Below are 56,636 nucleotides of genomic sequence, written 5' to 3' on the forward strand. Positions count from 1 at the left end.
TTAATGCAAAAAATTCTTTCCTTCTTGACTTTGGTAAAAAAGAAAATATTTCTAAAAAGTAATTAAATGTTTTGCTACTTACCATCTTGTAATAATGCCATAAGAACTAATATCTAAATATATAAAAAGACAGTTTATAAAGTGTTTAATAAAATTTAATTTTTATTTAAATAATTTCCGATTTTTAATAAATAATTTTCTTCTAAATAATCTTTGAAAATTTTAAAGTGTTCAATTCTTCTTCTTTTTTCATAATTATTTTTTATATTAAATTTGGTGAGATTATCTAAGTAATCTATCCATAATTTTGGTTTATTTTGATTAAATAAATTAATTTTATTTTTCTTGTTTAAATTTTTTATTTCATGATAAGAAGGAATTGAGGTTGCTAATGAAGATATGTTTAAGCTCAAAGCATCCAAAATTGGTATCCCAAATCCTTCGGAAGAGGATGTTGAAATTAAAAGAGAAGTATTTAGAAAAAGCCAAGCTTTTTCAGCTTCGCTTACATAATCTAGTATTAGGATATTTTTATGATTTTTACATAAATCATTTATTTGATAACAATAATCATTTTTATGCATCTTTCCTGCAATACATAACAAAAAATTTCTATCAGAAAGATTTGATTTTAAAAAATAATTTATAGCATTCTCAACCTTTTTTCTCTCAACAATTGACGAATTAAAAAGAACAAAACTCTTTTCTATAGATCTTATAGAAGTTATGTTAAAAGCTTCTTCAAGAAGTTCGATTTCCAATGAGGGCATAGGATAAATTATGTCATTTTTATTTCTATTAAGATTTTTTTTCTTTAAGTATTTGCCGACGCTTGTTTTGCTTTCTTGAGAAACATATAGACATGAGCAATTTTTTTGGGCGTCATTTAATCTATTGCTGAAAACCCAACCATTTTCAGGATGACTAGGAATTTTTATGGGAAGCGCATCATGAATTATTTGTATTAATTTGTTTTTTTTATTATTTTGTGTTTTTAAGGATAATGGACTGCTTGAAATTATTAGGTCTATATTCTCCTTATCTAAATTTAAAATAGGTTCTTGGCAAAGAAGTCGCATGCTTCTTAGTCTACATAAATGAAAAATATTTTTTACGGAAATAAAACCTTTTATATTTATTAGATATTTAACTCTACCGTTTAAATCCCATTTATCTTTAGAAATTTCATTGATTTTGTAAAATTTATATTTAAGAAAATAATTGTTTATAAATAATATAAATAAATTCCTACTTAATTCCAAGATCAATTTTAATTTATATTTTATGCTGGATTTAAAAAGTTCTCTGTGGTCCTTGCCGATAATAAAAAACTTATAGATTTCACTATAAAAAAGATTTTCAATTTTTAGGTTAAGATTATTTTTCACATTCCCATCTAAATCAAATCCAGTTATTAAATATATTTCAGCTCCATATTTACTTAATATTGCAATTGAAGATTTTATGAAAGATGCAATACCTCTATGCTCTTTATTTTCTAACTCAAGAGCTGTAATGGCTATTCTCTTACCTTTTAGAAAATCTTTTTCCATTACTTATCAACTTGGTTTGAAATTTTAAGATTAAATTTTTATCTGTTAACAAATGGTAAGAAGTAATATTGATATATTATAAATGAGTTAAGCACTAAATTTCAAATATTCTTGTTTTCAAATCTGATACATAAGAAAGGTCGTAAATTTTATACCAAATTTGTAAATAAATATGGAATAGCTTATGAGTGTGATTTTTATCCCGATCTTTTCGTTTCAGAATCAACACGAATTAACTTTGATGATTATTCAGAGATATCTACGGGAAGTTTAGTTTATGTTATTTCTTCGGCTTTGAAAAGTTGGTTTCGCGATGTATACCCAATTTTAGTTAAAGAGAAAAAAATTATAATTTTAGTTACTGGTGATTCTGTTGTGAATGCGCCTTTAGGAGCATTGGGCATTAATATAAATGAACTCAAAAATTTAAAAGAAGAAGGAGTAATATATCATTGGTTTTGCCAAAACTGTGACGTAGATTTTCAGGATTATGTAACGCCTATTCCCTTGGGGGTTGATTATCATACACTTCACAGAAAAAACTTTTGGGGAGAAAAAAAGACACACTTTGTTTTTCAAGATATTAATTTAAATCTAATATCTAGAAAAAGATTTGATGATTTTCATAAAAGAAAATTCAGACTAATTTGTGATATTCATCTTAATAAAGGGAACTTTAATGAAGAACGACAAATTGCATATAAAAAATCATTAAATGTTAAAAATTCTCTATTTATTAATAAACCTTTCTCTAGGCGAAAGTACTGGCTAATTATGAGAGATGCTCAATATATTATTTCCCCAAGAGGAAGGGGTTTTGATTGTCACAGAACTTGGGAAGCACTTGTACTTGGAGTTGTTCCAATAATAAAAACATCAGTAAATGATGTCTTGTTTGAAGAGATGCCTGTTTTAATTGTTGATTCATTTAATGATATAAATAATAATTTATTAAATAAAAATAGGATTTTTAAAAATCAAAATCTTAAAAAAATAACCCTTCAGTATTGGGTCAATTTAATTCAAAGAAAAAAAATTATACTTAATCAAAAAATTTATAAAAAATCAAAAAAAAATATTTCAACTAATAAGAGTTACTCACTTTCAATTTTTAACTATTTCTTCAAAGATTTGGTCTTAATGATTTTAGCAAATCCTGTCATTTTAATTATGATTTTAATGCGATTTATAAGATTATTATTTTACCCTTTATTAGTTTTTAAAGAGATCATATTATTAATCTTGACAACGTTGATTGATCTAATTTAGTACTTAAATTTTTTTACGCTTCCTGCAGGATTCGAACCTGCGGCCCACTGCTTAGAAGGCAGTTGCTCTATCCAGCTGAGCTAAGGAAGCATTTTTTTATTATATCTAAACCTGTAGATCTAAACAATCTTAGTAAATCGTTTTAAATATTATTAGTAAAAATTTTCTTTTATTTTCTTTTAACTAGAAAGCACATAAAATTGTAGAGAGTTTTAATTCTAATTTTGAGAAAAAGACTAACTGAAAAACAAAAAGAAGAAATAGTTAAAAGTTTTAAGTCTGGAATAGCTATTGATGTTTTGTCACAACAATATGATTGTACTAATTCCACAATCATAAGAAATCTGAAAAAAAATATTGGCGAATTAAAATATAAAGAATTCTTTAATAAAAATAAATCTTCTACAGAGAAATCCATAACTAATAAGAATCAAACTAATGATTTTAATAATAAAGATTTAAATAGTGATGATTTAAGCAAATATTCTAATAATCCCAAAGTTTTAAATGAAAATATAACTCCCTCAAATTTTGATCCAATTGATGCTTTTCTTGAAATTGCTCCTTTAGATTATGAAATTGATAGTTCTTCTAGAAAAGAATTATCTTCGGTTTCTTTATCAGAAGTTGATTTTCCTAAGGTTGTATATATGGTCGTAGATAAGAAAATTGAGTTAGAGATAAAATTATTAAAAGATTTCCCAGAATGGGACTTTCTACCTCTTAATGATTTGAATAGAAAAACTATTCAAATATTTTTTGAGTTAAATCTTGCTAAAAGATCATGTAATAAAGAGCAAAAGGTACTTAAAGTACCAAATACTGATGTTTTTAGAATTGCAGCACCTGTTCTACTTAAGAAGGGAATTTCAAGAATTGTTTGTGCTGAAAATTTAATAGCTCTTTGATCAATTCTTATTCATTATTCATATCGAGAACTAGAAAGTTTCCAAAAATAGAACCTAATATAAAACTTGAGCCTACTATAAAACTTATTGGAAGCTCAATAGTTTCGTTGATTAATAAATCAACTTTACTTTTGTTTGAACTATTTTGTATCCCAGTAAATAGTGCTAAAAATAAACAAGAGTTGAAAATCGCTGACAAAAATAATTTTTTAAATATGAAGCTCATTTAAATTAATCTTTTGATTTAAATTTTAAATCATATTATAAATTTCGCTTTTTTTTAATCCATTTTTCTTTGCGAGGTATTTAGAAGCTGCTGAAGAGCTTAATCCTGCATTAATTAAATCATTTAAATCTTTTTTTATAATTAATTTATCGTAATTTAAATCTCTTTTCTTATTTATTCCTTTAATTACTATTGTTATTTCTCCAATAACATCCTTATCTCTAAAGTATTCTATAACTTCATTAATATTATTACCAACATGTTCTTCAAATTTCTTTGTTAATTCTCTGGCTACCATGATTTCACGTTTTCCACCACAAAATTCAAGTAATTCCTTTAATAATTTCTTTAGTCTCTTGGGTGATTCATAAATTATGGTTGTTTTTTGATTTTTGCTAATTTCAAAAAGAATTTTATCTCTATCTATTTTCTTTTTAGGAAGAAAGCCTTCAAATATAAAACTAGAGGAGGGCAAACCACTTGAAACAAGTGCAGTTATTGCCGCACAAGCTCCTGGAACACATATTAAATCAATACCTTCCAATTTTACATTCCTAGCAATATCCTCCCCTGGATCGCAAATTCCTGGCATGCCAGCATCACTTACAATTGCAATAGATTTCCCTTCTTTCAGATCATTTATGATTTTTGGAATTTTTATTGAAGAATTATGTTTATTAAAACTAATAAGTTTATTTGAAATTTTGAACTTGTTTATTATTTTTCTGGTTTGTCTTGTATCCTCACACGCAACTAAAGAAACATTTCTAAGAATATTTAATGCTCTTTCGGAGATATCATTTAAATTACCAATCGGCGTGCCAACTATATATAAAATACCGTTTTCTGGTTCTTCTGTTCTATGGGATAATGAAGAATTATTATTCATTTAATGATTAAATTACCTCTTGGAGTAGATATTAATAATCTTATCGATGATATAAGAATTTTCAGCTGGCAAGCGGCAGATATTTTGCTTTATTACTCTAAATTGTTAGAAGACTCAGACAGTAAAAAAAATATAATCAAAAATAATAATGAATATGATCCTGTTACTTTGGCTGATTTGAAAGTTAATGAATTGATTATTAAAAGAATAAATAATAATTATAAAAATATTAACTGGGATATTTTGAGCGAAGAAAATGTAAAAGGTTCTTCAGATATTTTTAATAGTAAGTCAGATTGGATATGGGTTCTTGATCCTCTTGATGGTACGAAGGATTTTATCCAAGGGACAGGTAACTATGCAATGCATTTGGCATTAAACTTTAAACAAAAACCATATATTGGGTTTGTTTTAATCCCAGAAAAAAATCAATTATGGATTACAGACGGGGGTCAAACATGGTGCGAAAAAAGAGACGGTACAAAATATAAACCAAATCTTTTAAATAATAAGAATCTTCAAGAAATGACTTTAGTAACAAGTAAAAATCATGGAAATGAGATTTTGAGAAATTTAATTCAAAAAATTAATTTTCGCAAGGTCGAAATTATGGGAAGCATTGGCTGCAAAATTGCATCTATAGTTAGAGGAGAAAGTGATATTTATATTTGTCTAAGTTTACAGGGGAAAAGCTCACCAAAAGATTGGGATTTTGCTGCGCCAGAATCTATTCTGAAAGCAGCTGGAGGAGCAATTACAAATTTAGATAATCAAGAGCTAACGTATGGACAAGCTAGTTTCCAACATGGTGGTATTATAGTCGCCACGAGTAATAAGGTTAGTCACGAGAGTATTTGTCTCGAAATAAAGAAAATTATTGAGGATAACGGAATTTATCCTCTTTAGTTTTTAATTTAGCGGAGCAACTGGAGTAGGAGTTGGTTCTGGATAAGACATTCCATTATTTTGTCCAACACCTCTTAAGGTAAGATTAATTCTTCCTCTGCTATCAATTTCTCTAACTCTTACAGTTACTTCATCTCCTTGTCTAACTACGTCTTCGACTCTTTCAACCCTCGCCTCAGATAACTGAGAGATGTGAACCATCCCTTCTTTGCCTGGCAATATTTCTACGAAAGCACCTATAGGTATTATTCTTGTTACAACTCCAGAGAAGATCTCACCTTCGTGAACCTTGCGTGTTAATCCTTCTATTATCTTTTGAGCTTCTTCTGCAGCAGCTCCGTCATGAGAAGCAATAGTGACAATTCCACCATCTTCTATATCTATTTTTGTATTCGTTCTTTCAGTGATTCCTTTAATAGTTCTTCCTCCGGGTCCAATAACTGTTCCTATAAGCTCAGGATCAATTCTAAAGCTTAATAATCTTGGGGCATGCGGAGAAAGGGATTCTTGAGGCTTATCTATTGCAGCTTGCATCTTTTCTAGAATATGTAATCTTGCAGGACGAGCTTTTTTGATCGCATCAGAAATAATAGAGACCGGTAAACCTGTGATTTTCATATCCATTTGTAAAGCAGTTATACCCTTATCAGTACCTGCAACTTTAAAGTCCATATCTCCAAGAAAGTCTTCAATGCCTTGAATATCTGTAAGGATTCGTACTTCTTTCCCTTCCTTAATTAAGCCCATTGCAGTACCACTTACTGGAGCTTTTAAAGGAACCCCTGCATCCAATAACGAAAGCGTGCTTCCGCATACAGAACCCATTGATGTTGATCCGTTGGAACTTAAAACTTCGCTAACTACCCTTAGGACATAAGGGAATGTTTCTTTGCCTGGCAATACCGGGATTATTGCCCTCTCTGCTAATGCTCCATGGCCAATTTCCCTTCTCCCAGGAGTTCGCATTGGTCTTGTCTCTCCTACTGAATAAGGAGGGAAATTGTAGTGATGTAGATATGTCTTTTCGGTGCTTGGATTTAAGTCATCCATTTCTTGAGCATCACTAGGAGTACCTAATGTGGTTGTAGATAAAACTTGGGTTAAACCTCTTTGGAATAATGCAGAACCATGAACTCTTTTTGGAAGAATTCCTGCAGAAGCTGATATTTTTCTAACTTCGTCGAGATCTCTTCCATCAACTCTTTTCCCATCATTTATGATTTGCGACCTCATTAATCTTTTTGTTAATTTTTTAAAGTCGGAACTTAATAACCTATCATTCTCTGAAAGAAGAACTTTTAGTTGGTTGTCCTCTTTCAAAGAATCAATTTTATCTTGTATCTCAACTTTTATTTTTTCGAGTTCAAGATCTCTTTCTTCCTTTGAAAGATCAAATTTCTTTAAAACTAACTCAATAGGTTTTGTGCAGTTTTTCTCTAAATAAGTGGGCAAGGTTTTATCTTCTTCAGGAGCAGATGGCTTAATCTGTTTTATTCCTAAATCTTTAAGTAAATCTTCTTGCGATTTAATAAGTTCAGTAACTGCTTCATAACCAAAATCTATAGCTTCGATAGTATCTTGCTCCGATAACTGGTTAGCTCCCGCCTCAATCATAACAATGCCTTCAGGTGAACCTGCAACAACAATGTCTAAATCTCCTCTCTCTATTTCTCTATAACTTGGATTTAAGATGAAATCGTCTCCTATAAGACCAACTCTAACTGCAGCCATTGGCCCGTAAAATGGAATCTCTCCAAGTAAAGTTGCGATTGAAGCTCCTGTAACAGCCAAAACATCTGCTGGAACTCTTTCATCTAGAGAAAGGCATGATGCGACTATTTGAATCTCATCCCTCATCCATGTGGGGAAAAGTGGCCTCATTGGCCTATCAATTAATCTTGCAATTAAAGTCGCTCTTTCTGGTGGGCGACCTTCTCTCCTCATGAAACCACCAGGAATTCTTCCGGCAGCATATAGTTTCTCCTCATAGTCGCATATCAGAGGTAGAAAGTCTGATGGGTCTTTTTTTGCAGTTTTTGTCGCTGTAACTAATAGTGAGGTATCACCACACTCAATCATTACTGATCCACTTGCTTGAGGAGCATATAGTCCTGTAGTTAGTCGTATCTCTCGTCCGTCAAACGTGATCGACTTATTTTGTCCTTCCACTTTTTAAATTATAAATCTATACATAATTTATTCTTACATTTTATAGGGACATATTGAGTAAATTATTTAGATAAGCTATAAAAATTTTTAAAAATGTCCTAAAAATTAGTTTAATTTCTAAAATAATTATTTTTTTGAGAAATTAGTGTACTTAAGTTAAAAACTTATACTACCAACTTGATTTAACTACTCCAGGAAGTTCACCGTTATGAGCTCTTTGTCTTAACTGATTCCTGCAAAGACCAAAATCTCTATATACTCCTCTAGGTTTACCAGTTGCCCAACACCTATTTCTTACTCTATTTGGTGCAGAGTTCCTTGGCAGACCTTGAATCTTTCTATGAATTTCTAACCTTTCCATTGGATCTTTCGCAGCATTAAATTCATCTAATAATGCTTTCCTTTTTGCAGCATATTTCTTCACAAGTTTTTTGCGTTTAACTTCTCTCGCAATCATGGACTTTTTCGCCATTTAGTCAGAATATTTAAAACTAATTATTATATTAACAGCTGGGAGAACAGTTTTTAAAATTTATTTATTGGTTTAATAATCTTTGTACTATTAATAGTTGACTAGTATCTCTGATAATAAGCAGAACGCTTAGTCCAACTAAAAGAAAAAAACTGGACTGAGTAACAACCATTTGTACTTTAACTGGAACAGGTTTTCCCCTAAAACCTTCAATTAAAGTGAAAACGAGTTGTCCTCCATCTAACAATGGTAAAGGCAATGAATTAAGTACTGCTAAATTAATAGAAATTAAAGCCGCAAATAATAATATGCCTTTTCCACCTTGTTGAGATAATTGTGCACCTATTTCAACAATTTTTACTGGCCCACTTAATTGTTGGGCTGTTGATGAAAAATTTGTAATTAATCCTTTATAACCTTGTATTGTTTTTACCAAAAGTGATAAAAACTCATTATTAGTGTATTTAAAAAGTTCAATTATGTTTTTTGTCTTTTTAGTTTCTTTCTTTATATTAGGTTGTAATTGAGCTCCTATTGTACCCTTCCCATCTATATTTTTTGGTACCAAAGTTAAATCTTTTAGTATCCCATCTCGATTAATTGTTATCGAAATTGGTTTCTCTGATGAATTTTGAATCTCTTTTACTAAAGCAGAAACTGCTTGATCGCCAACTCCTAAAGCATTGCTTTTAATTTTTAAGATTTTATCCCCTGCTTGTAATCCAGCAATAGAAGCGGCCTTATCCGGCTGAGTAGCCAAAACTAAAATACCTGGCTCGGGATCAAACGGAATACCAATAGTTGTTACATTAACAATCAAGATAGTATAGGCAAGAATTAAGTTAGCAAATACTCCAGCGGATATAACAATTACTCTTTGTATAACTGGCCTATTTTTTAAAAGATTTGGATCTTTAGGATCAATATTATTTATTTCTTCATCAGGGAAAGAGACAAATCCTCCTAAGGGAAAGGCTCTAAGTGAATAGGTTATATCTTTATATCTTTTCTGAATTATTGATGGTCCAAAACCAATTGAAAATCCATCAACATAGATACCTTGTAAAATTGCTGCAAGAAAATGTCCCATCTCATGAAAAAAAATGAGAAATCCAAGTACTGTTATTGAGGTTAAAACATTCATTTTTTTATACTAAGCAGTTTTTAAAAAATTTGATCCAAAATATGGAATCAGAGCATCTGGAATCTTAACGCTACCATCTGTTTGTTGGCCATTCTCAAGAATCGCTGCCATTGTTCTTCCAATAGCAAGACCACTGCCATTTAAGGTATGTATATATGTATTTTTTTTATCAATTTTTGATCTTATTGATGATCTACGTGCTTGGAAGTCAAGGCAATTACTACAACTTGAAATTTCTCTATAGCATTTACTACTGGGAAGCCAAACTTCAAGATCAAAAGTTCTACTAGAAGAAAAACCTAAGTCTCCAGTACAAATATCTACTAATCTGTAGGGTAAGTTGAGCTTTTTTAAAATGCTTTCTGCATCAGAAGTAATCTTTTTATGAGCTTCTAAAGATTTACTTGGATCACAAAACCAATAGAGTTCGACTTTATTAAATTGATGAAGTCTTATTAAACCTTTAGTATCCCTTCCATAACTTCCAGCTTCTCTCCTAAAACATGGACTATATGCAACAAACTTAATAGGCAACTGCTTGGGATCAATAAGCTCGTTTCTATGATAAGCAGTTAGTGGAACTTCAGCTGTTGGAGAAAGCCATAGGTCGTCATTAGAACACTTAAAACTTTCATTTGAAAATTTGGGTAATTGACCAGAACCGGTAAGACTTTCTGAATTTACTAAAGCAGGAGGCATTAATTCTAAATAACCATTTTTAGTATGCATGTCGAGCATGAAATTTATTAATGCTCTCTCTAATCTGGCACCATTACCAATAAGTGTAATAAAACGACTTTTTGATATTTTAGTTGATTTGACCGAGTCAAAAAGATTAAGACTTTCTCCTATTTCCCAGTGAGATTTAAGATTCTCCTTGATAAGTGGGTCTCCCCAAGTTTTAATTTGTACATTATCATTTTCATCTTTTCCAATAGGAGCATCTTTACTAGGAAAATTCGGTAAATTATAAATCTCATCATTTATTTGTTTATCTAATATTCTTTGCTTTTCTTCTAGTTCAGAAATTCTGCTTCTGTATTCATTTCCTTTTTTCTTTAAATTATTTACTTCTGGAGAATCATTGTTTTTAGATTTGCTGATTTCTTGACCGATCAATTTACTTAATTTTTTACTCTCAGATTGGAGACTGGATATTTCTATATCAATTTCTTTTTTTTGAAGAGTTAATTCTTGTATTGGGAAAATATTAAAAATTTTTCCTCTCAGGGATAAAATTTCTTCAACTGAAGTTGGATCTTCTCTTATTAATTTTTGATCTAACACTATTTTTTTTTATACCTTAATTAAAATAGTTAATCTAAATTCAATATTAGGGATTTTTGACTAAAAATTAACTAAATTAATGATTCCTAACTTACAGAGTATTTAAAGATAATATTTTTTAGCTATGATGCGGATCGAGCGCGCCCAGTAGTTGACCATTCTTTTAGTAAATTAATTTGCTCCTTAGCTGTTCTGGATAAAGGAACTAATTCAGAAACTGCTTTTATTAAATCTTTCTCCATTAGTTCTCTATTTTCAGAGAATGAAATGTGCATCCCCTCTATCACTGCTTGTTCAAGTTCTGCACCTGAGAATCCATCTGTTCTATCGATGATAGTGGAAAGAGGAAACTTGTAACTTGGTCTTCTTTTTTTTAAATGCAAATCCAAAATACTTAATCTTTCTTCAGAATTCGGTAAATCAAGAAAAAATATCTCATCAAATCTACCTTTTCTTAATAATTCAGCAGGAAGCTTATCTATAGCATTAGCTGTAGCTATGACAAATACAGCGGATTCTTTTTCAGCCATCCAAGTTAGTAAACTTGCCAAAACCCTTTGACTTGTTCCTCCATCACTTCTAGCATCGCCACCAAAGCCCTTGTCAATTTCATCGATCCAAAGGATACAAGGAGACATGGCCTCAGCTCTTGAAATTGTTTCTCTAGTTCTTGCTTCGCTTGAACCAACGAGGCTAGAAAACAGTCTCCCAACATCTAACCTAAGCAGCGGCATCGACCAACTCTTAGAAATTGATTTTGCGGTAAGCGATTTCCCTGTCCCTTGTGCTCCGACGAGTAAGACTCCCTTGGGAATAGGTAATCCATAATCTCTAGCTTCTTTAGAAAAGGCCCTGTATCTTTGATTAAGCCAAACTTTTAAAACATTTAAACCACCAATATCATCTTGACCCGATTTAGCCTCGAAAAATTCTAAAATTTCACTTCTTGCGATCACTTGTTTTTTCTCTTCAAGAATATCTTTAATATCTTCTTTACTTATTTTTCCTCTTTGAGCAAGAGCCTTTGCAGTGACTTGCTTTACTTTTGTTTCAGTAAGTCCGCTTGAGGCTATAGAAAGTTCGTTTAAGTCTTGTTCCTCAAGATTTGAATTGGTATTAATAGCAATTTTTTTTATTAGATTTTTTAATTCTTTTTGATCAGGTAAAGGTAGATTTACAATTGTCATTAATTCATCCAGCTCTTCTGATGATGGAAATATATGAGAACTAATAATTAAATTATGACTAGTCTTCTTAAGCGTTGAAGATAGTTCTTTAATAGTTCTATTGATAGATGGATCTTCATAAAATTTATGAAAATCTTTTACTAACAAAATAGTAGAGACTTCAGAACTTTGTTCTTTAAGCCAATTGAGCACTCCTAACGGATTATTAGAAAATTTACCTTCTTCATTTATTAATCCTTTTATACCGCTAACACAATCCCAGGAAACGAATCTTTTTATATTTAATCTTTCACAAGAAAAATTAACTAATTTTTCTAATCTTTCCTCTTCTTTAGTCCTGATCCAAATTAATGAGGTTCTTGATTTTATAAGTAATTCTAAATTTCTACACCAAGAATTCATTATTTAAGATTAAGACTATTTTTTGCTGTTAGGTTCGAAAGGTAATCTTTTTTCTGAGATAGTTGAAGCTGAAGTTGTTATTACTTCATTTTTTGCTAATAATTGTTGATCCAAAATTTTCTGTAGATTCTCAGGGAGAGCTTCTTTATTGAGTAGAAAAGTCTGAAATGCCTGGAAAATATTTGCAACAACCATGTATAGCAAGACTCCAGCTGGTAGTGGGAAAAATAAAAACATTCCAGTTATCATTACTGGTGTAATTTTATTTGCAGTTGATTGCTGTGGATTCGCAGGCATCCCCTGACTTGATAAAACTTGAGAGAGAAGTAAGGTTAATCCAAAGGCACCAACTAGTGCAGCAATATCCCAATTAATTGCCCCATCTACATAAAAACCAACTTGACCAAGAGCTTTAATAAATAAGAAACCACTTTTAGCAGCTAGACCAGGGATTTTCGCCTCAATTGTTGCATCACCAGGTTTAATTGCTGTTACTGTACCGTCTTGGGAAACTTTAAGATTTTCTGATCCTTTAGAAACCTTCCAAGTGGGGAGGAATTTAGATCCGTTGTCGTATTTAGATAGAACTTCGGAATAGCTATTGCCATTTGTTGTTTGTAGATTTATTTTTATGGATTCTTCCGTTCCCAATTTTGTTCCACTAGGAATAGTAGCTACAACAGGAAAATGTGATTTTTCTGTAATAAATATAGAGTGTCGTGGCGATTTATATGGTTTTGGATCAATAGCTGCTACTTGATCCTGAGGGACGACCTTTAGATTTATGTTGTAGGGGACATCAGCGAATGGTGAACCTCTTAAGGTCGCAAACAATGCAAATAGCACAGGCATTTGTACAATTAAAGGAAGACAACCTGCGAGGGGACTGCCAAACTCATTCATTAATTTTCCAAGTTCTTCTTGCTGTTTCTTTGGATCACCTGAAAACTTAGATTTTATTTCTGCTTGCCTTTTTTGCATTACTGGTTGGGCAATCTTCATTCTCCTTGCGCTTCTAATGGAACCAGCGCTTAGAGGAAAAAGTGCAATCCTAATTACGACTGTCAGTGCAACAATCGCTAAACCATAACTTGGGACTAAACCGTAGAAAAAATCTAGAATCGGGATAAGTAGTTTTTCAGAAATGAACCCTATCACGATATTAAAGAGAGTGTAATTTTAATAGACATTTTATTTTACAGGAAAAAAAGATTTTTGTAATTAATTTATTTAGGATTTAGTAGCAAATCCTTCTACCTCGTTGAGATTTGGTATTTGTGATCTTTTATTTATATTTTCTTCAATAAATTTTTGCTTCTCTCTGAATAAAGGTAATGATTTCATTTCAACCTTTGATCCATCGTTAAGGATAAGGACCATGTCACCATATGAACCAAATCCCCTTGGAATAGATCTTATTTCTTCAATATTACTTAATGAGACTTGTGTTTTGTTTTTGCCAAACCAGCCGCCATCAATTGTAATTCTTTTGTTTGTAATTTTATATCTCAACCACAGTGCTCTAACTATTGCGGCAAAGGTAAATGGCAAACCAAGTATAGTTATTCCCGCTAGTAGATTTATTATTAAATCACTTTTAGCAGGTCCACCTTCATAAAAGGTTTCTTCATTTATGTTAATCATTTGATTAGACGAGATTTGAACATTAAGTTTTGAAAATCTTCCAAAAGTCTGCGTTTGTCATAGCAGAAATCCCCAATTTTTAGGTTAACAAGTAACCAATATGGTTTGTGGTTGCTAATTATATGAATGTTTTTTAATAACCACTCTTGAAGGATTCTTCTTAATTTATTTCTTTCTACAGCTTTTTTTGAGACTTTTTTACTTATAGCTATTGCTACTCTAAATTTGTTTGAGGTATTTGTAACTTTATGGGTTAGGAGAATTTCTGGATTTGATCTTGCAACTTTAAATGTCATTAAATTTCCATAATATATTGTGGAATTTTTATGAATATAATTAAAAGTCCTATGACCTTTTAAACGCATATCCTTAGGTAAGGCCATTTGAATTAGAAGTTATACAGCTATTCTTTCTCTGCCTTTTTGTCTTCTGCTTTTAATAACTCTTCTACCAGTGTGAGAACGCATTCTTACTCTAAATCCTGATACACGTTTTCTTTTTCTTGAAGTTCCGCCAAAAGTTCTTTTAGTCATTTGTTTAATTATCCTTATTTAATTTATCATTTAATCGATCACTATAGTCCAGCTTCCTAAGTAATTTGAGAATGATTTCCCTTTGGGTTGCCCATATGAATGAAATTGATATAAACCTGATCTTTTGGGATTAAAGACTTTTAAGACAATTGCATAACTGTCTTTATTTGAAGGAATTGGACTGTAAGGGTAAATATCTAGTGAACGTAAGCCTGATTCATCAGTATTAATTTCGATATCAGCTGGAATGTCTTCTAAACATTTTGTTCTATTCTCAAAACCGCCAATTCTTACCTTGCAAAAACTTATTTTTTCACTTTTTAAAGTGGATTTAAAGGTTTTAGGGATTGCTAGATTAATTTTTAGGAGTTCACTTCTTCTATCAGCTGGCCTTAAGAAAAAATAAATTGTATTTCTAAATTTCTTTTTATTTTCTTTTTGAAACCACTTTAATCTTCTATACACAGAGTCTTGATTCCACTGAAATTCCAACCCTGCTTTAGCATCTTGGATTTTATTAAAAAAAGGTGTCGAAACTAAAATTGTGGGAATAACTAGAAATCTTAAAATTTTAAAATTCATGGTAAATTTCTTTGTGATTTTTAACATTAAAGGAATGGAATTTAAAGGTTGAGTTCGTGCTATTCAAATTTAAAGCAGAAAAATAATTTCACTAAGGTTAACATCTATCTGTCCTTAATTTTGCCGCGCCTTTTAAATAAGGGTGCTTTATTGAATAATTTGGTGGCAATAAAACTTGAGCCATTATTCTTATACAAAAATCAACATCATCAGATACAAACATTTGTTGGCAGTCTAAAAAGGCAACTGAATCAAGTCCATTAAATTTCCTTGCTATTGAAGCGGGGAAACATGCATCTAAATCTTTTGTCGCTGTGAATGTAATGGATAGTATGTTCGTCTTAATTAGATTGTTTCGTGAAATTAATTCATCAATTAATTCCACTACGGCAACTTCTATTTCTCTAACAGAATTACCAGATGCTGTTGTAGCACCTCGAATAAATGTAATTTTATAATCGTCTTTCATTTTTTCAAACATATCGATTTAAGGCTTGTATAACCAAAGTATTTTATTAGATGAATCAAACTCAAAAAAGATATTATTGATAATTTTCTCAATTATTCTACTTCCAGGAATTAGTCCAAGTATTTTTTTCTTCTTCTTCCCAAATGTTAAGGGTTGAATTTTAGGATCAATATTAACCATTTCTGCAGCTAGCTCCCTTGCAACAAATTCATCTCCAACCTTATCAACAAGACCAAGTTTGAGTGCTTGTGTTCCAGTGAAAATTCTTCCATCAGCAAATTTTCTTACTTCTTCAACAGATAAATTCCTTCCTTCAGCAACAGCTTCAGTAAATTGATTGTAACTTTCATCTATAAGTCCTTGGAGTAGATTTCTACCTTCCTCACTTAGAGGTTTATCTGGAGAAAGTATATCTTTAAATACACCGCTTTTAACAGTCTCAAATTTGATGCCGATTTTATCTAATAATTCAGATAAATTATTTCCTCTTATAATCACACCAATAGATCCTGTAATTGTTCCTGGATTAGCAACTATTTTGTCAGATGCAACACCAATGTAAACACCTCCTGATGCTGAGACGTTCCCAAAACTAGAAATGACTTTACATCCTTTATCTTTAAGTCTTTTAATAGCAGAATATATTTCTTGGCTATCCCCAACAGTACCCCCTGGAGAATCAATTCTCACGATTAAAGCAGGAAATTCTCTATCTTCAATTTGTTTAAGAGCTTTAAGGACTGAAACTCTTGTTGAACCTGTAATAGGCTCATCGATTACTATACGAGCTAATCTTTTTTTTGACTTTCGTCTAAAAGGCCAAATCATTTTTTAAGGTAAATTCATAAAACTACTTTAAAAAGACTATCAGCAGACCTAATGAATTCAATCCTAAATTGGTTTTTAATGATACTCCCTTTTGCACTTTGGGGTACTTCAATGGCGGCTATGACTCCTTTAGTATCTAGTGCTGGGCCAGAGTTTGTGGCCTCTTTAAGATTACTTCCTGCAGGGATACTTGTTCTAATAACAACATATTTGTTTAAAAGAGATTTAAAAATCTATAAGTGTGATTTGAAGTGGTTTTTTGTTTTTACGATTGTAGATGCCACTTTTTTTCAGTTGTTTTTAACTTATGGGATTGAAAAAACTGGAGCAGGTTTAGGTTCTGTCTTAATTGATTCTCAACCTCTTTTGGTAGCTATTTTAGCGAGAGCAATTTTTGGAAATTTAATTAATCCAGTAGGATGGTTAGGACTACTTTTTGGCTTGGGAGGAATAGTATTTTTAGGAGTTCCACAAGAAGTTTTAGGGAATTGGTGGTTGATGTCTGATAAGTCTATAAATGATGTTACTTTTAACTTCGGAGAACTTTGGATGCTTGCAGCTTCTCTCGCTATGGCATTAGGAACAATTTTAATTAGATTCACTTGTACAAAAAGTGATCCAGTGGCAGTTACAGGTTGGCATATGGTTTTAGGGAGTTTGCCCTTAATTATTAAGCACTGCTTACAATCAAATTTCACAATAATTCCAGATTGGTCAATATTTGATTGGGGACTTATGTCATTTGCAAGTATTTTTGGTGGAGCAATAGCATATGGATTGTTTTTCTACTTTGCTAATAATAAAGAAATAACTGGATTTAGCACTCTTGCATTTTTAACACCTGTATTTGCTCTTCTCAGTGGAGGTGTTTGGTTAGATGAAAGACTCACTATTGTGCAGTGGATAGGAGTGGTGTTTGTTCTTATCTCGGTATTTTTTGTTAGCCAGAGAAAGAGTTTATGGGAAAATAAATTTTCTGATACTACTATTTAATTAGTAACTTTTTGTAAAAAGTCCAATAATGCGAATAGTTTTGATTAGTACTCCAATAGGGTTCTTAGGTAGTGGTAAAGGTGGTGGAGTTGAATTAACTTTAAATTCTTTAGTTTCAGGTTTAATTTCTTTAGGCCATTCTGTTGAGGTTGTAGCTCCAAAAAATTCTAAGTTACATGAAAGTAATGTAAAAGCAAAATTACACTTTGTGGAAGGTGAAGATCAAATTAGTTGGCAGCATCAAAATTATAATTCTCCCGTGATTATCCCTGACAATTCTCTTTTAGCAGGAATGCTTGAAAAGGGAGTAGATATCGCTAAACATGCAGATGTGTTGTTGAACATGTCCTATGATTGGTTGCCTATCTGGATGACTCTAAATTTAGAGATGCCCATTGCACATATTATTAGTATGGGTTCTGAAAGTTCAGTAATTAATAATTTAATCTCTAAGGTATATGCTAGATATCCAAATAATTTTGCTTTTCATTCCAAAATCCAAGCTAGTGATTATCCATTCATAAAAAAACCAACAATTATTGGTAATGGGTTTAATTTAGATAATTATATTTTTCAAGATTCAGATAAGGGACCGTTGGCATGGGTTGGAAGAGTGGCTCCTGAGAAAGGTTTGGAGGATGCAGTTTATGTGGCAAATCAACTTGGCGAAAAATTAAAAGTTTGGGGATTTATAGAAGATGAGATTTATGCCTCAAAGATAGAAAAAACATTCCCTCAAGGAGCTATAGATTGGATGGGATTTTTATCGACAGATGTATTACAAAAAGAACTTGGTAAATGTAGAGTTTTGCTAAATACTCCGAAATGGAATGAGGCATATGGGAACGTTATTGTTGAAGCTTTAGCATGTGGTGTGCCAGTTGTAGCTTATAAAAGGGGAGGGCCTAGTGAAATTATTCAGCATGGCCAAACAGGTTATCTTGCGGATCCTGATGATAAAAATAATATGCTTTCTTATGTAGAGATTATTGAAAATATAAAGCGTCATAAATGTAGAGAATGGGTAGAAAAAAATGCCTCCGCAGATATATTTGCTAACAAGGTTGTGAACTGGCTTAATAAGGTAATGCATGAATATAAATAATATAAATGATTCTTCTTAACTCAAAAAAAAGGCTCATAACCTTACTAATAATTTTAGTTTGCGGGATCATTATATTTTTCTTAGGTTTAGGCACTACAGGATTGGTAGACGAAACTCCCCCTTTATTTGCCGCTGCAGCACGGGCAATGAGTGAATCTGGTGATTGGTTAACTCCAAAAGTTAATGGAATATTCCGTTTTGATAAGCCTCCACTGATATATTGGCTAATGGGTTTTTTTTATTCATTACCGAAAAACGAAATCTGGGATAGCTTCGGGACTCTCTCAGCAAGACTCCCTTCAGCTTTGGCATCATTATTTTTGATGTTGATGATTGGAGATACGTTGTTTTGTTGGCCACAGAAGAGTAATAGGCAATTCCTGACTCCAATAGTTGCATCATTAGGATTTGCACTTTCTCCATTAATAATTATTTGGAGTAGAACTGCTGTGAGTGATGCACTTTTAACTGGAATTTTAGGGATTAGCCTGCTTTTGTTTTGGAGAAGAATGGCAAGTGAAAATAATGATCAATGCATTTCAGCTTGGGTATTTTTAGGTTTTGCAATTTTAGTGAAAGGACCTGTTGCATTCGTTTTGGCATTATTGACTATTACGTCTTTCTTGTTTTGTCAGAAGAATTGGAAAAAGTTGCTCAGTAAGATAAAACCTAAAAAAGGTTTTTTAATAACAACGCTAATAAGTGTTCCATGGTACATATTAGAACTTCTAAAAGAGGGAAAGCCTTTTTGGGATAGTTTTTTTGATTACCATAATTTTCAAAGATATACCTCAGTTGTAAATAATCATGCAGAACCGTTTTGGTTTTTTCTTTACATAATGATATTGGCTTCATTACCATTCACTCCTTTTTTATATCATGGGATATTTGAAACCCTTAAGGATTTCTTTAAAAGGTCAAAAGAAAGTTGCAATGTCAATGAAACCCTTTATACATATTCTCTATGTTGGTTAACGTCAGTTTTAATCTTCTTTAGCCTTTCTGCAACGAAACTACCTAGCTATTGGCTGCCAGCAATTCCAGCGGCGGCATTGTTAACAAGTAATAGCTTTATAAGCTTAAAAAATATAAATAAAAGTTATTTATATTTCTGGATTTTTAATATTTTAATTTTGTTTGGCTTCTCAATAGCTTTCTTTTTCTCGAATATTTGGTTGAGTACGATTAATGATCCCGAAATGCCTAATCTTGCATCTGAACTTGTAAGCTCTGGGATTATTTTCAAAGCTAAATTGTTCTTCTTTTCATTCACCCTTTTTGCAATAATCTTATTTTCTTTCAAATCTAGAAATATCCTTCTTTATCTTCAAATTTTACTTTTAATTGGACAATCTTATTTGATGTCGCCAATAAGAAAATTAGCAGATACTTCAAGGCAATTACCTTTAAGGAATATCTCAAAATTAATTCTAGATATTCGCGAGGGAAGGGAAACTTTAGCAATGATCGGGATCAGGAAACCTTCATTACATTATTATTCGAGACAAATAGTTTTTTATGAACCAAGTACTGAAGAGGGATTAATTAATCTGTCAGAAAGGCTAAATACTGATAGAAGAGAGAATTATGAGGATCAACCTGATTATGAATATAAATCTCTATTGGTAGTAATAGATGAATACTCCACCCGCCAACAGCAATGGTCAAAAATTAATCATCAAAAATTGGGCAAATTTGGGATTTATAATTTATGGCGAATTCAAAAAAGTGATTTAAATAAGTATGCGAGATTACTAGTTAAAAGTGGTTATAAATCTGACTGGGAAAACAGAAAAGTTGAAAAATTTTAACAGAGCTTTTTTTTAAGGAGGGCATTTTTTAAATCATCAATGCTGCACTTGCTTGGGATGTCAATTTTATTTAGATCTTCCATTAATTCGAGATCGATGACAGAATCTTCGGCTAAAAAACTAAAAACTTCATTAATGCTTATTCCCATATCTTGAGCCATCTCTGAGATGAGCCTTAAAGTATCCCTTCTCACAGAAATCCTTAGATCTAAAGGAATATATTCATTTTCAGGGTTTGCTGACTTCATACACTAAATCTTAAGACATTATTTAGTTATCAGGATATAAACTTTACAATATTCATTAATCATGCATTTAGAAATAAGTTTTCATTTAAGTTGTTCCAATAAATAAATTCATAAATATTTTTAATAGAGGAATTGTGATTATTGAAATTAAGGTTGTAGTAAAAAGAATTTTTGAAGCTATTATTTGTTTCACACCATAAGCCTCTGCCATTAATATTGTGGATATTGCCGTTGGGGTTGCGGCCTGAAGAATTACTGCAGATGATTGATAGAAGTTAAAATTTAAGAATTTGCATACTAAAAAAATAATAATTGGAAGAATAAATAACTTTAATAAAATTGAAAATTTAATTTCTTCATTTAGATCCAAAATCCTCTCATTTTGATTTGTGATTATTCCAAGTCTTGTTCCCACAATTATTATTGCTAAAGCTATGACTATTCTTGCTGGAATCCAAAGATAATTGCCTAAAATTTCATCTACTTGAAAAAGATATGCAAGTAGTACACCAATAATACCTCTTGATGCAGGGCTATTTATCAATGCATTTAATAGTCCTTTGATATTTGGGATGTTATTACTTTTAGATTTTTCTTGAAGAAAAAAAGGTCCAAATATCCAAGCGAAAAGTGTTGTTCCTAAATCAAATCCAATAGTGAAATTTATAGTTGTTGAAGGTAGAAGAGCTAGCGCAATTGGTATTCCAAGAAATGATGTATTACCTATTAGGCCTGCTAACTGCAATGTGTAATTTGGAAACTTCTTCTTAAATATTGGGATTATATTTATTAAAGTTATTAAAAATCCAATTGTAGAGAATGCTAAAAATGCACTTTTAATTAGGTTTATATCTATACCTTCCTTCAATAGTAGACCCATTACACTTAATGGGATGCCAAATCTTATTAGAGGTCTTGCTATATATTTTGAGATCTTTGGATTCTTTTTACCTAGAAGAAAACCAAAGATTAAAAAAGGGATAATATTTATAAAAAGAGAGTAGATGGTATTAATTAAATATTTATTAAAGCAATATTAACTCGCCGAAGTGCAGTAAAAAGTTTTTATTATTAATTGAGAGTTTAAATTATTTTCCAGATTGCTTTTTCAGGAATTAGAGGTGATTTATATAAATTTTCTGGTTCTTTAGTCAAAACTCTCCATGTAGGGACCCTACAAGTTACGTAAGCAGGACTTTCTATTAAAACGCCTGGGTTCTCATCAAAAGTACATGTAAAACCCTCTTTCCAATATCCACCGTTATTAAAGCTTCCTTTAAACCAAACCCAGCATTTTGAAGTTTTCAAGATCAGTAAAATTTTTGTTTTATTTTAATAAACATTTAAGTAATAAATCTAAATTTTATTACTTTTAAAAAATTTTTACTGATTTTAGTTTTTTGAAAAATAAATTTTAGAAATTAATATCAATAAATTTAAGATCAGGGTAATTAAATTTGCTATCAATATTGGTGTGGAAGAAATTTTATAACCGTAAATAATCCAAGACAATACACCGATAATAAACATTATTAATGTTGTCAAAGAAACATCATCTGCTTTTTTTGTTTTTAATGTTTTTATCAATTGAGGTAGAAATGCTGCTGTTGTTAAAATTGCTGCAAAATATCCAAATATATCTACATTCATAAAAATATTTTAAAAACTATTCTTTAATTAAATCAGTTAAAAATCCTAAGGGATCTCTCATATTTGATGAATATCCAAGCACATCGTTTGAAAAAAATTTATAAATAATTTGATTTTTATCATTCAATAGAAAAGAAGCCCCTCTTTGAGGAAGGTATTCTTCATTAAGAATATAATCACTCCAATTTTGAATTATTTCATTCATATTATTTAATCTAAATGTTGCTAATTCAAATGGTCTCAAATAACCATCCCCGAAAACCTTTTTAAAAGAATTACCTGAAAAATTTAAAAATTTTAAAACATTAATTTTGTCAAATTCTGAATAGATTGCCTTGGCTTTTCGGTCGCCGGTATAACCTCTAATAACTTCTTTAATTGTTTTAAAAGAATTTATCCCTGATAACATCAAAAGCATATTAATCCAACCTCCTAAACCAATATCTAATCCTCTTGAGACTTTGAGATTATTATGGATTTGATTATCAGAAACAACTATTACATTTTCTTTGTGAAAGCCAGTAAATTTACAGAATTTTTCTTTTCCTTTTTGGTTCCCAATAGCTATTGCAAAAATATCTAAATTTTTATCTTGATTATTATCGATAAAACTTTTCAAATTTATTGCATATTCAAAGCTATCAAAATCTCCCAATAAACCAAATAAAACAATTAATTTGAATTTTTTATGCCCATTAAAGTTGAATTCTTCAATAAGATTTTTAATATCATTTTGAAATTTGTCAGTCACAATGGTTTAAATATTTTATAAATTATTCTCAAAAAAATTTTTCTTACTTTGATTAGTATAAAATTTTACATGAAAAAGTTTTTAAAGAAATTAATTTAACGATTTTAGATTTTATTATTCTAATGTAAACATTTTGAAGTTATGACCGTAGGAATTTATTACGCAACTACAACTGGAAAAACTGAAGACGTAGCTGATCGTCTTCACAACTTTATCTCTTCAGCAGAAGCACCTAAAGATGTATCTGATGTGGATGATCTTTCAGAATTTGAAGGTCTTGATGGAATTATCTGCGGGATACCTACTTGGAATACAGGTGCCGATGAAGAAAGATCGGGAACTGCATGGGATTCAATCTTGGAGGATATTGGTGAACTAAGTTTATCAGGAAAAAAAGTTGCAATTTTTGGCTTAGGAGATTCTTCTACATACACAGAAAACTATTGTGATGCAATGGAAGAACTTCATAGCTATTTCACAAAAGCAGGCGCTGAAATGGTCGGTTACGTAGATAAATCTACTTATACTTTTGATGAGTCTAAAAGTGTTATAGGAGAAAGCTTTTGTGGATTACCTCTTGATGAGGATAGTGAATCTGATTTGACCGATTCGCGACTTGAAACATGGGCTTCTCAGCTTAAGGGTGAAATCCCTTCATTGGCGTAAGCTTTCTCAGATATTACTTCCCCAATTTGTAACATTTGTTCTTTCATAATATGTTTTTTTTACATAAGTAATTAAATCTGTAAAGAACATGTAAAAACAATAGCGATAAGCAATATGCTCAATTTGCTGTTTACTTAAATCAAGTGTTACAAACTTACGGAAAATCTGATGTCACCTATGACTGGTACGCAGGGAATTCTGGTGTTGTTGGCCGTTCAGGTAAATTCATAGCTGCTCATGCAGCCCATGCAGGGTTAATGATGTTCTGGGCAGGAGCTTTTGGATTATTTGAATTGGCCCGTTACGACGCCAGTATTCCAATGGATGCTCAGAAAGCAATTGTTTTGCCTCACCTAGCGGGTATTGGAATTGGTGGCGTTGAAAATGGTGTTATTACAGAACCATATGGAATTGTTGTAATTTGCACATTACATCTAATTTTCTCAGCTGTATTGGGTGCTGGGGGATTATTACATTCCAACAAATTTGCGGGTGATCTTGGAGACTACCCAGAAAATAGTAAGCCACAAAAATTTGATTTCGAATGGGATGACCCAGATAAATTAACTTTTATTCTTGGCCATCATCTAATTTTTCTTGGGCTTGGAGCAATTATGTTTGTTGAATGGGCTCGTATTCATGGAATTTACGACCCAGTAATAGGATCTACAAGACAAGTTATTTACAATTTAGACATTGCCGCTATCTGGAATCATCAATTTGATTTCTTAAAAATTGATAGTCTGGAAGACGTTATGGGAGGACATGCTTTCCTAGCTTTCCTAGAAATAATTGGAGGTGTTTTCCATATTTGTACTAAACAATTTGGAGAATATACAGAATTTAAAGGAAAAGGATTACTTGGCGCTGAGGCGATTTTGTCATACTCAGTTGTTGGTGTTTCTTATATGGCTTTTGTTGCTGCTTTTTGGTGTGCTTCTAATACGACCATATATCCAGTTGATCTATATGGAGAACCATTAAAGCTTCAATTTGAATTCGCCCCTTATTTTACTGATACAGTAGATTTAGGTTCAGGAGCGTATAGCTCAAGAGCTTGGCTTGCTAATACTCATTTTTATTTGGGTTTCTTTTTCTTACAAGGTCATCTTTGGCACGCACTAAGAGCAATGGGATTTGACTTTAAGAAAATTGGTCAAGCTTTTGACAATATTGAAAATACAAAAATTACTCAAAACTAGTTTAATCAAACAAAAAAACCTCTCCTCTAACAGGGGAGGTTTTTTTTGTAGAATTATTTAACTTATTTAAAAAATTAATGAATAATCTAAAAGAAATTAATTGCAAAGAGATTTTTAAAAAGGCTTATGAAAATCGTTACACCTGGAAGAATGATTTTCATGGTTACCAAGGTAAATGTATTTTCTTGACTAACAATAATATTCAAAAAGGTGATTTCGTCTTAGGTAAAGACTTTAAACCAAATATTCAAAATATAGAAGATGAGAAAGTTGTTAAAAGTATTGCCTCTCAGTTATTTGAAGTGTGTATTCATAGGGTAAAGAGAGAATTTGAATCAGTGCACTCAGAAAATAATTTTAATCTACTTAAAAATTCTGAAAGTGGGATTGAAATGAGTGTTTCAGGTAAAAATCAAGGTGATAAATATAGAGTTAAAAATAACTGTATTAATATGGTCTACAGAAAAATTCATGGGACAATAATAGAAATTTTTGTAGAAGAATTTTTAGATACAGGAACAGGTTCCCTTAGTAAAAAATACAGTAGTCAACAAATTAATCCAGATACGCTTGAGACAAATTCTCAAAAATTGGAATACGAGGATGAATTTCTAAATATGGGTAAAGACGATTATTGGATATTAAATTCGAGGACAATAAAATACATAAACCAAGATAAAGAAGAAGAAACACAAAAGTTTATTTTCGAGAGTCTATGCTTATTAAATTAGGTTTTTTATTCAACTAATCTAAACCCTTTATCAAGTAGTTTTTGATATAACAGTCTTGCTCTAAAAGCTAGAATTTGCTCTTCATTTTCATTACTAATTACATGAAAATAATTATTGTCTAATTTATTTTTGCTAAAGCATACATTTGCTTCTCCTAATCTTAAAGTCCAGTTTTCTTCTTTTGCTAAATGTTGATTAGGGCCAAGATCCCAAGGACATTTTTCAGGATATTTTTCTCTTTTAGAACCCATATGATTAATTTTATCTACCCAATATTAGTAAAAATTTAAAAGTATGGCTATGAAAAATAGTTTATAACTTTTTCATAAAGTTGTAGTTTAATACTATGCGACTAAAAATTTACTCTTTGGTTGCAATTAAACAATAAAATGGATCTTTATTTAAAAAATTAAGGATATTAAGTGCTGGTTCAGTAAACTTTTTAATAATTTTTGGCTCATTAAATCCGTTCGAGATTAATACTTTTCTTACATATTTAACCCTCTGTTCTTCAGTAGATGAATACCATATATTTGGAGCTTTATGCCAAAATGCTCTGTTTGAAAAAGCAATAATAATCTTGCCATTTCTACTCAATATTCTTGCAATTTCTTTGGTTAAATTCTCTGGATATTGTAAATATTGCCATGCTGCAACCATCAAGCAATAATCAACGCTTTCTTTATCTAGAGGAATTTGTTGACTTAAATTAAAATTTTGTATCCAAAAAGAATCAAAAATTTTGTTTTTTTCAAGTTCTTGTTTGTTTAAACCATGCCCAATAACTTTTTTATATTTTTTCCCTTTAGGTAAATAACTATCCCAACTAGACATTAAATCAAGAACGGTTGAATAATTATCAATTTCTTTTTCATATAAATCTGATAGATTTTTCCGGAAGTTAGCATCTAGATGATAAACAAATTTTGGATCAGAATAAAATTCTTCATCATTACTCTCATCGAGTTTTTTTCTTTGATAATTATTTAAAACTTCCAAAACAATTATTAAGTGATGTAATTCAAATTTAGTAAATAGATTTTCATATTGTGATTTAGAAATATATTTTGCATTTAATTAATTAAAGATTTTTAAAAAAGCTAGACATCTATTAAAAAAAAGTTAAATTAATAATTAATAATTTTGTTAAGATGATTGAATTCAAAAGGAGCAAAAAAAGTAGATCTAAAAATGCCCTTTTCAATCCCTATAAAAACGGAATAAGTCAATACGATATGGCATATCTTTCATCAAAAAAAGTTTTAAAAAATAAAACTTTTAATCTACAAAATGATTTTCAAAAAGATAATTTAGCTGCATAAATATGCCTTTTATTAATGTTTCTACTTCAGCAAAAATAGAGGATAAGAAAAAATTACTTGAAGAAATTTCAATATTAGTCGCGTCTTTAACAAAGAAATCAAAAAGATTTGTTATGGCTAAGTTAGATGATAATTTAGATATGTATTTTGATGATGAAAGACCTTGTTGCTTTTTAGAAATTAAGTCAATAGGCTCTTTAAATCCTTCAGAGATGGCAAAGCAAATATCTAATTTTGTTTATGAAAAAATTGGAATTCCAATAGATAAAATTTATATTTCTTTCGAGGATGTTCCCGCTTCATTATGGGCTTGGAATGGAAAAACCTTTGGTTAAAAATTTATTATTTTAGGTACTAATTTAATGGAAATAAATAAATTAGCTGATTTAAACAGTCTTAGAACTGCTCCTCATTTAAGCAATAGTCAAGAAAAAAAACTATTAGTAGAATTACAAACTAATATTTATAATGCCGATTGGATAACAATAGGAATAATGGCACCTTCTGATGCCAAAGCTATTGAAGCACTGAAATCAATTTCTAATAAATGTTCCTCAATAAAATTTGGTAATTTAGATTCGCTTCATGCTGATGGATGTGTTTTTTTAAAAGGTAACCAAAAAACTGGTAATGTTTTTGTTAGATCTGAGAATGGTCTGGGAGAAGGAATTTTAATAACTTGCCAATATGATGAAGATGCAGAAGAATCTAATACTTTTGGACCTTTGCCATTAGATTTTTTTTCATGATTAATTTCTAATTTATGTTTATATTGGATTAAGTTTTATGCTATCCAAATACAAGATAATGCTACTCAGAAATTAGAGTTAAAAATATTTTTTGTTTTAAGCTTTGTTATTATGTTTTATGGCATTGATCTAAATTCTAAACTTCTTAAAATTTGATGTTTTTTCAGGATATAATTCAAAATTTAAATAATTTTTGGTCCAAAGAGGGTTGTTTAATTATGCAGCCATACGATACTGAAAAGGGTGCTGGTACAATGAGTCCTCATACTTTTTTGAGGGCAATAGGACCCGAACCTTGGTCTGTTGCATATGCTGAGCCATGTAGAAGACCCACAGACGGAAGATTTGGTGATAACCCTAATCGTGCACAACATTATTTTCAATATCAAGTAATAATTAAGCCTTCCCCAGATGGGATTCAAGAAAAATATTTGAAATCTCTGGAATCTCTTGGAATAAAGCCTAAAAATCATGACATAAGATTTGTTGAAGATAATTGGGAGTCGCCAACTCTTGGAGCATGGGGCGTAGGTTGGGAAGTATGGCTAGACGGAATGGAAGTTACTCAATTTACTTATTTTCAACAATGCGGGGGAGTTGATTGTCAACCAATACCAATTGAAATTACATATGGTTTAGAGAGAATTGCAATGTTTTTGCAGGATAAAGAAAGTATCTGGGACTTAAATTGGAACAAAGATCTGAAATATAGCGATATTTGGCTTCAATTTGAAAAAGGTCAATGTTCATATAATTTCTCTGAATCTAATCCTGAAAATCTCAGGAAATTATTTGAGATATATCAAGATGAAGCAAATTCATTAATTGAAAAGAAGCTTACTTACCCTGCACTTGATTATGTTTTAAAGTGTAGTCACACCTTTAATTTGCTTGATGCCAGAGGCGTAATATCCGTAACTGATCGTGCCCAATATATAGAAAAAATAAGAAAGTTAGCAAGAGAAGTTGCATCCTCTTGGATGGAAGAAAGAAATGGTTTGAATTTTCCCTTAATAAAAAACACTTTTAAATAACTATCTCAAGTTCAAAATTAAGTAACATTTGTTACTTGAAGTTGAATCTATTATGCCTACCCCAAAAGCGTGTCTCCGATAAAATTCAAATACCCATTTCTATGGGTATTTTTAGTGTGAGGTAAAATGAAACTCTTCCAACAAATGTTGGTTGCAGGTGCTTCTTTGAGTTTATTGACTCCAGTTGTTGCACAAGCATCCGATATTAGTATTGAAGAAATGAATGACTACGTACGTAGCAGCAAATCTTCAAAAAAATTTAATAGCAAAACGTTTATTAACGAAGTTAGTGACGAAATTGCAAATCTTAATGGTCCTGTTGACGGTTCAGAAGTTCAACAAAATGGATTAGAAGCTGGCAGCTTTTCTGACACAACTACACTTGATGGTAGTGCTGTTTTTGCTGCTACAGCAATAGATGGTGCTACTAAGGTGAATTCATCTGCAACAGAGAATCTGCAGACGATGTATACCTACACCATGAACTTAAATACAAGTTTTACAGGTGACGATAATCTTTATGTTCGTCTAAGAACTGGTAATGGTAAGGTCACCGGCGGATCTTTCTACGAAAAGACTGCTTTCTATCATACAGATACCTATTCAGGTGGTGTTGACGATTTTAAAGTTGATAAAATCTGGTATACAACGCCAATTGGTAGTAGTGAAAAATGGACAGCAACAATTGGTCCAAAGATTGAAAACTACTATATGTACGCCGCACCTGTCTCAATTTATAGACCAGGATTTCATAAGGCTTTCAAGTTAGGTAGTCTTAGTGGTGCATTCGGTGCAAGTACAGCTACTGGAGGTGGTGTTAAATATGTTGGGGATAATGGATTCGCTTTTAGTTCTAATTTAGTTTCTAAAGGAGCAAAAAGTTCATCTGGTTTATTAACCAATGAAGATGAGCATAAATGGGATACAATGCTCGCTTATACACAAGATCAGTATCATGTCTCTCTTTCATTGTCTCAGCAACATGAAGATTGGTCTTCATTTAGTTACTACGCAACTGACGCTGCAGTAGCTGTTGAGGAAGACTCTAATGCTACAGCTTATGCTGCAAGAGCATACTGGAGGCCAGAAGAATCAGGAAGTGCGATGCCTGAAATCTCTGTTGGTTACGATATTATCAATCTGGAAGGGCAAACAGGTAACAGTGTTAAAGAAGCAAGTAGTTACTTTGTTGGTTTAGGTTGGCCTGATATGTTCCAAGACTCTGATTACATCGGAATAGGTTTTGGTCAGCCATTAAAGGTTGATGAAACAGCTAATGGTGCAGCTGCTGATGATGCAGGCCTAAGTCCATTCTTATGGGAAGTAAGTTACTCCTTCAAGCCAAATGATTCAATAACAGTGATTCCTGCTGTATTCGGTGGAACTGATATCCAAAGTTCAACTGATCAAGATATCTTTGGAGCAGCAGTAACTACTAAGTTTAAATTCTAAATTCTAGGTTCTAGACTTAATATAAAAAGGGGCACTTAAATGCCCCTTTTTTCTTTTAAAAATTCGTAATCTATAATTCTAGAATGGTTTACAGTTTACCAACAATTTTCTCCTTCTCCAATAGGAACACATACACTTGCTTTTGCTGCTTCATCCGCCAATTTTTGAGCTTGTTCATCAAGAATGAAATCAGCTTCTATAGGCATATCTGTATTCCATTCTTTAAGTCCTCCTAAGTCACTTTCTTCTGCTTTTAAGCTTGAGCTTCCAGTAGAGGTCAGAGCTACTACACTAGTTGTTGCTAAGAATAATGCAATGGAAGTTTTTTTGTTCATTTAATTAATCTTTCTGTGTACATAATAAATAGTTTGGGCTAATCTTTCTAATCGATGTATAAAATGATGCTTGTTGAATTGCTTATTTAATTGCCTAGTCTTCTTAAGAAATTCGAATATGATTTATAAATTAGATCAACTTCTTCTGATCTGCCATATTTAGAAAGTAATGATCTTGCCGCAGCATCTAGATCAAACAAATATTCTCTTTCTTCAATGCTTTTTACATAGCTTTCAATCCAACCAATAAATACTAATCTCTCACCATCAATAACTTTTTCTACTGAATGTAAATATGTACTTGGATAAATTATTATCTCACCTGCATCAAGTTTAAATTTTTCTTCTGAGTTTAACCCCTCTATTGATAAAGCACCGCCTTCATATTTTTTTTTACAATTTAAAAATACTGTAAAAGATAAATCTGCTCTTCCAGACGACATATAAGCATTATCAATATGACGTCCATATTTCATCCCACTTGTAGATTTTGAAAAGATTGTTCCATGAATTTTTTTTGGTAAAGCAAAGCTCTTGATTAGTTCATTACTAAGGATTTTTTTTGTAATCAATCCAGAAAACTTTATTGATAAATCTGAATCTCTTGTCAGTTGTAAATTATTTTTTCCTTTAGCGGCATGCTTTCCGGCAGTTAATTTGCCATCTTCCCATTCTAGTGAATCTTTTGCTAAATTTTTTCTGAGGATTTCTAATTCTTCAGAATTCAATAGTTTATGAGTTAAATAATTCATACTTGATATAAAAAATGATACAAATCAATGTATAGAAATTCTCTTTGTGAGGCCTTGCTATGGAGATAGATATAAAGTAACCATAGATACTATTTCGAAAAAGTGCAAAATCTAAAAAAACTACTTAACTCAGTATTAACATGTACATTTTTGCTAAACATTAATATACCTGCTAATTCAACAGAAAAAGAAGTCAAAGTTTATTCTGGTAGACATTACAACACAGATAGAAGTGTTTACAAAAAATTTGCTGAAGAAACTGGTATAAAAGTTCGACTCATCGAGGCTGCTGGTATATCTTTAATCGAAAGGTTAAAAAGAGAAGGAAAAAATTCTCAAGCTGATTTAATATTGCTAGTAGATGCCGCAAGAATCACTAATGCAGCCAAAGCTGGATTACTTCAACCAATAAATTCTTCTAATTTAGAAAATGATGTACCTGTTGGATTAAAAGATCCAAATAAGGAATGGTATGCATTAACAAGAAGAGTAAGAGTTATGGTCGCCAATCCAAAAGTTGTTGATGTTAGCAAGATCAATGATTACACTGATTTGGCTGACCCTTCTTTAAAAGGGAAAGTATGTTTAAGAAATAGAAAAAGTCCATATAATCAATCTTTAGTCGCTAATCAGATACTAAATAAAGGTGAATCAGAAACTAAAGCTTGGTTAAGTGGAATGATTTCTAATGTTTCCCAACCTTTTTTCCCAGGAGATATATCTATAGTAAGAGCAGTTTCAAAAAGAAAGTGTGGTATTGGTGTCGTTAATCATTACTATGTCGCAAGAATGCTCGCTGGAATAAATGGAAGAAGAGATGCATTATATGCTAAAAGAACTACAGTTCTTACACCTAATCCTGCACATGTAAACATTAGTGCTGGTGGAGTTGCAAAGTACGCAACAAATAAAAACGAAGCGATTAAGCTTCTCGAATTCTTAGCATCTCCTGAAGGAAGTAAAGGTTTGGCTGCTCCAACTTTTGAACATCCTTTGAAGGAAGTTAATCAGAATGAAATAGTTAAGAACTTTGGAGACTTTACCCCTGATAGAATAACTGTAGAAGATCTTGGAGAAAAAAATTCTTTAGCTATTAAACTTATGAGAGACGCAGGGTGGGATTGAAAATTAAGATAATTATATAGTCCATAATTTTTTTCTTCATTACGTGCATACTTAATAAGCAGGCGGAGAGGTGGCTGAGTGGTCGAAAGCGAACGACTCGAAATCGTTTAATAGGAAACTATTCGTGGGTTCGAATCCCACCCTCTCCGTTTAATAATCATCCTGTAAAGTTCTATGTGGGCAATAATGTAGTCAAAATCGGTTTTTAAAGAAGTTTCTTGTCCTATATAGTCCAATATTTACCAGTGTATGCCTGATTGTGTTGGTGGATGTGTTGGTGGATATGCAATTAATCACTCAAAAATAAGTCCCATATAGTCCAGTATCTGCATATGTTGCTTGAAATTGAATTTTACCCTCTCCGTTAATTTATAGTTTCTGGAAGTCCTAAAAATGAATAATAGGGCATTTATTTGCCCTCTTCGAGTCTTATGCACTTTTCTGTACATAAAGTCGATGAAGTGCTTTTGAATCCTGAATTATTACTACTCCTACTGAATTGGAAAGGGTAGTCGCGACAACCGCAAAGCACTAATACTCGGGTATTAATACTCTATTAATTTCAGTTGAATAAGAGGATAATTAAGGAGTAGAGATATAGGAGGTTTTATGAGACTTACCACTCCATTCACTGCCCTAAGAAATGCAACTTCAGATATTTGGAGAATGCATGATTTTAATTATCAACTACCAAAAGATCAAAGACAAGATTATTGGGAAAAAGAATGCAAAGACCACCCAACAAGTTCTCATTGCAAAGTTTACTAAAGCTAATATAAACTCAAGAATTTAAAAAGGCCCTTTTGAGGGTCTTTTCTTCTAAGTAAGTAGATATTCTTTTAGTATAAAAATAAAGAAAATATGACTATTAATAATTCAATATCTAAATATGATTGGCAATACATCCTAAGCGCATCTCTTTTAATTTCAGTTTTTATACTTACAGATTTAATTGGAGTTATTGATAAAGAATATTTTTACTTTGTACCAAAATTAATTAGTGATCAACCTTATAGGATTTTCACCTCAATCCTAATTCATGCAGATTTAAATCATTTATTATCAAATATTGGTGGAATAATCATTACTAGATATTTTTTGATGAGACTTGGAATAGAAAGCAGATATTTTTATGTGAAATTTATTTTAATTTGTTCTTTTTTGAATTTTTTTATTATCTGGTTTTACGAAAAGATCTTATCGTTTTTTAATATTTATCCGAATTATGCCTCTTTAGGATTTAGTGGAATAATCTATGCTTTATTTGGATTCTTACTGTTAACGTCTTTTTATGGAAAGAGTAACTTTTTAGGCAAAAAAATTGGTTTAAAATCTAATTACGAAGTGCAAAAAATGTCAAAGACAATATGCCTTATAGGTTTGATTTTTTCATTTTTGCCAGGGGTAAGTTTGTTAGGTCATTTAAGTGGATTTATTGCAGGGTGTTTTTTATTCTTGATCTAAATAAGATAATTCTTTATTGATTGAATTAAGTAGATATTTACCCAAATATCCAACTTTTTTTTATTATTTACTTCTAAACTAATCAATTTTGATATCGAAAGTAACTACTATTCCAATACTTATAAGCAGTAGTCCTATCGCAATTTGGGGTGAAGGTAATACCATATAAGACTTATTTACAACCAGCCTATCGAATCTTACCCAGTAACGATGAAAGATTGAGTAATATTAACTCTGAATAAAGCATCACCTTAAAAATGGCAAAAGTAGAAAATGATCTTGATATATATTACGCAGTTGGAAATGCAAATACTCAAAGACAAGAAAACGAAATTGCAGCAATAATGAAAAAACGTAATTCTGCAGGATGGAAGTTGATATCAACAAGTACCGCAATAGTAGATACTAAAAACCAGTTTTCAAATCTTTATCTATTTTGGGAAAAGAATTAGTAATCAATATTGTAGATACTTTATATCTTTCCCCAGTAAGTTTTACAAATTAGAAACTCTTCACACATTAATCTCTAATAAGTAAATTCTCTTTTCTTTGAATTAGGGTATTTCTTTATGTCCAGAAATGAAAAACTGGCACATGTGACAGTTAAGCAACATTCCATTTAGCCCTTCCACAAAAAAGAATTTAATGAGATAGTTTAAATACGTGTGAAGGAGTGGTTTTACTGAAACAGTGGAAACAAGGAAACACTTGATTTAGTAAAACCTTTAAAGACCCTAATAATGGGTCTTTTTTTTATGCAAATTCATTTCCTCTATTAACTTTCATGTGTTTCCTCAAGTATTCCCTATAAATTAAATTTGATAGTGGATAAAGTGAGTTACTTGCTAAATATTTCCTGTTTGGTTCTATAATTCCCCTGTAAGAAAAGATGTTATTTGCCCTCTACGTTTTTGATAATCATCATTAATGTTCATCTCATATGAATCAAAAAGATCTAAATTTTAAATCAGTAATTTTTAAAATATTTTTTACCTATTTAGGGGTTTATTTTCTTGCTCTAATATTTAAATATACCTATGATCTTGAGTCCCTTTTTAATAATATCCAATACAAATATTTGATTGCTTTAAATATAGTTTCTATATTTTTAGGCCTCCCTTTATCAATTATTTTTGATTTTATCTTAATAAAGATTTTTGGGTTAAATTATGTTTTATTCTTTTCTCCTTCTTTAACCATTTTAAGTGTTATTCAAGTTCTTATTCTGAGGAAAATTAAATTTAAATTTTCTAGAAATATATTATTTTTAAAAAAACCAGAAAAAAATAATCTTTATAAATTTTTTGACAATATTACTTTCAAATCTTTTTATATTTTAATCATTAGATCTTTCCCAATCTTACCTCATGTTTTGGGTAGCTATATTATTGCCTCGTCAAAAATTAAAAAGAAAGTTATTCTAATAAACACATTTTTTGGATCATTTTTTTACTATTTTTTCCTTTATCTAATAATTAGGTAAAGTTTAATGAAATTTATTTTTCCCAAAAGGGGTCTGTAGTTAAAGAAACCCGCAATGTACATTGTTTATTATTTTTAATTTCACTTATACAAGCCCTAATTGTTTCACCATTTACATCTATTTCACAGGCTCCACAACTTCCTGTGAGGCAGCCAGTAGGGATTTCTAATCCTGCTTTTTCAGCAGAATAAAACCAGTCATCACCATCTGAAACAAATGTTTCTTTATTGTTTGGCCATATTACTTTTATATTTTTTTTTTCTTTCAACTTAAAAATGATTTGAGATTTAAATGTTTATGGAATTCATTCGCAAGATTATCAATAATGTGTTGTCTCTTCTCTTTATAAGAGATTGATTTTTTATTTAATATTGGTATATTTTTACTCTTCCTTATTAAATTAATATATTGAACTCTCCAACTGTCATTTTCAAAGATCCCATGAATGTATGTACCTGCAATAGTTCCTCCTTTATTATTTTCTTTGTACCAACCAAGGTCTGAATCTTTAAAAATAGGATTAATCATTAATGAACTCTGGATGTCATTTAATACAGTTTGACCATTATGAATTTCAAATCCATTAATTTCTGATTGGCACGGCCATATAGATTTAGATTTGATTTGACGTGTTAATTTTTTTTTAAAGAAAGTCGTTTTTAATGGAAGTAATCCAATACCTTTAATTTTTTGTTCAGAATAATTTTTGGAACCCTCTTTTAAATAAGGATCTTCAAGTGTAGTCCCTAACATTTGTAAACCTCCACATATGCCAATAATATTTCCTTTGTTTTTTGAATAGTCCCTTATATCCTTAGATAATCCAGAATTCTCAAGAAATATTTGATCTTTAATCGTTTGTTTACTGCCCGGCAGAATAATGAAGTCATACTTACTTAGGTTTTGTGATTTTCTTATCCATTCAATAAATATTGTTTCTTCATTTTCTAGGGGATCAAAATCCGAGAAGTTACTAATAGATGGTAATTTTATAATTCCAACTTTGATTTCAGGATTTTTAGAAAGTGATTTTTTCTCTATTAAATCTAAAGAATCCTCTGGAGGAAATGAATCATTTAACCATGGAATAATGCCAATAACAGGGATTTGAGTCTTACTCTCTATCCATTTCTTCCCATCTTCAAATAATGAAAGGTCTCCTCTAAATCTATTTATAATAATTCCCTTAATAAGCTTCTTTTCTTCAGGCTTCATTAATTCAAGAGTACCAATTATTTGTGCAAATACGCCTCCCCTTTCAATATCAGTAACCAAAATGCAATTTGCATTTAAATACTTAGCAACTCTTAAATTAGTCAGATCTCTATGAATTAAATTCATCTCTACCGGACTTCCAGCCCCTTCGATAATTAAACGGCAATTCGGATTCCCTTCGTAAATAGACTTTAAACTTTTTTTAATTACTTCCCAGCCTGGGTAAAACCAATCTTTATAGTAATTTTGTGCGGTTGTGGTTCCTATGCTTTTGCCAAGGTGAATAATCTCGCTTATTGAGTTTCCTTGTGGTTTTAATAAAATGGGATTCATCTCCGCAGAGGGATTAATTCCACAAGCAAAAGCTTGAAGTGCTTGTGAATATGCCATCTCTCCACCTTCCCAATCAACCCAAGCATTGTTACTCATATTTTGTCCTTTAAAAGGTATTGGTTCTTCTCCTAAATTTTTAAGAATCCTGCAAATAGCAGTAACGGTTAACGATTTACCTGCTCCACTGGAAGTACCTAGGACCATTATTGGTTTCTTTATTTCATGTAATTTTGCTTCTAACTCCATTAGTAATTTATATTAATTTTAAAATTTATTAATTATTAAATTGAATTATAATTTGTTAAAAAATTTGTGTTAATTCTAGCCTCTGCTTCTCAATCTAGAAAGAAATTACTAGAAAATTGTCAAATCGAATTTATCCAAATATCAAGTGAATTTGATGAAACTACTATTCAAGAAAAGAATATATTTAATTTAGCTTTGGAATTATCTTTTCAAAAGGCTAATAATATATCTGGAAATATTCAAAACATATCATTGCCCGAAGAATTTAATTATGGTCCTTTGGAAATACTTGGGTGCGATTCAATTTTTGAATTTAAAGGAGAAGCTTATGGAAAACCATCTAATAAAGAGGAAGCATTTAATAGATGGAAAAAAATGTCTGGAGAGTTTGGATTTTTACATACTGGTCATACTCTAATAATTGGGAATTTTGATTCAACTTCCAAAATTTTTAAAATCACTGAAATAATAAAAAAGACAGTAAGTTCAAGAGTTTATTTTTCTAATTTGGAAGATTGGGAAATTAAGAGTTACGTAGAAACAAATGAACCTTTATATTGCGCCGGGGGATTTGCCTTAGAAGGTATAGGGGGTAAATATATAGAAAAAATAGAAGGTTGCTTCAGTAATGTAATGGGATTAAGTTTGCCATGGCTTAGAGAAAATTTATGTAGATAATAAAATCGAGCAAAAAAAAACCCTATCCAAAGATAGGGCTTTTTTAGTTGAGTTAGAAATTAATCTAAATCAGGCATTTCTAGAGCTGGTTCACTCTTTCTGTCGATTCCTTTTTCGAAACCAGCAGCGGCTGCTCTAGCACGTCCAGCATGCCAAAGATGACCAATGAATGTAAACCATCCTAGGAAGAATTGAGCTGCAGCTAACCATTGTCTTAAGTTAACGAAGTTAACAGCATTAGGCTCTGTAATGATTCCACCAACAGAGTTGATAGAAGCGTTTGGAGCATGAGTCATATATTCAGCTGCTCTTCTTACCTGCCAAGGCTGAATATCATTTTGGATTTTCTCAAGGCTCAATCCATTAGGTCCTCTTAAAGGCTCTAACCATGGCCCTCTGAAATCCCAAAATCTCATTGTTTCACCACCAAATATAATTTCACCAGTAGGAGATCTCATGAGATACTTACCTAGACCTGTTGGTCCCATTGTTGAACCTACGTTAGCTCCAATTCTTTGATCTCTCACTAGGAAAGTAAAGCTTTGAGCCTGTGAAGCTTCAGCATTTGTTGGGCCATAAAACTCTGAAGGGTAAGCAGTGTTGTTAAACCAGATGAAAGTTGAAGCAATAAAACTTGCTACACAAATTCCACCAAGAGCGTAACTTAATAGTCCTTCACCATTCCAGATAAAAGCTCTTCTTGCCCATCCAAAAGGTTTGGTAAAGATATGGAATATTCCTCCAATAATTGCAGTAATACCCACGTAAACATGTCCACCAACAATATCTTCAATGGAGTTGACACCGATTATTGAACCAGCTCCTCCCCATGGAGATCTAAATAGATAACCAAGAATAACTCTTGGGTCTAAGGTTGGGTTTACAAGTCTGACTTCACCACCACCAGGTGCCCATGTGTCATATGCACCGCCAATAAAACACCAGTTTACTGACCATGCTAGTGCACCTACACCTAGAACAATCAAATGATATCCGAGGATATTTGTCATTTGATTTTTGTCTCTCCAATCGGTTGAGAAAAATGGAAAATCTTCTTCAAGTTTTTCTGGACCTGCTAATGAATGGTAAATACCACCAAAACCAAGTACAGCGGAAGCTATCAAGTGAACCACGCCTGCCTGGAAGAAAGGCATGATATCAGTAACTTCACCACCTGGGCCTATTCCATAGCCAAACATTGCAACGTGTGGCATACAGATTAAACCTTGCTCCCACATTGGTTTATCAAAAGTAAAATGATTAACCTCAAAGAGCATCATTGCTCCCGCCCAAAAGACTATTAGTCCAGAGTGAGCAATGTGAGCTCCTAATAAACGTCCAGATAAATTGATTAATCTAGCATTACCTACGTACCAGGCATAACCAGTTTCCTCAATACTTTGGTTTGGAGCTCTTAATAAATTATTAAAGGGCGTTTCCACGTGGAAGAACCTCCTCAGGGAATACAAAGTTTTCGTGTGGTTGATCCACAGAAGACATCCATGCTCGCATACCTTCGTTCAAAAGTATATTTTTTGTATAGAAAGTTTCAAATTCTGGATCTTCTGCCGCACGGATTTCTTGGCTTACGAAATCATAAGCTCTTAAGTTAAGTGCTAAGCCGACAATACCTATTGAAGATGTCCACATACCCATAACAGGTACAAATAGCATTAAGAAATGTAAGAAACGCTTGTTTGAGAAAGCAATACCGAAGATTTGACTCCAGAATCTATTCGCTGTAATCATTGAATAAGTTTCTTCTTCTTGAGTAGGGTCAAAAGCTCTAAATGTTGAACTTTGAACCTTACCATCTGTATAAATACTTGTATCTTCATACAAAGTATTTTGTACTGTAGCTCCATGAATAGCGCATAGTAGAGCACCACCAAGAATTCCAGCAACACCCATCATGTGAAATGGATTTAAAGTAATATTGTGAAAACCTTGAATGAACAGAATGTAACGGAAGATTGCTGCAACACCGAATGAAGGTGCGAAGAACCAACTATGCTGTCCTAAAGGATAAATAAGGAAAATACTTGTAAATACTGCAATTACTGCTGAGAATGCTAAAGCGTTGTATGGTCTAATTCCAACAAGGCCAGCAATTTCAAACTGACGAAGCATAAAACCAATTAGGCCAAATACTCCATGTAATGCAACGAAGTTCCAAAGTCCACCAAGCTGTAGCCATCTTACGAAACTACCTTGGGCTTCAGGACCCCATAAAAATAGAAGACTGTGTCCCATGGCATCACCAGGGGTGCTTACAGCTGCTGTTAAAAAGTTACAACCTTCAAGGTATGAGCTTGCAACTCCATGTGTGTACCAAGAGGTAACAAATGTTGTTCCGACGAACCAACCACCTATCGCAAGATATGCACAAGGAAGTAGAAGTAATCCGGACCAACCAATAAATACAAAGCGGTCGCGCTTCAACCAATCATCGAGGACATCAAACCATCCTCTTTGTGGGGCGCTACCAACTGCGATCGTCATGAGAAATCGTTTTTTAGCTTCGGGATACGCAGAGACTGTAACAAAGATTGAGAGTAATGTGGGGAAATATTTGTATATCTGAAATGCCTTGTAAAGCTTTCCTGACTTTTTTATTAAAAATTAGGTAAGAATACTCCCTTAGTTTGTTAAATTATCTGAATTAGGCTCTAAAAAAAGATAAAAATGAATTCAGACCTCACGTCATTCGATAAAATCGAACAAAAAATTGGTGGATCAAGAAAAATTTCAAATTACATTATTGGAGGAATGTTGACTATAGGAGGTATTGGTTTTCTTTTGGCCTCTATATCTAGCTATACAGGAAGGGATTTATTACCTTTAGGAAATCCTTCAACTTTATTGTTTATCCCTCAAGGAATAATAATGGGAGCATACGGAGTAATAGCTAATTTATTGAATTTTTACTTGTGGTATTTGGTTTACATAAACTTTGGTTCAGGAAGTAATTATTTTGATAAATCCTCAAAATCTGTAGAAATAAAAAGAAAGGGATTATTTAAAGATGTTGAAGTTAAATTAAATTTTGATGAAATTAAATCTGTTAAGTTAGATATAAGTGAGGGATTTAATCCTAGAAGAAGAATTGCTCTAGTATTAAAAGGTAGAAAAAAACCTCTCCCTTTAAGCGGTGCGGGTGAACTAAAACCACTGCTTCAGGTTGAAGAAGAAGGAGCTCGTCTAGCTAAATTTTTAGATGTTAATTTGGAGGGCTTAAAATAAAAAAAAAATATTTTTTAATAACATTATTTTCTATACAGGTTTTGCTGTTGGTTCAAGCTTGTAGTTATAAAAGTAAGATTGATCCAAATTATTACTGCCAAAAACTTAAATTTAGTTGTATTCAAAGTAATAAAGTAATTAATTTTAAAACTTCAAAAGGTGATTTTGCGGTAAAATTATTTGGCAAAGATAACCCAGTAACAGTATCAAATTTTCTGGAAAACGTTGAAAATAATATTTATGTAAATCAAAAATTTTATAAAATAATAAACTATCCCCAAATAAGATTTATACATGGCGGCGTTAATCCAGAAGATAAATCTTATATAGAACGAAAACAAAACCTGAATAAGATAAGTCCAACAATACCTTTAGAAATAAAATTCAAAGAAGAAGTAAAACCGAGATATAACTATCAAGTAAAAAATCCTAGTGAAACAGTAAATTTAGTTAATACTTTTGAGAGTGGATCAATCGCTATGGTTAAAAGCGGTAAGGATAAGTCTTCATCTACTGAATTTTTTTTCGTAACGACTAAGATCCCAGAACTAGATGGAAGATATTCGATTTTTGGAAAGATTATTAAAGGATTAGACGTACTCGAAAAAATCAATAAAGAAGACTACATTAAGGCAGTCCAGATTTCTAATTAAATTTCTAGAGAATATTTATTTATTTTCAACATTTCTGTATTAACTCCTGAAGAGCGTTTAAGAGCTACCTTACCAGTCCTCGCTATTTCAAGGATGCCGTATGGCTCGAGTAATTTCTCTAGAGCAACTAACTTCCCAGGATCTCCAACTACCTCGAGAGTTAAGGCCATATCTGATACATCAACAACTTTTGCACGGAAGATTTGTACTATATCAAGGATATTACTCCTAGTATCTTCTTTCGATGAAACTTTTAGTAACATCAATTCCCTTTCAACAGCTGCGAGATTAGTAAAATCTACGACTCCCAGAACATTAAATAACTTATTAAGTTGCTTAGTCATTTGTTGAAGAGTTTCATCATCACCCTCTACTACCATTGTTAATCTTGAAATTCCTTTAGATTCTGCAGGTCCTACTGCAAGGCTATCTATGTTGAACCCCCTTCTGGCGAAGAGACCTGAGATTCTACTCAAGGCTCCAGATTCATCTTCTACAAGAACTGATAATGTATGTTTCATATTTTAAAAGGTTTTTAAATCTCTAATCCATTCATAAGAAATTCTATTGAATACTGAAGGGTCTTCATCATGGATACAATGCCCTGAATTGGATACTATTTTTAATTTTACCCATCTATGGAAATTTGCAATCTTTTTACCAACAAACAAAGGTATGAAATTATCTTTTTCGCCCCAAATTAATAAAAAAGGAACTTTTTTTGAGGCGCTAAGTTTTCTCAAAAGGTAAGAAGCTTTAAATTTTTCATCTCTAGAAGACATTCCAATACACATTGCTCTTAATGCTCTAGCTGAAGTTCTCCTTAAAACTGGTTTTGTAACCAAATCTATTAGTTCGCGATCAATATTATCTTTTTTAAAATAGGCAGAATTTAGTCCCAGTTTAATAAACCCTAATTTAGTTATTAAAAATAAAATAAACTCCAAAGGGAAAAACAAAAAAAATATTGTTATGAATCTATCTTGAAATTTCTTAAATGATGATTTTTTTGTTATGGACTTTTTATTTTCTTGAATTTGATCTGGTAAAGGCGATGCAATAACTGTTGCAATCTGATCCTCTAATGAAACAGCACATGTTAAAGCAACTAGTGATCCAAGGGAATTGCCAATAAGAATTACTTTCCCAGAATTCTTTGGTCTTATTACCTGTGTAATAAAGTCTTTCACTTGATCACACCAAATCTCATTATTTAATTTTCCAATTTGTCTAATCCCAGGTTGATCTGAATCCCCAAATCCTATTAAATCCAAAGAATAAGAGGCAAAATTCTTTTTTGCAAAATACTCTAAATTGTTTCTCCAATGTTTTCGACTTGCTCCAAATCCATGGAGAAAGATAATTGGAATCTCATTTTCTTCGCCTGTAACACTCCAACAAATTTTAAAACCATTCCAATTCCAGTAATTAGGAATGTTTATATTTTTTTTAAAATTATTATTCATATATTCAAAAAATTTTCAAGATATTTGAATTATCCACATTTTTAACAAATAATTGTATTTTGAATGTAAATTATAGTAATCATTCAATTTTACTATGGCTAAAGAAATTTTTAGTATTGCAGCAGTTTTTTGGATACTGATACCAATAGGATTAGTTGGTGGTGCTTTGTTATTAAAGTTTCAGGGAGACTGATTCTCACGGATACATCACAATTTGAGTTATGGTCTTAAAGTTAAGTAAATCTTAAGTATGAAGATTCTTTTAGTAGGAGCAACAGGGACACTTGGTAGACAAATAGCAAAGCAAGCTATAGAAGAGGGACATGAAGTAAGATGCTTTGTAAGAAATCCAAGAAAAGCTTCCTTTCTACAAGAATGGGGTTGTGAGCTAACAAAAGGTAATTTATTAAATTCTTCTGATATCGAATATGCATTGCAAGATATTGAAGTAGTTATTGATGCGGCGACTAGTAGGCCAGATGATCCTAAAAGTATTTATGAAATTGATTGGGATGGAAAACTTAACTTATTCAATGCTTGCGAATCTTTAAACGTAAAAAGGGTAATATTCCTTTCTATCCTCCTAACAGAAAAGTTTAGAAATGTTCCTTTAATGGACATTAAATTTTGCACTGAAAAACTTCTTGAAAAATCTGATTTAGACTATACAATCTTCAAATGTGCAGCTTTTATGCAAGGAGTTATTGGTCAATTCGCAATCCCAATCTTGGATAGTCAAGCAGTGTGGATGAGTGGGACTCCAACTAAAATTGCTTATATGAATACACAAGATATGGCGAAAGTTGTTGTAGCAGCAGTAAATAATCCAAAAACTCACAGAACATCATTGCCATTAGTAGGTCCCAAAGCATGGGATTCAAATGAAGTTATATCTTTATGTGAAAAATTTAGTGAAAAAAAGGCGAAAATTTTTAGAGTTTCCCCCTTCCTTATTAGTGTTACTCAAAAAGTAGTTTCCTTTTTCCAAGATTCTCTAAATGTTGCTGAGCGATTGGCTTTTGCTGAAGTAACTAGTAGTGGTGAATCATTAGATGCTGACATGAGCAAAACTTACGAAATATTGGAAGTTAAAAAAGAAGATATGACCTCACTAGAGAGCTATATAAAGGAGTATTATCAACAAATACTTAAAAGATTAAGGGAAATGGAAGCAGATCTTAATATTGAAGAAAAAAAGAGATTACCTTTTTAATATTGCAATTTTAGAATCAGATAGTATATTTGTACTATATTAAATATTATTGACCTATGTCTGTTTCTAAGTCTAAAAACCTTGAACGAAAATTAGATAATTTTGCAAAAGAAGCAAAAAATGAATTGAATAATGTTTGCGGATCTTCATTATGGGAAAGCCTTGGGTTTGTTTTTTTTGATCAATTAGAAGATTCTGAAAAAATTGCGAAAGCAAATTTTTACTATGGACAACTTCAAATAATTAATGAAATTAAATTTTCAATTTGAATTGAATTGCATATTTTTACGTGTGTAATTTTTTTTAAATCAATTTTGGCCAATCTTTTTCTGATAATATGTACTTAGTAAAAGATTAATTAATGATTGAAACTTCAGGTGTAATAGAAAAAGAGCAGGGGAATGGATTTTATTTGGTTACCTTAGAACAACCTGAAGGACATCAATGTTTATGTAGAGCTGCAGGTAAATTGACTAAATTTAGAATTAAATTATTAGCTGGAGACAAAGTGTTAGTTGAGATAAGTCCTTATGATCTTTCTAGAGGGAGGATAACTTATAGAGAGAGGAATGCAGGCAATGCTAAACCTACCACTAATAAAAATAATCCCAAGAGAAATAATAAATAAAAAGTTACTTTAGATAATATTTTTTATCGCTTCTTTAAACTCACTTCTTTGTTTAACACCTTGCCATTGTTTTTTTAATAATTTTTCTTTAAAAAGTTGAACTGTTGGTGTGCCATTAATACCAGCTTGTTTTGCAATATCTTGATCTTTATCAATATCTATTTCAACGCCAAGAACTGCACCATCAAGTTCTTTAATTACCCTTTTTAACTGAGGTTTTAAAACATGACATGGGCCGCAACTTGGAGAACTAAAAATTACTAAGATAGGTTTTTTACTCTCGTGATAAAGTTTCCTTAATGCATAACTGCCCTTTTGCCATTCAGAATTTGAATCGAAAGTATCTTCATTAACTTCTTCTTCATTAAAATCTGATGAATTAAGTTTTTTATCTGGTTCTGGTGTTTCTCTGACTATAGTTTTTGCTAAGTTTTTCTCGGCTAGCCATCTTTCAGTAGCTAATGCTGCCATGCATCCAGTTCCTGCAGCGGTAACTCCTTGTCTCCACTCAGAATCAACAACGTCACCTGCAGCGAAGATGCCTTCAATAGATGTTTCTGGCCTTCCTGATTTGCAAGCAATATAGCCTTTATTATCTAAATCAATTTTGTTGTCCAAGAATTTTGTATTAGGTGTGTGCCCTATCGCGTAAAAAAGACCTTTTATATTGATTTCCCCTTTACCTTCTTGAGAGTGAATAGTTTCTATTCTCTCAAGCCATTCAGAGCCATCCACTTTATCAACTTTTGTATTCCAATGAATTTCTATCTTTGGATTAGCTTTTACTCTGTCAACCATTGCTGCGCTAGCCCTTAATTTTTCTGATCGAACAATCAAATGCACTTTACTTCCATACTTTGTGAGATATGCTGCTTCTTCACATGCAGAGTCGCCCCCTCCAATAACAGCTAATTCTTCATCTCTAAATTGTGGGGTGGCTCCATCACATATTGCACAAGCACTTATTCCTTTACTCCAGAATTTATCTTCATTAATTACGCCTAATCTATTTGCACTTGCTCCAGTTGCAATAATAATTGAGTTAGATTTTATTGTTCCTTCTAAAGTTTTTAATTCAAAGGGATGTGAATCGGTATTAATTGAGACCACATCACTTTCGTATAAATTAGTGCCCCATCTTTCTGCTTGAGCCTTCATTAGATCCATCAATTCAGGACCAAGTACTCCATCTGGGAAACCTGGATAATTTTCAACAAATGTTGTAGTCATTAATTGCCCACCAGGAATTCCACCAGAATTAAATCCTGTTACAAGTAATGGTTGAAGATTTGCTCGTGCAGCATATATTGCAGCTGTGTAACCTGCAGGTCCCGAACCTATAATTACAACATTTTCTACGTTTGAAATCTTCTCTTTATTTTCCATTTATTTGCTAATTTCAATATTAATAATAATAAACTAACCCGAATAATGTAGGGCGGATTTCACTCGATAGAATTATTGCTTAATCGTTGACTTTTTGATCTAATAATTTTTTTAATTCCTTTGGAAAGTTTAAAACAGAATCTTTTAAATTTTCGTTCTTTTCTCCAATATGTAATATCCACTCTCTAAATTCTTCTGCAATTGCGTAACTATCTTCATATCTTTCTAGAGTATCCATTGCAGAAATTCTATTGGTTGCCCAACAGGTCGCTATGTCGATCCTTTTTCTAACGAAATTGTCCATTCAAAGCATTAAGTTGTATATAGATAAACACACTAGAGAACTTATGTATTGTCTAATAAGTTACAACTTTGTACTTCCAAACAATAATTTAATCTTTAATTTATATTTGAGCCAATTTTTGGGTTAAATATAAAGAAAATATAAAGAAATAAAGTTAGACTGCCTCGCTGTGATTTGCAAGTAGCCTTTCAACTTCCTCAAAACCCTCTTTAGCTGAATTTATTGCAAGTTCCTCGCTAACTTTTTCTTCTGATATTAATTTTGCGGATATTTTTTTTAAAAGTGTTTCTTTCTTTTCTCTTAGTGAACTAACAATTTCTTCTTCAATGATAGATTTTATTGCTTTAGAAATTATTTTTTTATCATTTGCTTCCTCGAATGTGCCCTGAACTAATTCTTGAATAAATAATCGATGTACCTCACTACTCCGTAGAAAGCTTTCTGTGGCATTAATAATTCCTTCAACAAGAGCTTCATCAGGTTCAGAACCATTTTCTGCCAGCTTAAATTCCCAATCTAGATGTCTTCTTTGCCAACCCGCAGAGTGCAGACTTGGCATGACTGTCTGTGAATAAGTATCAACTGACATTTCATAAATTCTCTCTGCTAATTTTTCGCACCAGTCTTTACCATGCTTTTCTAGGTTTTTCTGCATTGCTTGTCTTGGAACAGCATGTCCACCATGATGACTGTGACATACTCCATCAGGACATTCGATTGCTTTTATACTCATTTGATTATTTAGTACCTCTATATTCTAGATAGCTATTTTTTATAGAAAAGAAAATATATTTTTAACAAAAATCCAAGACTTTTGACTTTCTTCAATTTATATTTAGTATGTTAAAAAAATAAATAAATTGACAAAGATACTTATTCCTTCCGAAACAAGCTCTGGTGAAAGGAGAGTTTCAGCTACGCCAGAAGCTGTAAAGAAATTAAAAAGCCTGGGATGTGATGTTTATATTGAAAGTTCAGCAGGAAAATTATCAGGATTTAGTGACTTATCATATGAAGAATCGGGCGGAAAAATAATAAACAACGTAGATCAAAAAATTTGGGGTGAAGCTGACTTAATATTTTGTGTTCAAACTCCATCAGAGGATAATCTAACTAAGTTAAAGAAAGGCGCTGTTCTTATTGGTCTTCTTAACCCATATGGTAATAAGGAGCTTCTTAGGATTATAAATAGTAATAAGATTTCAGCTTTATCACTAGAGTTGCTCCCGAGGATCAGTAGAGCTCAATCTTCTGATGTTCTCTCTTCACAGGCCAATATTGCTGGATATAAAGCAGTTCTTTTGGCTGCAAGTGAGTTAGATAGATATTTCCCAATGCTTATGACTGCGGCAGGGACAGTCCAACCTGCCAAAGTAGTGGTTCTTGGTGGAGGCGTTGCAGGATTACAGGCAGTTGCGACAGCAAAAAGACTTGGAGCAATAGTATTTGTATCTGATATTAGACCTGCTGTTAAAGAACAAGTAGAGTCCCTCGGAGCAAGATTTATAGAACTTCCTGAAGTTGAGGAAAAGCCCGGAGAGGCAGGAGGTTATGCAAAAGCAGTAACACCCGAATTCCTATCAAAACAGAAGGCAACTTTAACTAAATATTTATCTGAAGCTGATGTTGCTATATGTACTGCGCAAGTTCTAGGTAAAAAGGCCCCTGTTTTAATAGACTCTCCTATGATTGAAAAAATGAGGTCTGGTGCAGTAGTTATTGATTTAGCAGTTTCTCAGGGAGGGAACTGCGAAGGATCAAAATCAAATGAAACTATTATCAAAGATGGGGTAAAACTTATAGGAGCGGGCGAATTACCCTCTTCAGTTCCTTATGATGCAAGTTCACTTTATGCTAAGAACTTAACATCTTTGATTACACCATTTATAAAAGATGGTGTAATTAAATTAGATAAAGAGGATGAACTCATTTCTGGATGTTTATTAAGCGATGAAGGAGTTGTTCTTCAAAATAAAGTTTTTGAAAATTGAGGTTTTAAAATTATGTCTTTTATAAGTCTTCTTTGGGTTCTTTTACTTGGTAGTTTGTTAGGCCTCGAGTTAATTGGAAAAGTTCCTCCTACTCTTCACACACCTCTAATGAGTGGAGCAAATGCAATTTCAGGAATAACAATGCTTGCAGCCTTGACTTTAATTGTAAAAGCAGAAGGTAACGTACCACTTTTAATCATTGGTTCAGTTTCTCTTGGATTCGCTCTTTTCAACGTTGTAGGCGGTTTCTTTGTAACTGATCGAATGCTCGCGATGTTTAGTCGTAAACCATCAAATAAGAAGTAATTTTTAACATGAATCTACCTGTAATCATTAAATTCGTTATTGACCTTCTAGCAGTACTTTTACTGGCGTTGGGAATAAAAGGGTTGTCAAAAGTAAAGTCAGCAAGGGATGCCAATAGATTAGCTGCATTTGCAATGTCGCTATCAGTAGTAGGATTACTTTCTTATTATTTAGGCACTTCTGGTATTGCTATTCAGTCTTGGATTTGGATAATAATTGGATCAATCATAGGTAGTTTATTCGGAGCAATTCTTGCAAAAAAAGTACCTATGACCTCCATGCCTGAAACAGTGGCATTGTTCAATGGTTGTGGAGGAATGTCATCACTTTTAGTGGCCTTAGGAGTAGCTATTTTCCCTATGTCTGGTGGCCAAGAAAATTTTGATTTCTTTAAGTCACTGATTAACGAAGTTTCAATATCTGTTTCTATATTTGTTGGTGCCATAACTTTCACAGGTTCAATTGTGGCGATGGCAAAGTTACAGGGTTGGTTGTCAACTCCAGGATGGACTCAGAGCAAAGTTAGACATTTTGTAAATATTGTTTTTGCAGTTGCTTCCTTGATAGCCTTTTTTGATTTGATAAACGGCAATACAAGTTCTATTTGGCTTTTGGTTATAGTTTCTTCTTTATTAGGTATTGGAGTTACTTTACCAATTGGTGGAGCTGATATGCCAGTCGTTATATCTTTATTAAATAGCTATTCAGGGATTGCAGCAGCAGCAGCAGGTTTCGTTGTAGATAGTCAGCTTTTGATAGTAGCAGGCGCAATGGTTGGAGCAGCAGGTCTAATACTTACTCAAGTAATGTGCAAGGGTATGAATAGATCATTGGTCTCAGTTCTTTTTGGAGGATCTTTATCTGCGCAAAGTACGACCTCTTCTGGTTCAGGAGAATATACAAATATAACTTCTTGCAGTGTTGAAGAATGTGCATTGACTTTAGAGGCAGCCAACAAGGTAATTATTGTTCCTGGTTATGGCCTAGCGGTAGCTCAAGCTCAACATACTTTAAGGGAAGTGACAAAAAAATTAGAACAAAACGGTATTGAAGTTGTTTACGCAATTCATCCTGTAGCAGGGAGGATGCCTGGACATATGAATGTACTTTTAGCAGAAGCAGATGTTCCTTACGAACAACTTAAAGAGATGGACGTTGTAAATCCTGATTTTCCAGCAACGGATGTTGTTTTAGTTTTAGGAGCAAATGATGTGGTTAATCCTCAAGCTAAAAATGATAGCTCTTCTCCTTTATATGGCATGCCAGTTCTTGATGTGCAGGAAGCAAGAACGGTATTTGTAATTAAACGTGGTATGAGTGCAGGTTACTCCGGAATAAAAAATGATTTATTTGATTTACCAAATACCTCAATGGTCTTTGGTGATGCAAAAAAGGTACTGAATGATTTGATTGGAGAATTAAAGGATCTTGGGGTTGGGGAGAAATAATAGCATATCTTTTAGTTTTTCAGATTACCTAAAAAATAAGCCATTTCAAGAAGTTTTACCTTGGATAGGTGGCGACTTACAAACTTTGAGAGATACTTTTGTTATTGATTTTGGTAAATCAAAAAAAAATAAAAAAATATTCTTTCCGATTAATAAAATTCTTTCTAAAAAATTTGAATGTGATTATCTTTTAGGGTTTTTAGAATTACCTGATAACTTAGACTCACTTAGGGGTTTTGTAATCGTTACTCATGGATTAGGAGGCTCAACTAAACGGTTTGGTTTAAGAAGAATCTCTAGGAAATTAGCAAATAATGGTTTTGGTGTTCTTAAATTAAATCTAAGAGGATCTGGATCAGCGAGATATTTAGCTAAAGGAAATTATTGTGCTAGATGCTCCAGTGATGTTATTTCAGCAATTAATTATTTTAAAAAATTGATTAATTTAGAGTTTAAAGATCTTATGAAAAGGAATAATAATCTTCCAATTTACGGAGTTGGATTATCTTTAGGCGGAACAATTCTTTTAAATGCCTGCCTAGATTACGATGAAAACAAAGGAGAAAAACTTTTAGATGGTCTTGCCTGCGTGAGTACCCCTTTGGATTTATCTTCATGCAGTCTCTGTATTGAAAAACCTAGAAATTCTATCTACCAAAAATGGTTACTTCACCGCTTAAAAAATCAGTTATGGGAGGGATTTAATGATGAAGGAAAACTACTTGATAACGAGAAATTAAGAATAAAAATTAGAAATTTAAAAAGTATAAGAGAATTTGATCAGAAATTTACAGCTCCTAGTTGGGGATTTAATTCTTTAGAAGATTACTATATTAAAGCTTCTCCAATATTTAGAATCCAAAACTCAATAAAAAAATTACCTCCAATGCTTTTTATTCATGCGAAGGATGATCCCTGGGTTCCATATAAGGATACTTTGAATTTAAGAAAAGAATCTATTGATAAATTCACTATTTTTATAACTGAAAAAGGAGGTCATAATGGTTTTCATTCGATTAATGGCTGCTGGTCAGATGAAGTCGTAAAGAACTGGTTTATTAGTATATAGGACTATTTAAAAATGGTGTTTTTTTGAAAATCCATTTTTCTATTGGCTTACCGTTAATAACATGTGAGGTAAAAATTTCAGAAATTTTTTCTGGAGAAACTTTCTCATACCAAATACCATCAGGCCAAATAAGAAGAATTGGACCGTTCTTGCATACCCTTAAACAGTCAGCTTTTGATCTTAATATATGAACGTTTTTTGTAGAGGGATCATTCTCAAATTTTTTTAAAGTCTTTTTCAGACATTCCCACGTTTTTTGACCTTCGTTGCCTTTAAAGCATTTCTGTTTTGTGGGTGTTGCACATAGTAAAAGATGTTTTTTTATATTCACTTTTATCCAATACTTACGTATTTTTTCCCTTTTTTAATTTCTTGCTCAACAAAAAGTCTGGCCCAATTGTCTACTTCAAGAATATCCTCCAATGCGGGACTCAAATTCAAATTCTCCATATGTGATTCACAGGCTTTACTTATAAATGTTGGAATTTCTTGAAAAGAAATTTTTTCTTTAAGGAATTTTTCAACAGCCATTTCATTAGCAGCATTTAAGACTGCAGGCATAGTCCCAGAAGATTTTCCTGCGGCATAGGCTAGTCCCATGCATGGATATTTAAACTCGTCTGGCTCTTTAAAAGTTAATTTTCCAATTTCACTTAGGTTTAATCTTTTCCAATTTGTTTTAAATCTTTCAGGCCAACTCATCGCGTATAAAATGGGTAGTTTCATATCTGGCCAACCTAATTGAGCTAATACTGAAGAATCTTCCATCTCAATCATTGAATGAATAATACTTTGAGGGTGGATAACTATTTCGATATTTTCGTAAGAGGTCCCAAATAAATAATGAGCTTCTATAACTTCTAATCCTTTATTCATAAGAGTTGCAGAATCTACAGTTATTTTTTTTCCCATATCCCAATTAGGATGTGAAGTTGCATCTTCCACTGTGACATGTTTTAAATCCTCAACGGCCCAATCTCTGAAAGCACCACCAGAAGCTGTTAAATGTATGGCTTTTAAACCTTTAGGTATCTCTCCTGTAGAAAAATCTGCATTTTCATAATTGGGTAATCCTTGTAAACATTGAAAGATAGCAGAATGTTCTGAATCAGCAGGTAAAAGCCTACTATTATTTTTCTTTAATGCTGGAATAACAATTGGTCCTGCCGCAATTAAAGTTTCTTTGTTAGCAAGTGCAATATTTTTCCCCGCATTTATTGCTGACATTGTTGGAATTAAGCCTGCACAGCCTACTATCCCTGTTACCACAGTATCTGCCTTATCCCACGCTGCAACAGCGTTAATCCCCTCCTTTCCACTCAAAACCAAGGGAGCACTATCCAAATCTAAGTTATTAATATTATCTTTTAAATCTTCTATAAGATTTTCATCCTCAATCGCAACTACTTCTGGTTTATGTGTTTTAACTTGTTCTGTTAATAAATTAATATTTCTTCCTGCCGAAAGAGCTACGGCTTTAAACTTATCAGGCTGCTCACTAGCAATTTCGAGAGTTTGAGTCCCTATTGAACCAGTAGAACCGAGCACAGTAATGTATTTCAATTTTCTCTGATATTTCTAATATCTTCCCATTTAAAGGTGTATTTAAAAAACAAAAATTTCAAATTGGTTTTTTTCTTAAAATTTAGACCCTTATCCATGTTGTTATTTCCTTTGATTGATCAATAAGTTCAATACCTTTTTCTTTTAATAAATTCCTGATATCATCAGCCTTTGCATAATTCTTTTCCTTTTTTGCTTTCAATCTTTCATTAATAAGCGATGATATTTCTTCTTCTGTTATTCTACTTTCTTTTACTAAAACCTCTTTTTTAAGACCAAGCACCTCAGTCAACTTTTCAAGGGTTTTAAAATTCTCAAGTAGAAAGAATTTTTCATTTAGGTCTATTTTAAAACCTTCAACCCTTTGAAATTGGTTTAAAAAGTTTTTTAATGGTTTCGCTAAATCGTAAATAATTGCAATTGCACCAGCTGTATTAAGGTCATTTCCCAGAGCCTCAGAAAATTTAAGCATTTTTTGAGATAATTCAAAACTTATTTTCTCTTTATATTCTTCTTCGATAGATTCATTTTTATTAATAGATTTAAAAGTATCTTTTGTAAGGTCAATAAAAGAAAGGGCTATATTAATATTTTTCCAAGCTTCTGAAGCACTCCTTAAAGCTTCTTCAGTAAAATCAAGTGGTTTTCTATAATTCACAGTCATAACAAAATATCGCAAAGTCATAGGGCTTATGCCTGACTTAATTAGCTCTCTGATAGTTTTAAAATTTTTAAGGGATTTACTCATCTTTTGTCCATTTACATTGACCATCCCATTGTGTAACCAATAGTTAGCTAGCTTTTTGCCATTGGCTGCTTCTGATTGGGCGATTTCATTCTCATGATGTGGAAAAATCAAATCAGAACCACCTAAATGGATATCAATAGTATCTCCTAATTCATCTTTAACCATCGCTGAACATTCAATATGCCATCCTGGCCTACCTTTGCCCCATGGCGAATCAAAAAATGGTTCATCATCTTTGGCTTTTTTCCATAGTGCAAAATCTTGCGGATTAAGTTTTTTACTATTTTCATCATTAGCCATTCTTCCTTGCTGATTAATATTTTGTTCTTGTATATTTTGATTACTTAGCTTTCCATAATTTTTATTTTTAAAAACAGAATAATAAACATCTCCATCCCTAGAGTATGCATAACCTTTGTCCTCAAGGATTGTTATGAAGGAGCAGATATTGCATATATGATTCGTTGCTCTTGGCATACTATCCGGACGCATTATTCCTAAAGAATCCATATCTTTATGAAATTCAATAATATTTTTTTCAGATACTTCCTTCATTGAACTGCTTTCTTCTCTAGCTCTTTTTAAGATCTTGTCATCAATATCTGTAAAATTTTGAACATACTTTACTTTGAAATCACTGTAAATTAAAAATCTTCTCAATACATCCCAAGCTATATAACTTCTTGCATGACCAAGATGACATAAATCATAAACAGTAACTCCACAACAATAAATTTTAACAACATCATCAATAGGCTTAAAAACCTCAACTCTTTTGCTTAAAGTATTAAAAAGTTTGATCATCTTAAATTAAGTATTTCATAAGGTTTATTTTGTCTCCATCCAATTGTCTCCAATACCAATATCAACTAAAAGAGGCACATTTAATTTTACACAATCTTCCATAGTCTTCTTTACTAATTTCGTCGTAATTTCCAAAGAATCTGGTTCAACTTCAAACAATAATTCATCATGTACTTGTAAAAGCATTTTTGCGGGAACATTCATTTCTATGAATTTCTTATTTAGTTGAACCATTGCAATTTTAATAATGTCTGCACTTGAACCCTGAATTGGTGCATTAGCTGCGGCTCTTAATGACTGTGCTTCCATGCCAGCCCTTCTTGCAGATTGCAGGTCAATTTCGTAAGGATCTTTTCCAATTAATCTTCCAAGTCCATTTTTATCAAACTTAAATTCTCTTTTTCGACCAAAAATTGTTTTTACATAACCTTTTGATAAGGCCAGCCTTTCTTGGAGTTCAAGAAACTTGAAAATTTTTGAATATCTTTCTTTGTATTTTATTAGGAATTCTTTTGCCTCTGGAGTACTTACTCCTGTTGAACGGGCAAACTTTTTTATCCCCATTCCATAGATAACTCCAAAATTTATTGTTTTCCCAACTCTCCTTTCGTCAGAGGATATTTCTTCTTTTTCGAAAATTAATCTTGCAGTCAAAGAATGAATGTCATCATTTTTATGAAACGCATTAATTAGTATTTCTTCATTTGCTAAGTGAGCAAGTATTCTTAATTCGATCTGAGAATAATCAGCTGATAAAAGTTTCCAATTTTTTTCAGGCAAGAATGCCTTTCTGATTCTCCTACTAAATTCAGTCCTAACCGGGATATTTTGAAGATTAGGATTGCTACTACTTAGTCTCCCAGTCGCTGTAGCAGCTTGATTAAAGTTTGTATGAACTCTTCCTGTCTTTTCGTTTATAAGATTTGGAAGAGCATCAATATAGGTGCTAAGTAATTTGCTAAGAGTTCTATGTTTTATTAAATGTTGGATTATTTCATGTTCGTCGACTAATCTTTCAAGAACTACCGCATCTGTACTCCATCCTGTTTTTGTTTTCCGTGATTTTTTCTTATCCAAGTTTAATTTTTCAAACAAGATCTCACCAAGTTGTTTTGGTGAAGATAGATTAAAAGTCTCCTCTGCTAATTCATAAACTTTACTTTCAATATCTTCTAAGGTACTTTTTAGTTCTTTTGAGAGTTTATCTAAATAAGGGATGTCAATGGTTATTCCATTTATTTCCATTTGAGACAATACCGGCTCTAAGGGCAGCTCGATTTCTTCGAACAATTTGATTAAATCATTTTTTTCTGTTGAAAATCTTTCTTTAAAAATTTTGACAATCTTAAAAGTTAGAAATACATCATAACCGCAGTAAATACTCGCTTCATCAATATCAACAAATGAAAAGTCTTTATTTTTTCCAACTGTTTCCTTAAATGAAGGAGGCTTAAATCCAAATAATCTAAAACTAATTTCACTTAGCCCATGCTTCTCCTGATTATTAAGAAGATAGTCTGCTAACAAAGTGTCAAAGGTTACGCCTTTAAGATCAAGTCCGTGATTAAAAAATATTTGCCTATCAAATTTAGAATTTTGGAGTGCCTTTTCTTTTTTTGGATCTTCTATCCAAGTTCTTAGTTTTGAGAAAACATCTTCAATCGACAATTGATTGGGGGTCTCATTTTTTGTTTGATGACCAAGAGGTATATAAAATAAATCATCATTTTCTTCTCCAAGACATAGTCCTATCCCAACAAGTTCCGCATCGATTGGATTTAAACTATTAGTCTCAGTATCTAAAGAAACTATCTCATTGGTCTTTTCTAATCTTTGAATTAATTTATCAAGTAATTCAAAATCATTTACAACAGTCACATTGATTTTAGGGATTTTATTTTCACTATTTTCTAATTCATTATTGCCTGCGACTTTTGGTGCTTTCTCCTCCTCTTTAGCTACATTATTTTTGTCAAAACCACCTTTGCTGAAAGTTGAATT

At 31.9% G+C, this 56,636-nt stretch carries 67 protein-coding genes and 2 tRNA genes (2 of these 69 running past the window's edge); 30 read left to right on the forward strand and 39 right to left on the reverse strand.

The features are described 5' to 3' along the window. Positions 1 to 85 carry the start of an ATP-binding cassette domain-containing protein gene (locus BS621_RS07180; protein ID WP_077142332.1) on the reverse strand. 1,739 nt of this gene lie to the left of the window's left edge, so the window shows 85 of its 1,824 coding nt (coding positions 1–85); its start codon is at positions 83 to 85; its stop codon lies off the left edge, out of view. Between the two features lie 70 nt (positions 86 to 155). Beyond that, positions 156 to 1,553, reverse strand: coding sequence for a glycosyltransferase (locus tag BS621_RS07185; protein ID WP_077142333.1), 1,398 nt, complete (start codon positions 1,551 to 1,553; stop codon positions 156 to 158). A gap of 111 nt (positions 1,554 to 1,664) precedes the next feature. Between BS621_RS07185 and BS621_RS07190 the strand changes: the two genes are divergently transcribed. After that, entirely contained in the window at positions 1,665 to 2,822 is a 1,158-nt protein-coding gene (locus BS621_RS07190) for a hypothetical protein (protein ID WP_077142334.1), read from the forward strand. A gap of 16 nt (positions 2,823 to 2,838) precedes the next feature. On the opposite strand, the gene BS621_RS07195 is transcribed toward BS621_RS07190, so the two are convergent. Next, positions 2,839 to 2,912, reverse strand: a tRNA-Arg gene (locus BS621_RS07195). Between the two features lie 134 nt (positions 2,913 to 3,046). Between BS621_RS07195 and BS621_RS07200 the strand changes: the two genes are divergently transcribed. Further along, positions 3,047 to 3,730 (forward strand): hypothetical protein, encoded by a 684-nt coding sequence (locus BS621_RS07200; protein WP_077142335.1) that lies wholly within the window; start codon positions 3,047 to 3,049, stop codon positions 3,728 to 3,730. 7 nt (positions 3,731 to 3,737) lie between these two features. Here the strand turns inward: BS621_RS07200 and BS621_RS07205 are convergent, their stop codons facing one another. Both BS621_RS07205 and rsmI read right to left on the reverse strand, forming a co-directional pair. Further along, entirely contained in the window at positions 3,738 to 3,956 is a 219-nt protein-coding gene (locus BS621_RS07205) for a hypothetical protein (protein WP_077142336.1), read from the reverse strand. Positions 3,957 to 3,981: 25 nt separating this feature from the next. Beyond that, on the reverse strand, positions 3,982 to 4,845 hold the full coding sequence (gene rsmI, locus BS621_RS07210; RefSeq protein ID WP_077142337.1) for a 16S rRNA (cytidine(1402)-2'-O)-methyltransferase: 864 nt from the start codon (positions 4,843 to 4,845) through the stop codon (positions 3,982 to 3,984). Between the two features lie 3 nt (positions 4,846 to 4,848). On the opposite strand from rsmI, the gene BS621_RS07215 reads away from it, so the two are divergent. Then, positions 4,849 to 5,751 (forward strand): 3'(2'),5'-bisphosphate nucleotidase CysQ, encoded by a 903-nt coding sequence (locus tag BS621_RS07215; RefSeq protein ID WP_077142338.1) that lies wholly within the window; start codon positions 4,849 to 4,851, stop codon positions 5,749 to 5,751. Positions 5,752 to 5,754: 3 nt separating this feature from the next. Here BS621_RS07215 and BS621_RS07220 read toward each other — a convergent pair whose 3' ends face one another. The 12 genes from BS621_RS07220 to sppA all read right to left on the reverse strand — a co-directional run bounded on the left by BS621_RS07220 (position 5,755) and on the right by sppA (position 16,468). Next, positions 5,755 to 7,920 carry a polyribonucleotide nucleotidyltransferase gene (locus tag BS621_RS07220; protein WP_077142339.1) on the reverse strand — a complete coding sequence of 722 codons (2,166 nt, stop codon included), beginning with the start codon at positions 7,918 to 7,920 and terminating at the stop codon, positions 5,755 to 5,757. A gap of 169 nt (positions 7,921 to 8,089) precedes the next feature. Continuing rightward, a complete protein-coding gene (gene rpsN / locus BS621_RS07225) occupies positions 8,090 to 8,392 on the reverse strand; it encodes a 30S ribosomal protein S14 (protein WP_025894796.1) in 303 nt (100 codons plus the stop codon). Positions 8,393 to 8,456: 64 nt separating this feature from the next. Next, on the reverse strand, positions 8,457 to 9,536 hold the full coding sequence (gene rseP, locus BS621_RS07230; protein ID WP_077142340.1) for an RIP metalloprotease RseP: 1,080 nt from the start codon (positions 9,534 to 9,536) through the stop codon (positions 8,457 to 8,459). Between the two features lie 9 nt (positions 9,537 to 9,545). Next, positions 9,546 to 10,823 (reverse strand): serine--tRNA ligase, encoded by a 1,278-nt coding sequence (gene serS / locus BS621_RS07235; protein WP_077142341.1) that lies wholly within the window; start codon positions 10,821 to 10,823, stop codon positions 9,546 to 9,548. Positions 10,824 to 10,945: 122 nt separating this feature from the next. Continuing rightward, a complete protein-coding gene (locus BS621_RS07240; RefSeq protein WP_077142342.1) occupies positions 10,946 to 12,412 on the reverse strand; it encodes an AAA family ATPase in 1,467 nt (488 codons plus the stop codon). Positions 12,413 to 12,427: 15 nt separating this feature from the next. Next, positions 12,428 to 13,570 (reverse strand): membrane protein insertase YidC, encoded by a 1,143-nt coding sequence (gene yidC, locus BS621_RS07245; RefSeq protein WP_077142343.1) that lies wholly within the window; start codon positions 13,568 to 13,570, stop codon positions 12,428 to 12,430. A gap of 72 nt (positions 13,571 to 13,642) precedes the next feature. After that, positions 13,643 to 14,056 (reverse strand): PH domain-containing protein, encoded by a 414-nt coding sequence (locus BS621_RS07250; protein ID WP_025938576.1) that lies wholly within the window; start codon positions 14,054 to 14,056, stop codon positions 13,643 to 13,645. Further along, the gene (locus BS621_RS07255; RefSeq protein ID WP_077142344.1) at positions 14,053 to 14,439 is read right to left on the reverse strand and encodes a ribonuclease P protein component; all 387 of its coding nucleotides are present in this window, start codon (positions 14,437 to 14,439) and stop codon (positions 14,053 to 14,055) included. Before BS621_RS07255 ends, BS621_RS07250 begins: the two co-directional genes overlap by 4 nt. Positions 14,440 to 14,451: 12 nt before the next feature. Beyond that, positions 14,452 to 14,589, reverse strand: coding sequence for a 50S ribosomal protein L34 (rpmH, locus tag BS621_RS07260; RefSeq protein WP_002808184.1), 138 nt, complete (start codon positions 14,587 to 14,589; stop codon positions 14,452 to 14,454). A gap of 30 nt (positions 14,590 to 14,619) precedes the next feature. Further along, positions 14,620 to 15,198, reverse strand: a complete 579-nt coding sequence (locus BS621_RS07265) for a DUF2808 domain-containing protein (protein WP_077142345.1) — start codon at positions 15,196 to 15,198, stop codon at positions 14,620 to 14,622. A 70-nt stretch (positions 15,199 to 15,268) separates the two neighbouring features. Beyond that, on the reverse strand, positions 15,269 to 15,652 hold the full coding sequence (aroH, locus tag BS621_RS07270; protein ID WP_083703270.1) for a chorismate mutase: 384 nt from the start codon (positions 15,650 to 15,652) through the stop codon (positions 15,269 to 15,271). A gap of 6 nt (positions 15,653 to 15,658) precedes the next feature. Continuing rightward, a complete protein-coding gene (gene sppA, locus BS621_RS07275; RefSeq protein WP_077142346.1) occupies positions 15,659 to 16,468 on the reverse strand; it encodes a signal peptide peptidase SppA in 810 nt (269 codons plus the stop codon). A 51-nt stretch (positions 16,469 to 16,519) separates the two neighbouring features. Between sppA and BS621_RS07280 the strand changes: the two genes are divergently transcribed. Genes BS621_RS07280 through BS621_RS07290 form a run of 3 tightly spaced genes read left to right on the forward strand, consistent with a single transcriptional unit; the run spans position 16,520 to position 20,377 of the window. Further along, on the forward strand, positions 16,520 to 17,461 hold the full coding sequence (locus BS621_RS07280) for a DMT family transporter (RefSeq protein ID WP_077142347.1): 942 nt from the start codon (positions 16,520 to 16,522) through the stop codon (positions 17,459 to 17,461). A 28-nt stretch (positions 17,462 to 17,489) separates the two neighbouring features. Then, positions 17,490 to 18,566, forward strand: a complete 1,077-nt coding sequence (locus BS621_RS07285; RefSeq protein ID WP_077142348.1) for a glycosyltransferase family 4 protein — start codon at positions 17,490 to 17,492, stop codon at positions 18,564 to 18,566. 5 nt (positions 18,567 to 18,571) lie between these two features. Next, positions 18,572 to 20,377 (forward strand): ArnT family glycosyltransferase, encoded by a 1,806-nt coding sequence (locus tag BS621_RS07290; protein WP_077142349.1) that lies wholly within the window; start codon positions 18,572 to 18,574, stop codon positions 20,375 to 20,377. Here the strand turns inward: BS621_RS07290 and BS621_RS07295 are convergent. The 5 genes from BS621_RS07295 to BS621_RS07315 form a co-directional block, all read right to left on the reverse strand. After that, entirely contained in the window at positions 20,374 to 20,625 is a 252-nt protein-coding gene (locus BS621_RS07295; protein ID WP_025928619.1) for a hypothetical protein, read from the reverse strand. The two genes, BS621_RS07290 and BS621_RS07295, sit on opposite strands and share 4 nt — an antisense overlap. 85 nt (positions 20,626 to 20,710) lie before the next feature. Beyond that, positions 20,711 to 21,505 (reverse strand): AEC family transporter, encoded by a 795-nt coding sequence (locus tag BS621_RS07300; RefSeq protein ID WP_077142350.1) that lies wholly within the window; start codon positions 21,503 to 21,505, stop codon positions 20,711 to 20,713. Between the two features lie 203 nt (positions 21,506 to 21,708). Next, a complete protein-coding gene (locus BS621_RS07305; protein ID WP_077142351.1) occupies positions 21,709 to 21,933 on the reverse strand; it encodes a hypothetical protein in 225 nt (74 codons plus the stop codon). Between the two features lie 84 nt (positions 21,934 to 22,017). Next, positions 22,018 to 22,275, reverse strand: a complete 258-nt coding sequence (locus BS621_RS07310) for a SemiSWEET family sugar transporter (protein ID WP_025881879.1) — start codon at positions 22,273 to 22,275, stop codon at positions 22,018 to 22,020. A 16-nt stretch (positions 22,276 to 22,291) separates the two neighbouring features. Continuing rightward, positions 22,292 to 23,026: an AhpC/TSA family protein gene (locus BS621_RS07315; protein ID WP_077142352.1), complete on the reverse strand. Its 735-nt coding sequence runs from the start codon at positions 23,024 to 23,026 to the stop codon at positions 22,292 to 22,294. Between the two features lie 141 nt (positions 23,027 to 23,167). Between BS621_RS07315 and fldA the strand changes: the two genes are divergently transcribed. From fldA to BS621_RS07330, 3 genes are all read left to right on the forward strand, one after another. Next, a complete protein-coding gene (gene fldA / locus BS621_RS07320) occupies positions 23,168 to 23,692 on the forward strand; it encodes a flavodoxin FldA (protein ID WP_077142353.1) in 525 nt (174 codons plus the stop codon). A gap of 143 nt (positions 23,693 to 23,835) precedes the next feature. Then, a complete protein-coding gene (locus BS621_RS07325; protein WP_077142354.1) occupies positions 23,836 to 24,894 on the forward strand; it encodes a chlorophyll a/b binding light-harvesting protein in 1,059 nt (352 codons plus the stop codon). Positions 24,895 to 24,971: 77 nt separating this feature from the next. Continuing rightward, positions 24,972 to 25,625, forward strand: coding sequence for a DUF3386 domain-containing protein (locus tag BS621_RS07330; protein WP_077142355.1), 654 nt, complete (start codon positions 24,972 to 24,974; stop codon positions 25,623 to 25,625). A 5-nt stretch (positions 25,626 to 25,630) separates the two neighbouring features. On the opposite strand, the gene BS621_RS07335 is transcribed toward BS621_RS07330, so the two are convergent. Next, a complete protein-coding gene (locus BS621_RS07335) occupies positions 25,631 to 25,876 on the reverse strand; it encodes a hypothetical protein (RefSeq protein WP_002807817.1) in 246 nt (81 codons plus the stop codon). 109 nt (positions 25,877 to 25,985) lie between these two features. Continuing rightward, positions 25,986 to 26,624, reverse strand: coding sequence for a methyltransferase domain-containing protein (locus BS621_RS07340; protein ID WP_077142356.1), 639 nt, complete (start codon positions 26,622 to 26,624; stop codon positions 25,986 to 25,988). Positions 26,625 to 26,776: 152 nt separating this feature from the next. Between BS621_RS07340 and BS621_RS09535 the strand changes: the two genes are divergently transcribed. From BS621_RS09535 to BS621_RS07360, 5 genes are all read left to right on the forward strand, one after another. After that, on the forward strand, positions 26,777 to 26,947 hold the full coding sequence (locus BS621_RS09535; RefSeq protein WP_198025635.1) for a hypothetical protein: 171 nt from the start codon (positions 26,777 to 26,779) through the stop codon (positions 26,945 to 26,947). Positions 26,948 to 26,949: 2 nt separating this feature from the next. Continuing rightward, positions 26,950 to 27,282, forward strand: a complete 333-nt coding sequence (locus BS621_RS07345) for a phenylpyruvate tautomerase MIF-related protein (RefSeq protein ID WP_077142357.1) — start codon at positions 26,950 to 26,952, stop codon at positions 27,280 to 27,282. Positions 27,283 to 27,309: 27 nt separating this feature from the next. Beyond that, positions 27,310 to 27,696, forward strand: a complete 387-nt coding sequence (locus tag BS621_RS07350) for a DUF1824 family protein (protein WP_077142358.1) — start codon at positions 27,310 to 27,312, stop codon at positions 27,694 to 27,696. Positions 27,697 to 27,851: 155 nt separating this feature from the next. Beyond that, positions 27,852 to 28,730: a glycine--tRNA ligase subunit alpha gene (gene glyQ, locus BS621_RS07355; protein WP_077142359.1), complete on the forward strand. Its 879-nt coding sequence runs from the start codon at positions 27,852 to 27,854 to the stop codon at positions 28,728 to 28,730. 126 nt (positions 28,731 to 28,856) lie between these two features. Then, the gene (locus BS621_RS07360) at positions 28,857 to 30,182 is read left to right on the forward strand and encodes a carbohydrate porin (RefSeq protein WP_077142360.1); all 1,326 of its coding nucleotides are present in this window, start codon (positions 28,857 to 28,859) and stop codon (positions 30,180 to 30,182) included. A 95-nt stretch (positions 30,183 to 30,277) separates the two neighbouring features. Here the strand turns inward: BS621_RS07360 and BS621_RS07365 are convergent, their stop codons facing one another. Both BS621_RS07365 and BS621_RS07370 read right to left on the reverse strand, forming a co-directional pair. Beyond that, entirely contained in the window at positions 30,278 to 30,517 is a 240-nt protein-coding gene (locus tag BS621_RS07365; RefSeq protein WP_075506936.1) for a hypothetical protein, read from the reverse strand. An 86-nt stretch (positions 30,518 to 30,603) separates the two neighbouring features. Next, the gene (locus BS621_RS07370) at positions 30,604 to 31,269 is read right to left on the reverse strand and encodes a Fe2+-dependent dioxygenase (protein WP_077142361.1); all 666 of its coding nucleotides are present in this window, start codon (positions 31,267 to 31,269) and stop codon (positions 30,604 to 30,606) included. Positions 31,270 to 31,371: 102 nt separating this feature from the next. Here BS621_RS07370 and BS621_RS07375 point away from each other — a divergent pair, with 102 nt between their 5' ends. The 5 genes from BS621_RS07375 to BS621_RS07390 all read left to right on the forward strand — a co-directional run bounded on the left by BS621_RS07375 (position 31,372) and on the right by BS621_RS07390 (position 34,310). Then, a complete protein-coding gene (locus tag BS621_RS07375; RefSeq protein WP_077142362.1) occupies positions 31,372 to 32,394 on the forward strand; it encodes an extracellular solute-binding protein in 1,023 nt (340 codons plus the stop codon). Positions 32,395 to 32,458: 64 nt separating this feature from the next. After that, a tRNA-Ser gene (locus BS621_RS07380) sits at positions 32,459 to 32,543 on the forward strand. Positions 32,544 to 33,003: 460 nt separating this feature from the next. Continuing rightward, positions 33,004 to 33,162, forward strand: coding sequence for a hypothetical protein (locus tag BS621_RS09540; RefSeq protein WP_198025634.1), 159 nt, complete (start codon positions 33,004 to 33,006; stop codon positions 33,160 to 33,162). A gap of 93 nt (positions 33,163 to 33,255) precedes the next feature. Then, on the forward strand, positions 33,256 to 33,858 hold the full coding sequence (locus BS621_RS07385; protein ID WP_077142363.1) for a rhomboid family intramembrane serine protease: 603 nt from the start codon (positions 33,256 to 33,258) through the stop codon (positions 33,856 to 33,858). 257 nt (positions 33,859 to 34,115) lie between these two features. Beyond that, complete coding sequence (locus BS621_RS07390) at positions 34,116 to 34,310, forward strand: hypothetical protein (protein WP_025881852.1); 195 nt, start codon at positions 34,116 to 34,118, stop codon at positions 34,308 to 34,310. Positions 34,311 to 35,354: 1,044 nt separating this feature from the next. Here BS621_RS07390 and BS621_RS07400 read toward each other — a convergent pair. Continuing rightward, positions 35,355 to 35,609 (reverse strand): 2Fe-2S iron-sulfur cluster binding domain-containing protein, encoded by a 255-nt coding sequence (locus tag BS621_RS07400; protein ID WP_025891049.1) that lies wholly within the window; start codon positions 35,607 to 35,609, stop codon positions 35,355 to 35,357. Further along, positions 35,606 to 37,135, reverse strand: coding sequence for a cobyric acid synthase (locus BS621_RS07405; RefSeq protein ID WP_077142364.1), 1,530 nt, complete (start codon positions 37,133 to 37,135; stop codon positions 35,606 to 35,608). Before BS621_RS07405 ends, BS621_RS07400 begins: the two co-directional genes overlap by 4 nt. Positions 37,136 to 37,201: 66 nt before the next feature. Here BS621_RS07405 and BS621_RS07410 point away from each other — a divergent pair, with 66 nt between their 5' ends. Continuing rightward, positions 37,202 to 37,813 (forward strand): nucleoside triphosphate pyrophosphatase, encoded by a 612-nt coding sequence (locus BS621_RS07410; protein WP_077142365.1) that lies wholly within the window; start codon positions 37,202 to 37,204, stop codon positions 37,811 to 37,813. Between the two features lie 59 nt (positions 37,814 to 37,872). Here the strand turns inward: BS621_RS07410 and psbC are convergent, their stop codons facing one another. Further along, positions 37,873 to 39,255, reverse strand: coding sequence for a photosystem II reaction center protein CP43 (gene psbC / locus BS621_RS07415; protein ID WP_011818757.1), 1,383 nt, complete (start codon positions 39,253 to 39,255; stop codon positions 37,873 to 37,875). Further along, positions 39,239 to 40,315, reverse strand: coding sequence for a photosystem II D2 protein (photosystem q(a) protein) (gene psbD / locus BS621_RS07420; protein WP_002807316.1), 1,077 nt, complete (start codon positions 40,313 to 40,315; stop codon positions 39,239 to 39,241). Before psbD ends, psbC begins: the two co-directional genes overlap by 17 nt. A 183-nt stretch (positions 40,316 to 40,498) precedes the next feature. Here psbD and BS621_RS07425 point away from each other — a divergent pair, with 183 nt between their 5' ends. Next, positions 40,499 to 41,056: a photosystem I assembly protein Ycf4 gene (locus BS621_RS07425; protein ID WP_011818756.1), complete on the forward strand. Its 558-nt coding sequence runs from the start codon at positions 40,499 to 40,501 to the stop codon at positions 41,054 to 41,056. Positions 41,057 to 41,103: 47 nt separating this feature from the next. Beyond that, entirely contained in the window at positions 41,104 to 41,709 is a 606-nt protein-coding gene (locus BS621_RS07430) for a peptidylprolyl isomerase (protein ID WP_077142366.1), read from the forward strand. On the opposite strand, the gene ilvN is transcribed toward BS621_RS07430, so the two are convergent. Then, on the reverse strand, positions 41,706 to 42,230 hold the full coding sequence (ilvN, locus tag BS621_RS07435; RefSeq protein ID WP_011818754.1) for an acetolactate synthase small subunit: 525 nt from the start codon (positions 42,228 to 42,230) through the stop codon (positions 41,706 to 41,708). The two genes, BS621_RS07430 and ilvN, sit on opposite strands and share 4 nt — an antisense overlap. Positions 42,231 to 42,233: 3 nt before the next feature. Next, entirely contained in the window at positions 42,234 to 43,175 is a 942-nt protein-coding gene (locus tag BS621_RS07440) for an alpha/beta fold hydrolase (RefSeq protein WP_077142367.1), read from the reverse strand. 94 nt (positions 43,176 to 43,269) lie between these two features. On the opposite strand from BS621_RS07440, the gene petM reads away from it, so the two are divergent. The 4 genes from petM (at position 43,270) to infA (ending at position 45,016) form a co-directional block, all read left to right on the forward strand. Then, on the forward strand, positions 43,270 to 43,368 hold the full coding sequence (petM, locus tag BS621_RS07445; protein ID WP_011132786.1) for a cytochrome b6-f complex subunit PetM: 99 nt from the start codon (positions 43,270 to 43,272) through the stop codon (positions 43,366 to 43,368). A gap of 57 nt (positions 43,369 to 43,425) precedes the next feature. Further along, entirely contained in the window at positions 43,426 to 44,388 is a 963-nt protein-coding gene (locus BS621_RS07450; RefSeq protein ID WP_025925426.1) for an NAD(P)H-binding protein, read from the forward strand. 56 nt (positions 44,389 to 44,444) lie between these two features. Beyond that, positions 44,445 to 44,657 (forward strand): hypothetical protein, encoded by a 213-nt coding sequence (locus tag BS621_RS07455; protein ID WP_002807551.1) that lies wholly within the window; start codon positions 44,445 to 44,447, stop codon positions 44,655 to 44,657. 92 nt (positions 44,658 to 44,749) lie between these two features. Continuing rightward, entirely contained in the window at positions 44,750 to 45,016 is a 267-nt protein-coding gene (infA, locus tag BS621_RS07460; RefSeq protein ID WP_011863278.1) for a translation initiation factor IF-1, read from the forward strand. 9 nt (positions 45,017 to 45,025) lie between these two features. Here the strand turns inward: infA and trxB are convergent, their stop codons facing one another. From trxB to BS621_RS07475, 3 genes are all read right to left on the reverse strand, one after another. Further along, positions 45,026 to 46,402, reverse strand: a complete 1,377-nt coding sequence (gene trxB, locus BS621_RS07465; RefSeq protein WP_077142368.1) for a thioredoxin-disulfide reductase — start codon at positions 46,400 to 46,402, stop codon at positions 45,026 to 45,028. A gap of 79 nt (positions 46,403 to 46,481) precedes the next feature. Continuing rightward, positions 46,482 to 46,706 (reverse strand): hypothetical protein, encoded by a 225-nt coding sequence (locus BS621_RS07470; protein ID WP_077142369.1) that lies wholly within the window; start codon positions 46,704 to 46,706, stop codon positions 46,482 to 46,484. 154 nt (positions 46,707 to 46,860) lie between these two features. Beyond that, positions 46,861 to 47,439, reverse strand: a complete 579-nt coding sequence (locus BS621_RS07475) for an EF-1 guanine nucleotide exchange domain-containing protein (protein WP_075438930.1) — start codon at positions 47,437 to 47,439, stop codon at positions 46,861 to 46,863. A 127-nt stretch (positions 47,440 to 47,566) separates the two neighbouring features. On the opposite strand from BS621_RS07475, the gene BS621_RS07480 reads away from it, so the two are divergent. From BS621_RS07480 to BS621_RS07495, 4 genes are read left to right on the forward strand one after another with little or no spacing between them, the layout of a single operon-like run. Beyond that, positions 47,567 to 48,697 carry a Re/Si-specific NAD(P)(+) transhydrogenase subunit alpha gene (locus BS621_RS07480; protein WP_077142370.1) on the forward strand — a complete coding sequence of 377 codons (1,131 nt, stop codon included), beginning with the start codon at positions 47,567 to 47,569 and terminating at the stop codon, positions 48,695 to 48,697. Between the two features lie 12 nt (positions 48,698 to 48,709). After that, positions 48,710 to 49,003 carry an NAD(P) transhydrogenase subunit alpha gene (locus BS621_RS07485; RefSeq protein ID WP_011863273.1) on the forward strand — a complete coding sequence of 98 codons (294 nt, stop codon included), beginning with the start codon at positions 48,710 to 48,712 and terminating at the stop codon, positions 49,001 to 49,003. An 8-nt stretch (positions 49,004 to 49,011) separates the two neighbouring features. Then, on the forward strand, positions 49,012 to 50,451 hold the full coding sequence (locus BS621_RS07490; RefSeq protein ID WP_077142371.1) for an NAD(P)(+) transhydrogenase (Re/Si-specific) subunit beta: 1,440 nt from the start codon (positions 49,012 to 49,014) through the stop codon (positions 50,449 to 50,451). After that, a complete protein-coding gene (locus BS621_RS07495; protein ID WP_077142372.1) occupies positions 50,432 to 51,520 on the forward strand; it encodes a YheT family hydrolase in 1,089 nt (362 codons plus the stop codon). The genes BS621_RS07490 and BS621_RS07495 overlap by 20 nt, the downstream gene beginning before the upstream one ends. Here BS621_RS07495 and BS621_RS07500 read toward each other — a convergent pair. From BS621_RS07500 to polA, 4 genes are all read right to left on the reverse strand, one after another. Then, entirely contained in the window at positions 51,510 to 51,851 is a 342-nt protein-coding gene (locus BS621_RS07500) for a (2Fe-2S) ferredoxin domain-containing protein (RefSeq protein ID WP_077142373.1), read from the reverse strand. The genes BS621_RS07495 and BS621_RS07500 overlap by 11 nt on opposite strands. A gap of 2 nt (positions 51,852 to 51,853) precedes the next feature. Next, positions 51,854 to 53,083 (reverse strand): 1-deoxy-D-xylulose-5-phosphate reductoisomerase, encoded by a 1,230-nt coding sequence (locus BS621_RS07505; protein ID WP_077142374.1) that lies wholly within the window; start codon positions 53,081 to 53,083, stop codon positions 51,854 to 51,856. Positions 53,084 to 53,165: 82 nt separating this feature from the next. After that, positions 53,166 to 54,635 (reverse strand): cysteine--tRNA ligase, encoded by a 1,470-nt coding sequence (gene cysS, locus BS621_RS07510; RefSeq protein ID WP_077142375.1) that lies wholly within the window; start codon positions 54,633 to 54,635, stop codon positions 53,166 to 53,168. A 24-nt stretch (positions 54,636 to 54,659) separates the two neighbouring features. After that, positions 54,660 to 56,636 carry the 3' portion of a DNA polymerase I gene (gene polA, locus BS621_RS07515; RefSeq protein WP_077142376.1) on the reverse strand. The gene runs 954 nt beyond the window's last position, so only the last 1,977 of its 2,931 coding nucleotides appear in the window; its start codon lies beyond the right edge, outside the window; the stop codon is at positions 54,660 to 54,662.

Origin of the sequence: Prochlorococcus sp. RS04 (assembly GCF_001989455.1) — a bacterium.
Lineage (GTDB): Bacteria > Cyanobacteriota > Cyanobacteriia > PCC-6307 > Cyanobiaceae > Prochlorococcus_A.

Coding starts and splice junctions, on each gene's coding strand:
- petM (WP_011132786.1), top strand. CDS start 43,270: ATGGCTAAAGAAATTTTTAGTATTGCAGCAGTTTTTTGGATACTGATA.
- BS621_RS07365 (WP_075506936.1), bottom strand. CDS start 30,517: ATGAACAAAAAAACTTCCATTGCATTATTCTTAGCAACAACTAGTGTA.
- BS621_RS07335 (WP_002807817.1), bottom strand. CDS start 25,876: ATGGGTTCTAAAAGAGAAAAATATCCTGAAAAATGTCCTTGGGATCTT.
- ilvN (WP_011818754.1), bottom strand. CDS start 42,230: ATGAAACATACATTATCAGTTCTTGTAGAAGATGAATCTGGAGCCTTG.
- BS621_RS07265 (WP_077142345.1), bottom strand. CDS start 15,198: ATGTTAAAAATCACAAAGAAATTTACCATGAATTTTAAAATTTTAAGA.
- BS621_RS07455 (WP_002807551.1), top strand. CDS start 44,445: ATGTCTGTTTCTAAGTCTAAAAACCTTGAACGAAAATTAGATAATTTT.
- BS621_RS07450 (WP_025925426.1), top strand. CDS start 43,426: ATGAAGATTCTTTTAGTAGGAGCAACAGGGACACTTGGTAGACAAATA.
- BS621_RS07240 (WP_077142342.1), bottom strand. CDS start 12,412: ATGAATTCTTGGTGTAGAAATTTAGAATTACTTATAAAATCAAGAACC.
- BS621_RS07215 (WP_077142338.1), top strand. CDS start 4,849: ATGATTAAATTACCTCTTGGAGTAGATATTAATAATCTTATCGATGAT.
- BS621_RS07370 (WP_077142361.1), bottom strand. CDS start 31,269: ATGAATTATTTAACTCATAAACTATTGAATTCTGAAGAATTAGAAATC.
- cysS (WP_077142375.1), bottom strand. CDS start 54,635: ATGATCAAACTTTTTAATACTTTAAGCAAAAGAGTTGAGGTTTTTAAG.
- BS621_RS07485 (WP_011863273.1), top strand. CDS start 48,710: ATGTCTTTTATAAGTCTTCTTTGGGTTCTTTTACTTGGTAGTTTGTTA.
- BS621_RS07280 (WP_077142347.1), top strand. CDS start 16,520: ATGAATTCAATCCTAAATTGGTTTTTAATGATACTCCCTTTTGCACTT.
- aroH (WP_083703270.1), bottom strand. CDS start 15,652: ATGTTTGAAAAAATGAAAGACGATTATAAAATTACATTTATTCGAGGT.
- BS621_RS07255 (WP_077142344.1), bottom strand. CDS start 14,439: ATGGCCTTACCTAAGGATATGCGTTTAAAAGGTCATAGGACTTTTAAT.
- BS621_RS07475 (WP_075438930.1), bottom strand. CDS start 47,439: ATGAGTATAAAAGCAATCGAATGTCCTGATGGAGTATGTCACAGTCAT.
- BS621_RS07330 (WP_077142355.1), top strand. CDS start 24,972: ATGAATAATCTAAAAGAAATTAATTGCAAAGAGATTTTTAAAAAGGCT.
- BS621_RS07250 (WP_025938576.1), bottom strand. CDS start 14,056: ATGATTAACATAAATGAAGAAACCTTTTATGAAGGTGGACCTGCTAAA.
- BS621_RS07490 (WP_077142371.1), top strand. CDS start 49,012: ATGAATCTACCTGTAATCATTAAATTCGTTATTGACCTTCTAGCAGTA.
- infA (WP_011863278.1), top strand. CDS start 44,750: ATGATTGAAACTTCAGGTGTAATAGAAAAAGAGCAGGGGAATGGATTT.
- BS621_RS07185 (WP_077142333.1), bottom strand. CDS start 1,553: ATGGAAAAAGATTTTCTAAAAGGTAAGAGAATAGCCATTACAGCTCTT.
- glyQ (WP_077142359.1), top strand. CDS start 27,852: ATGTTTTTTCAGGATATAATTCAAAATTTAAATAATTTTTGGTCCAAA.
- BS621_RS07300 (WP_077142350.1), bottom strand. CDS start 21,505: ATGGGTCTACTATTGAAGGAAGGTATAGATATAAACCTAATTAAAAGT.
- BS621_RS07205 (WP_077142336.1), bottom strand. CDS start 3,956: ATGAGCTTCATATTTAAAAAATTATTTTTGTCAGCGATTTTCAACTCT.
- BS621_RS07285 (WP_077142348.1), top strand. CDS start 17,490: ATGCGAATAGTTTTGATTAGTACTCCAATAGGGTTCTTAGGTAGTGGT.
- BS621_RS07425 (WP_011818756.1), top strand. CDS start 40,499: ATGAATTCAGACCTCACGTCATTCGATAAAATCGAACAAAAAATTGGT.
- sppA (WP_077142346.1), bottom strand. CDS start 16,468: ATGATTTGGCCTTTTAGACGAAAGTCAAAAAAAAGATTAGCTCGTATA.
- psbD (WP_002807316.1), bottom strand. CDS start 40,315: ATGACGATCGCAGTTGGTAGCGCCCCACAAAGAGGATGGTTTGATGTC.
- BS621_RS07295 (WP_025928619.1), bottom strand. CDS start 20,625: ATGAAGTCAGCAAACCCTGAAAATGAATATATTCCTTTAGATCTAAGG.
- rsmI (WP_077142337.1), bottom strand. CDS start 4,845: ATGAATAATAATTCTTCATTATCCCATAGAACAGAAGAACCAGAAAAC.
- rpsN (WP_025894796.1), bottom strand. CDS start 8,392: ATGGCGAAAAAGTCCATGATTGCGAGAGAAGTTAAACGCAAAAAACTT.
- BS621_RS07405 (WP_077142364.1), bottom strand. CDS start 37,135: ATGGAGTTAGAAGCAAAATTACATGAAATAAAGAAACCAATAATGGTC.
- BS621_RS07385 (WP_077142363.1), top strand. CDS start 33,256: ATGACTATTAATAATTCAATATCTAAATATGATTGGCAATACATCCTA.
- BS621_RS07440 (WP_077142367.1), bottom strand. CDS start 43,175: ATGAATAATAATTTTAAAAAAAATATAAACATTCCTAATTACTGGAAT.
- BS621_RS09540 (WP_198025634.1), top strand. CDS start 33,004: ATGAGACTTACCACTCCATTCACTGCCCTAAGAAATGCAACTTCAGAT.
- BS621_RS07360 (WP_077142360.1), top strand. CDS start 28,857: ATGAAACTCTTCCAACAAATGTTGGTTGCAGGTGCTTCTTTGAGTTTA.
- rpmH (WP_002808184.1), bottom strand. CDS start 14,589: ATGACTAAAAGAACTTTTGGCGGAACTTCAAGAAAAAGAAAACGTGTA.
- fldA (WP_077142353.1), top strand. CDS start 23,168: ATGACCGTAGGAATTTATTACGCAACTACAACTGGAAAAACTGAAGAC.
- trxB (WP_077142368.1), bottom strand. CDS start 46,402: ATGGAAAATAAAGAGAAGATTTCAAACGTAGAAAATGTTGTAATTATA.
- rseP (WP_077142340.1), bottom strand. CDS start 9,536: ATGAATGTTTTAACCTCAATAACAGTACTTGGATTTCTCATTTTTTTT.
- BS621_RS07345 (WP_077142357.1), top strand. CDS start 26,950: ATGCCTTTTATTAATGTTTCTACTTCAGCAAAAATAGAGGATAAGAAA.
- BS621_RS07350 (WP_077142358.1), top strand. CDS start 27,310: ATGGAAATAAATAAATTAGCTGATTTAAACAGTCTTAGAACTGCTCCT.
- BS621_RS07310 (WP_025881879.1), bottom strand. CDS start 22,275: ATGAATGTAGATATATTTGGATATTTTGCAGCAATTTTAACAACAGCA.
- BS621_RS09535 (WP_198025635.1), top strand. CDS start 26,777: ATGATTGAATTCAAAAGGAGCAAAAAAAGTAGATCTAAAAATGCCCTT.
- BS621_RS07470 (WP_077142369.1), bottom strand. CDS start 46,706: ATGGACAATTTCGTTAGAAAAAGGATCGACATAGCGACCTGTTGGGCA.
- BS621_RS07390 (WP_025881852.1), top strand. CDS start 34,116: ATGGCAAAAGTAGAAAATGATCTTGATATATATTACGCAGTTGGAAAT.
- BS621_RS07290 (WP_077142349.1), top strand. CDS start 18,572: ATGATTCTTCTTAACTCAAAAAAAAGGCTCATAACCTTACTAATAATT.